Below are 57,671 nucleotides of genomic sequence, written 5' to 3'. Positions count from 1 at the left end.
AAGCGAAAACTAAAATGAGGTATAGAACTAATAATATATTAGAACTGTAAAATAACATGACACGACTCATATTTTTCACTCCTTTGTTTCATTCGAGTAAACAAGGTTTATGGTGTCAATTATCAATCCTAAAACCCGTTAGGTAATTCCTTTAAAGAAAAGAAAAAATAGGATATGTACTTTTATTATACTTGTAAATCAAACGATAATTGACAGGTACTTGGTGGTAATTGCATACTATCCACTGTAATTGTGACTTTTCTTCCAATAAAAAAAGAGAGATTTCACGGATCTCTCTTGCCAACTAATTATTTTTGTTTTTCTTCGATGCCCGTACTTCCCCTTCGACTGAGGAATTCCCATTGGCTATTAAAGAATCCTCCGGTCTCACTAATGCGTTCAAGCCGAACACTTCCATCTTGAGCCGAAAGACTCGAACAGAAGGGTTCCGCTTCCTCGGGCCTTTCCACGAGGTACGTCTGCCCATTCACCAGAAACAATATTTCCCTTCCGGGTTCCGATGAAAACATTAACAAAGAGGTTTCCTCTCCATTTTCACCCTGCCGGATATAGTAAAATCCACTATCATTAATACCGATCTAATAACCTGTTAAATTACCGATTTGATTTATTTTGGCTTTCTTTTTTACAAGTGCCATTGATAATACTCCTTTACACCAAAGATACTCTATCTTATGGATAAAAAAGTAAAATGACCAATGATAGTAGCCTAGTGTTTGTGCCTTTTTCATAATGAACACAATAGTAGCCCCAACCTTGGATGATTGGGGCTACTGATGCCTTTCTATTAGATGGGATTAGCTACACTCCTCCTCTAATTCTCTACCCGGAAGTTAAAAAGAATGTCTGGCATTTGTTTAGCCATAGCGTTATACTCTTCCAACTCTTGGCCTTCTAAAACCTGATCCAAGGGCAGGACATAGAAATACATGCTTCCATCAATCTGAGTAATTTCTTTCAATTGACTAACTTCCGGTCCTCCTTCCGCCTTCATCTTCTCCCATTCTTCATTGGTCATCCCCACAATCCGCATAAGGGACTGGTGGACATCAGGACTGGCGGATGGATAAATGAAATCTGCACTTCGGCTCGCTTCGATGATTTGAACTTTAGACCACTCTTTGGGCAAATCGAGCAAATAGGCATCGACGGAATTTTGGTAGGTACGAGATTCGGCGGGAACTTCCTGCGGTGCAGAAGGTTTTTCTTCTTCCTTGTCAGGTGTCGTCACTTCTGTCGCATTGGAGGCAGGCTTCTCTCCAGCCTGACATCCTAGTACGGAAAGAACCAATAATCCTAACGCTAAACATGTCATCCACTTCTTCATGGGAATCGCTCCTTTTGTTATCACTTTTATCCATTTGGCGAAGGTAGTGGGTCACATGTTTCATTCGCATTAAAAATAAAAAATCCCTCAACCCTTTTATTCAGGGCTGAGGGACTTCGTTATTTCCTAATTGTAGACTCAAGTTAATTACTGTAATGACGAACCCCATCTTCATCCATTTCCCAATGAGAGAACCATTCTTCCCACAGCTCCCACACTTCAGATACGATAAAGTTATGGGCTCTGTCCTTGGTCTGAGTGTATTTGTACATCGGGATCCCATTTTCATCATTCCAAGTATATGTGGTATATCTGTCGTTCGTAGTTATGACGGCGTCACTAATTTCTCCTAGATCATTTCGATCAAGCCAGTATTCGACTGTATCGTTGGCTTGACCAGCGCTCGTGTGATCCCAGCTCCAAATGTCGTGTTCCCCAAAGAGCAGGTATACCGGCATTTTGTCCGTCTTGCCTTCGGCAGGTTTTCTATCAATCATAAGCGGACCCGATGTGGTTCCCACAGCAGTGAAGTACTCCGGCATGACCATGGTTGCATAGTTAGAGAACATGGAGCCCAAAGATTGCCCAGTCAGATAACGTTTACCGGGATCGGTGTTGTAATCTTTGTCAATTTGCTTAATGACGTCCTCAAGGAATTCAAAGTCATTTTGCTTTGTTGGATCACCAAAGATATTCCATGTCACTTCAGTGGAGGAATGATATTGTTCACTTGGCATGACGAGCATGAAGCCGTATTTATCAGCCACTTCCCACCAGTGGCTCGCATCAAAAAATACCCGTGCTTGCTGCGTGTTTCCGGCCAAAGCGTAGACAACCGGAATATTTTCTTTTGGAGCCGATTCAGGTACGTATACGAGATATTCACGGGTGTAGCCATCCAAGACCATTTCCTTAATCTCGACGCCCATCTTCTCGTAGTCAGGTCTTATGCCAAGGACGTTTCCATTGATGGAGGTGCTGTCATAGCGTGTATAGTAGGAAAGGAAATCATAGACTTTCTTCGTGAAGCCTTTCCGATAAAGGCTGGCATCCCCTTTTTCGAGAACCGCGACTTTAGAGCGGACATCACTATAGGAAGTCACGATGTTATCGGAATCCTCATCCTGCATGAAAACGGTACCTCCCATGGTAACATCCGAGGAACGGGTTCCCTCCTCAACAGTGTCATTGGCTGCTTTCCAATAATTGACGAGGTTTTCCACAGAATTCAGGTCCTCATTCACGAACCAGGTAGGAACGGGAACCTCGCTGTAAGAAATGTCATGGTTTTCAGGGAAGATCTTTGCGCCCGTCTTGACTAAAAAGTCGGCATCCAGATCTTCCGTTTGGACAAAGGTGGAGCTAATCACGAAATGCGGGTTCTCCATGGCCCAAGCGCTGAGTGCCGTGCCGCCGTCACCATATCCTGCCAGATAGAATAAACCGAAGGTATTGTAATATTTAGTATCTCTCAGGAGTTTGAATGCTTCATTCATATAGGAAAGTTCTTCTTCCACCGTGCCCCAGCCATCAGCACCGGGTTCCAGGATGAACAAGCCTTCCGATTTTTCATTGGCAATATCCAGCCAGCCGCTGTTTTGAAGGAACGTTTCGGTGGTCATGCCTTCGGGTACTGCGATGACCGTGAAATAATCGCGGACCGTCGTACCCGGAGCCACATAGATCTTGACCGTACGGATATCCTCACCAACCGTTACATTGCGGGTGAAATATCCCGTCAACGGCAATTGGTTGCCGAGCGTGATGTCGATGGCGGGTTTTGGCATGCCATCCAGGGAAGTAGCTGCCAGTTCTTTTTTCTCGTTGCTTTTTTCTGATGCCGCTGAAACGGGTACGACACTTGCCAAGATCATGAGTGTGGTCATACTTAATGAAACTATTTTTTTAAATTTCATTATTAGCTCCTTAGATATTAATTTCGCTTTCCCCAAACGAGTGCGAATCCTTATTTTTCTTCCGATTGTTCCCCTAGCAGCTTGTTCACGAGCCATTCGGCAGTCGCCGCTTCAATATCGGTTCCCACCCGTCCGTGAACGCCCGGCGCCCAGGCGTAAAGGGAGGCATCTACGCCATGTTCTAAATACTTGTTAAATAACTCCGTGCTATGCTTGATTGGGGTTACAGGGTCTTGACCACCGATCGTAATCAAAACAGGAGGGTCCTCTTTGTCTACGTGATTGATTGGGTTAACTAAACGAATTTTTTCAACAAAAGGCCAATAAGGACTGGACGTATCATTGCTCTCATTCGCTGCTAAAATTCCAGCTATGTCCGAATCTTGTGCTCCGTAGAAATTCTTTAAAATGCCTGAAGGATCATCGTAGAAGAAGGCATCGGTAAATGGATAATAAATAACTGCGGAGTGGATCTTGCTGGATTGATCTAAATTGCCTCCAACATCCCCTTCCAGTTTCGGATCATCTCCCGTCGCGGCAAGCAAGGAAGCCAGGTTTCCACCTCTAGAAGTTCCCCAGACGGCCACTTTTTCTGGATCGATATTATATTTTTCGGCATTAGCCTTAAAGTAACGGACGTAAGCTTTCACATCATAGACATCCTCAGGTAAGCCCGCTTTAGGACGATAGTCAATGGTCGCAACCGCAATCCCTCTATCTGCTAAGGCGATGGATAAATCGTAAGAGCGCGAACCATTAGGAAAATTGTACGTCCCCCCATTGCCGTGGATGAAGAGAACCAGCGGTGTTGGTTCCGAATTTCCTTTCTTTTTCGGCAAATAAACGTTGGTTTTGAGGTCGAAGGATTCCCCTTTGTCATCAACGGTCGCTATCGTTACATCCTGATATGTAGGCTCCGGAATCTTGTCCGTTTTAGCTAATGCCCCTATCCCCGCCATCCCAAGAGTCAAAGCTAATGTTAATGCTGTTGCTGTTGCTGTTGCTGTTACGAATGTACCTTTTTTCATACCTTCTCCTCCTTGTTATCTTTTCTCAATCCCTGGCTTTCCCACTGCTCACCCTATACACGATCCTGATTTCAACTTGGCGTTCACCCCCTTTAAGAATGAAATCAGAGAAGAATCATTGTGAGCGTTTACACACCAATATAAGATCGATCTAATTTTAAAACAAAAAGAAATCGCTCTTGTTTTGACAATCAGCTTCCAAAAAAGATCGATCTAATAAAGAGAGCAAACTTCCCTTACTTCATTTTCATTATTTACTGAAAAATAAATTATATGAATAAATTACCAACATTTATACTATTTTTAAATCCGACTTTTTACATAAATCTACTTGAAAATATTCAGGAAAATCATGCCAGTCATTTACGAACTAGTCAAAAAGAACTAAGTGTATGCAGTCCATTTTTATAACGTTCCTTATTTATTTGCCTCCATTAACTTATTAACAAGATCGGCTCCTAATGTTGCAGAATACTTTTCATAGACGGGTTTTACTTTGTCTAAGAACTTTTGTTTTTCTTCTGCCGATAATTCGGTAACCGTCATTCCGTTCTCCGCAAGAAAATCTAGTGCTTCCTTGCTTTCTTTTTGATTTAATTCGCGCTGGTAATTCTTTGCTTCTTCGGCCGCCCTAGCTACAGCCTCTTTTTCCTGATCGGAAAGAGTCTCATAGAATTTCTTGCTGATCATAAAAACACTAGCATTATAAATATGCCCTGTCGTGGTTAGATACTTCTGCACTTCATAGAACTTCGAGGTTGTCACATTTCCGGCTGGATTTTCCTGTCCATCCACGACTCCTTGCTCTAAAGCAGTAAACAATTCTGTAAATGCCATTGGGGTAGGGTTAGCTCCCAACTCTTTCCACATATCAATATGAAGTTCGTTCTCTAAGGTTCTTATTTTTAAGCCCTTAATGTCATCCACCGTTTTCACTTCCTTTTTATTATTGGTGAGGTGCCTGAATCCGTTTTCCCAATAGTTCAAACCTATCACACCAACTGCAGGCAAATCATTGAGCAACTCATCCCCGATGGGGCCATCTAACACTTCATAAGCGGTTTTTTCATCTTTGAATAGGAAAGGCAGGTCCAAAGCGGTGAAGCGCGGAACGTCGGCAGCAATAGGTCCGCTCGACATTGTAGAACCGTGAATCGTGCCCATTCTCATGGCTTCAAATACCTGTCGATCTCCTCCCAGCTGTCCGTCCGGGTAAACTTCCACCTTAATGGATCCGTTTGTTTCTTTTTCTACGATTTCTCCAAATTTATAGAGTCCCTGCGTTAGGGAACGATCCTTGGGCGTTACCACAGCTAATTTCATCACTTTCACTTCTGTCTTAGAGTTTACTTCAGCGCTTTTCTCCGTTGCATTTTCTTTCGGGGTATTCGCAGTTTGAGAAGAACACCCGACAAGAGCAAGACAAGTGACCAAAGATAGGGCAAGCAATTTCTTCAATAGAATCACTCCTTAATAGATATTTTTATATAAGACTTGTTTTTAAAAAACAAATCCTTATATACCTTTCATGTAAGCGCAAACATAAAATAGATCGATCTAAAAATAGAATATAAAAAACTACAATATGCTGTTGACAGATCTACTAAGGATTAGTTTTCCCATACCAAAAGTATGAAAGCAATAAAAGATAAAAGCGTATTAATTAATTCGTTATAATCTATCAATTTATAATACTGTAAATATAATACTATTGATTCATCCTACTTCTGTCAACAGAATTTTTTTAATTATTTTACAAAAATTATGAAATGTATCTTCCTCCTTCAATTTTACGGTAGAAAACAAGGAGTTATCTCTTATGTTGTGATCCTCGCTCGACAGCTGCACATTCAATCTCTCTTTCCTTGAATCCCATTATTCTAGAATACAATCTAAAGTTTGTATTTCATTAAAAAAAAACCGCCAGCGCCTCCTCCGCTGACGGCCTTGATAGCCACCTCTGCTATCCATCCTGCGTATAGAAACCCTGCCCCCGGCACGCACGATGCCATGTCGAAGTCATGGAATGGGGTTAAGTCAGCCATTTTTCTCTCCATTCCTTCAGGAGTTTTACTGCCCTTCTTACTCCCTGTTCTTTTCCTAACCAATATTGCGACTCTGCAGGGGTTTGAGTTGGTATTTTTGCCATGGAAAGCGCTTCTTCTTCGAGAATGTTTTCCAGTACATCAAAATGGACCTGGCTGAGACTTAACTCCCTTTTTCTTTCTTCCTCCAAATAGAGCAGTCGCTGACAACTATCCTGCACATAATCATCAATCTCATGATCGAGATAGCGGCTGGCATCTCGAATTACGCGACTATAATCTTCTGTCTGGCTTTGCAATGACTTCAGGTGATGTCCCAGATGCTTCATGAGAAATCGGCATAGCAGCTCATTATCTTCGGTGCAGCGATTATGCAGGAGAGAGTATTCTCCTTGAAATTGTCTTCTTTCAGGAAGATACTTTCCTAGACCGGTATATTCATTGCATTTCGTACAGAAGATTAGATACTCTTTCATAGGCAGTCACCCTAGAGGATATTAGCTAGGTTCGTCTTCATAATAAGTTACTGTCGACAGCTCGTTGCATTCCCAGCAGTAGCTTCTAATTCTTTCCCACGAGGATAACTCTTCCCCACAATAAACACATCGATCTCTATCCAAGTAACACATTGCATCCTTCTCCTTTTTAAAAACACTTCGTCTGAAAGAACAAGGAATGGTTTAAAAAACTCACCTTTTTAGAGACTGATTTGAATGCCTTTTGTTATTCTAAAGGCATGGCTGGCGCTTTTTCCTTTTCAGGCTTATCTGCAACGACAGCCTCCGTGGTTAAAAACATCGCAGCTACCGATGCTGCATTTTGCAAGGCGGATCGAGTGACTTTTGCTGGGTCTACAATTCCTTCTTCCACCATATTGACCCACTCACCCGTCGCTGCATTGTATCCAATGCCTGCTTCTTCATTCTTTAAGCGTTCAATAATGACCGATCCTTCAATGCCGGCATTCGCTGCAATGGCACGGCTTGGTGCTTCTAGGGCACGGAGGATGATATTGACGCCTGTCCTTTCATCGCCCTCTGCTTGAATGCCTTGTACCGCCCGGATCACACTCACTAGTGCCGTACCGCCGCCTGGCACAATCCCTTCTTCCACTGCGGCCCGCGTAGCATTGAGCGCATCTTCAATGCGCAGCTTTTTCTCTTTAAGTTCCGTTTCTGTAGCCGCACCGACTTTGATCACGGCCACCCCGCCTGCCAGCTTGGCCAAACGTTCCTGAAGCTTTTCTCGGTCAAAATCAGATGTCGTGGTCTCTATTTGGGATCGAATTTGCTTGACTCGCTCTTCGATCTTCTCTTTTTCACCAGCGCCATCTACAATGGTGGTATGATCTTTCGTCACAAGGACGCGGTTGGCTTTTCCTAACTGATCCAGGGAGGTTGCTTTCAATTCTAGACCAAGATCAGCAGAGATTACTTGTCCCCCCGTCAACACGGCGATATCTTCAAGCATTGCTTTGCGTCGATCACCAAATCCAGGAGCCTTAACGGCTACGGCTTTGATCGTACCTCGGAGATTATTGACGACTAAGGTAGCCTGAGCCTCTCCCTCTATATCTTCGGCAATGATAACAAGCGGCTTGGTTTGCTGAACTACTTTTTCCAGAATCGGAAGGAGATCTTGAATGTTGGATATCTTTTTATCCGTAATGAGAATATACGGATCTTCTAAAACAGCCTCCATTTTTTCTTTATCCGTAACCATGTAAGGGGAGGAGTAGCCGCGATCAAATTGCATTCCTTCCACAACTTCCAGCTCGGTTGTAAAGCCCTTGGATTCTTCAATCGTAATAACGCCTTCCTTGCCGACCTTTTCCATGGCCTCGGCAATTAATTGTCCGGTTTCTTCGTCCGCTGCTGAGATGGAAGCCACATGCGCAATGGATTCTTTGGTTTCTACCTTTTGGGCAATCTTATGGATTTCATCGATCGCTACACGCACCGCTTTCTCCATTCCCCTTCGAATCACCATCGGATTCGCTCCAGCGGTCACATTCTTTAATCCCTCTTGAATCATCGCTTGGGCAAGCACGGTTGCGGTTGTGGTGCCATCCCCTGCCACATCATTGGTCTTGGTGGCTACTTCCTTTACTAATTTGGCCCCCATATTTTCATATGGATCTTCCAATTCGATTTCCTTGGCAATCGTCACTCCATCATTGGTGATCAGCGGAGATCCGAATTTCTTTTCTAGCACCACATTCCGTCCCTTAGGACCCAGCGTCACTTTTACAGCATTGGCAAGCTTATCTACTCCACGAAGCATCGAACGGCGGGATTCTTCACTAAATAGAATTTGTTTTGCCATATTTCTACATCTCCTTGTATTGATTAGTTTATGGATTTTTTGGGTCGATTCTTTTAGTCTATGATGGCAAGAATATCGCTTTCCCGAAGGATTAAGAATTCTTGATTTTCTACTTTGATTTCCGTCCCTGCGTACTTCGAGTATAGGACGATGTCCCCGATTTGGGCTTCAACAGGAATAAGCTGCCCTTTTTCTACCCGTCCTTTACCCACAGCAATCACCTTGCCTTGCATGGGCTTTTCTTTCGCGGTATCTGGCAGTACAATGCCGCCTGCCGTTTTTTCTTCTTGCTTTTGAACTTCGATGACCACGCGGTCAGCCAATGGTTTCAGCATGAATGATATCCTCCTATGTCTTTTAGAAATTGTAGTTTGGATTAAGACAACAACAATAACAAAATGGAATACATGTGAAATTCACTTGCTAACTCCAGTCACCCTCCTTTATTCGATGTAGATCTGTTAGCACTCTCAAGTGATGAGTGCTAAATAAAATATAAAATAAGGAAAAAGCCAAAATCAAATTTTAATTTTGGGGGTGATGAGTGAATTTAGCCTCATTTTTTTACATTTTCTTTGAAAATCATGTAATTTTTCTTGCTTGCATGGTTTTTTGCCTTTTTCTAATGTTCGTTTTTTGAAAAAGCTAATCCACCCTAAAGCCAATATTACAAAACTTAAAATCCTGGTTAGTAATGACTCCTTAAAGTCCCCCATCGAGTGGATATAAAAAAGCACCTGACTGTTTACCTATCAGGCACTTTACTTTCTTTTTCGTTATTAATTTAAAAATTTTGCAGCATGCCCTAAAGACTCTTTTATATAAACTCCCGATTATTCAGCAATCAGAATTCGTTTCCCCTGCTCCAATCCTTCAAGCTGAGGATTTTTGATAACTCGTTCACCAGCGTTCAGTCCTTTTTCAATGACCGCCAGTTCGTCGTTTTCCATTCCCTTCTTGACCTCTTGGATCACCGCTTTCCCTTCTCTAATCACCCATAGGGCATTCCCCTTTTCATTATAGGGAAATAAAGCGGCCTTGGGCACAGCCAGTTTGTCCGTCTGTTCCAGTGTGGTAAAAAGGACATCCAAAGCGTATCCCGAACGCAATTCAGGAGCCCTGTCATCCGGGGTAATGGTCACCTTTACCTTTTGCTGCGTCAAACCCAATGCCGAGATTTTCTCTTCGGCAGCAGGAGCAATAGCTTTTACTGTGCCTCCAAAGGCATAATCCCCATTTTTCCGTTTCTGAATGAGCTGGACCTTCATCCCTTCCCTCACACTGATCACATCTTCTGTCAAAAGATAAACGATCACTTCCAAATCATTCTGAGAGGTAAGGGTCAATAGAGGCGACTGCGCTGTCACCATGGCACCCTCTTCCACCCCTACTTCTTTTACAATACCTTGGATCGGCGATATCACTTTCCTGCCCTTGATCAGATAATCAAAATGCTGGATCTGGGCATCTACCGATTCTATGAGACCCTGATAATATTGCTTGCTGCCTGCCTTTGATCCCTGGCTTATTTCCTTCGTAAGAACCTGAATCTGCGTTTGAATCGCATTCTTGAGTCCATTGAAATACTGATCCGTTCCAGGCAGGGGATGGGCTTGCTCTTCAATCAGGATAAGGGCCTGCTCCTGCTGCATGAGGCTGTTTTCAAGCTGGTTCACGGCCTACTGGGCATCATCTACTTCTTTTTTGGCAACGGCGCCGCTGTTATATAGTGCTTGGATTCGATTGTAATCCTCTTTGCTGATGTCCAATTGGCGTTTCAGATCTTCAACCACCAGCTGCTGCAGCTTGATTTGGGATGCGTAGGGATCCTTATTTGACTGTTTTTCCTGTCCCTGGATGCTTTCCAGCTGGCCTCTCAATTGCCCAAGCTGCTGTTGGATGTCCTGTTCACTCTTTTTTTCCTGGCCCAGCAAGCTCTTCTTCTGTGCTTGCAATTGCTGCAGCTGAAACTCCAGGTCCTTCGACTCGATCTCAGCGAGGAGATCTCCCTTTTTCACCTGCTGTCCCTCTTTGGCAGCCAAGCGAATGATTTTTCCGTTGATGAGACTGTAGACCGGACGTTCGGTTGCAGAGGCCACGATCCCTTCTTCCTTAATGGTTTGAGCTACGGTTTGCGGCTGTATTTCCACCCATTCCGCCTCAAGTGGCTGCGACGAGGCATAAATGAAATAGGCAACTAATCCTAAGGCCAAAATGATTCCTGCTGCCCATTTTACCGGCTTTTTCATGCGGAATCCCCTCCCCGCTAATCTCTTTCTTTTAATACTTCAACCAAATCCAGCTGCTTCACTTTGCGGGATACCCCCATCTGCGAAATCCAAATCGCCAGCATGGTTCCGATCGCCGCTTGGAGCAGGGCATCCGTACTGGTCATGGCAGGCAGCGTGTACAGATCGCTGCTCATGCTCTTGGAAATCGCCTGATTCATGGCAATGGCCAGGGGAATGCCTGCCATCATCCCCAGTACCCCAATCAGCCACTGCTCCACCGAAATCACCTCCATGACTTCCCGGGGGGTCATGCCCATTACGCGCAAGGACGCAAGATCCCTTTTTCTTTCCGCCAAGGAAATAATGCTAGAGTTGTAGACGATCGCAAACCCCGTGACGACTGCCATGACCGCCATCACCCACAAGGTAAAGGCAGACGATCCGATCAGCTGCTGATATTTGTCTATCATTTCCTGCCTGATCTCGATATTGCTGACAAACTTAGAAGTACCGTACTGATCTTTTAAATCGGAAACATATTGCGAATCCATGGAAAGGAGTGCGGATGTCGCCATATCCCCCTGCTTAAGCAGACGCAAAAGGAAATCCTGATTCATATACACATTCGCTCCAATATACTGCGGGACAATCTGCTCGATTTTGACTTTTATTTTTTCGTCCTTGGCCCAGATGCTGTCCAGCAGCACGACATCCCCTATCCGGACAACCAATTTTTCAGCCACTTGCTCGGAAAGCATCAAACCGGTCTTGGGCACATCCAGTCGTGTGCCGCTCTTGTCGAATACATGGTACAGCGTCGAACCCTCTTTGATTCCTAAGGCGACGACATCCTTCTTATGATTCACAAACCGGAGCTGCACCGGCACCTCCAGCATCGGCTCGACCAGATGAACCCCTTTGGCCTGCTGCAATTCGCGGATCGTTTCGTTGAGCGGCAAGGGCTTTGAAAAGCTCATCTTGACATCCTGCTTCTGCACTTTGGTGAACTGGTCCATGATCATGATATCCGCCATACTGCCCATAGAGGCAAAGGAGGCCATCAGGATAAAGGAAAAAACCACGCCAATAAATGTAAAGATAGTTCGCCCCTTATTCCTTAGGGCATTCCGGATGGCCATGCGCCCCTGGACATTAAATAGATTCCAGAAGGCTGGAATTTTCTCCAGCCAGCTCTTGTCCCTGAAAACAGGAACATCCGGACGTATGGCTTCTGCCGGTTTGAGCTTCAATACGCCTTTTGTGCCCTGAAAAGAAGCTGCCAGACTGAAAAGGGTCGACATTAAAACCCCCAGCATGAAATATTTCATAGAAAAGCGAGACTCAAGATTAGGTAAACTATAGTACGTCTGATACATTTCAGTAAAAAACATCGAGAGGTATGTACCTGCAAGCCCGCCCAGCGCCCCGCCGAGCACGCCAATGAACAGCCCGTAAGAGAGGTAATGGGTTAAGATCTCCCATCTCCCATATCCAAACGCCTTCATCGTTCCGATCTGGCCCCGTTGGGCTTCCACCATCCTCTTTAGCATGATATAGAGAATAATGGCGGCAATTCCGAGAAAGATGAGCGGCAAACTTCCCGACATCGATTCCAGCTGCTTTAATTCTTCCGTGAGGATCGCGTTGCTGATCTGGTCCTTGGCCGGATAAAGACTTTCAAGCTCATATCTTTCCAGTTCGGACTTGAGCTTCTGTTCCACGTCCTCAAAGGTTACGCCCGGCTCAAGAGTGAATGAAACATCATTGACCAATCCTTTTTGGCTAAACAGCATCTCCATGTCCTCGTAAGGGATATAGGCGATTTCAAACACTTTAGGATCGGGAGTGATGCTGTGTGCATCTTTGACCGCATAGAGATATTCCGGGCTCTGCCCGCTGCCGCCGACCGCCAGCTCCACTTGCTTTTCCTCAATCACGACATGGATCTTCTGACCTTGCTGCAATTGGTGAGCCACATAAAACTTATCCGCAACCAGCACTTGTCTGCGGTTTTCTCCGGAAAAGAACCCTGCAGCAGCTTTACGCCATTCAAGGGATGCTCTTGCTTATCATGCAAGGAAATCAACCTGAGGTACACATTGTCATGGGAGTTCGGCATCAGCACTCTGACATCCTTGACCAGCCGCCCATTGACGTTGCCGACTCCGTCGATTTCATCGAGGGAGATCGCCCGGGAATAGGGGATGGCCTTCATCTTGGCAAAACCATCTGCAAAATGGAATTCCTGATACAACTGATCTTTAGCGAAAATCAAATTGTCCTTGGACATGGACATGGAGGCATACAGCATCAAACCAATCGCGATAACCACGGTACAAGCCAAATAAGCCATTCGGTTCTCCATGATTTACATCACCAGGATACCTCCTCAGGCGGCAGAGGATGTTCATTTACCCGAATGTTATGCAGCATGCCGTCTTTGATATAGAAAACACGGTCTGCCATCTCAGCGATTCCTGCATTATGGGTGATGATGATCACCGTTTTGCCGTATGTTCTATTGAAATCCTTCAGCAGCTTCAGCACTTGAATGCCTGTTATGAAATCCAGGGCCCCAGTCGGCTCATCGCACAACAGGATGTCAGGATTCTTGGCAATTGCTCACCAGTCGCTTGGCAACCCATAATTCCCTATCATTCCTTTGTAGAAATTCCACTTGCAAAAACACCTCAAATTGTTAGAATAAAATGGTAAGTCAATCTTTTAAAAGAGGTGAGTTCGATGAGCAAAAAGGTGTTGATCGTAACCGGAGATGCTGTTGAAGCGCTGGAAATTTTCTATCCTTATTATCGTTGCTTGGAAGAGGGGTATGAGACCGTTATTGCTTCGCCGACTCGAAAAACATTACATACGGTTTGTCATGATTTTGAACCACATAGTGAGACTTACACAGAAAAGCCTGCCTACCGATTGGAATCCCATGTCGCCTTTGAAGAGGTGAACCCCGCTGACTTTGATGGCTTGATTATTCCTGGAGGTCGGGCACCCGAGTACATTCGGTTGAACCAACACCTAAAGTCTATCGTTGCCCACTTCTTTGCTGAAGGTAAACCCGTAGCTTCCATTTGTCACGGCTCTCAGGTGTTAGCTTTGGTGAGTGAGTATATCCAAGGAAAAAAAATGACGGCCTATCAGGCATGCCGTCCTGATGTGGAAGCATGTGGTGCATTATACCAGACCGAAACCCTTCACGTAGATGGTACACTCGTATCTGCTCATGCTTGGCCTGATCTTCCCGGTTTTATGAGAGAGTTTATTAAATTGCTTGGATAACAGTAAAAGGACTGTTCCCTAATTTTGGGGCAGTCCTTTTCAGATCACCATTCCTGTTTCCCTAAAATTTTTTAGCACGAATAGGCTTAATGGATATTCCCATCCGTCAGCATCCCAAATAAAGTTAGAAAGTATACACTGAAGTCTCCATCCTTTTCTCGGCGTATGATAGCTTGATATATTCACTTCATTGTACCCATAGCGATCCCCGCTTTCTTTATGAAATCCCCTCGATTTCAAGACCTTTCTCAAAGTTTGTACTAGAGCAAACAAAAAGGCTGCCAAAGCAACCTTTATCGGTAACGCAATCTCGTTTGTTTAACACTAATGTAGTATAAAAATTCTTCTTGAACTAAAGCAAAAAGGATAAAGAAATTAATACAACGGAGATATTAAAAAGAATTTCAAACCAAGGTTTTCTTTTTGCATTCATGAGATTGAACGCTTTATACCCACATCTGGCTATAATGATCACCCAAGCAAGCTGAAGAAGTAATGCAGGAATCATCGAATCCCCTCCGTTTAATAAAAATAATTTTTTTACAATTCTATGTCTTAAGGTAACGGACTATTAGCATGTCATGTTTCATTTTTCAATTCTGTCGTACCGACCTAAAAACGGATGTGATTTCGAATGGATATAAGAAATCCTGACCTGATAACAGGAGGGGGAACATGAAATTTAAATGGATGATGGTCCTATCGATCCTTGTTTTTTTCATTGGTGGGAGTTATGCCGTGGTTATCCTAGCCGGTGAAGATCTTTTGGATGAGGATAAGATGGAAATGTCGGAGACATCCGTTATTTATGATCAGCAGGATAAGCCTATTGCCAAATTATTTGTAGAAAATCGGGAATATGTGACCCTGGATAACATCCCAGCCCACCTGATCGATGCCTTTGTCGTAACGGAGGATATTCGTTTTTATGAACACCATGGAATAGACCTCATTGGAATTCTGCGTGCTTTGTACGTCGATATTCGAGCAGGTAAAATTGTGGAGGGAGGCAGCACGATTACTCAGCAGTTGGCCAAAAATACCTTCCTCGACCATGATCGAACCTTCGTGCGCAAGATCAAGGAAGTCATCATCGCCTTGAACCTGGAGAGAAAATATACGAAAACGGAAATTCTTGAAAGGTATCTGAACCGCATTTATTTCGGCAATGGGGCATATGGAGTTCAAGCCGCAGCCAATCTCTACTTTGGAAAGAACGTTGAAAATCTTACATTAGCAGAATCCGCCACGTTAGCAGCCCTTCCTAAAGCACCCAATACGTACTCTCCTTTTAATAATCCCGACAAAGCAGAAAAACGAAGAAATCTTGTCCTTTCCCTTATGAAGGAAAATACCTCTGTGCTTCGCAGCCAGGTGACAGCAGAACAAATCGCAGCCGCACAGAAAGAACCATTGAAGGCCCATCAACCTACGAATCAGTCGGATCGCTATCAGGCTTATATCGATTATGTGGTTAAAGAGGCCGCCGAACAATACGGAATTCAGGAAAAAGAATTGTATCGGGGTGGTTACCAAATCTATACCTGGCTGGATCCTAAGGTACAGCATGCGATGAACGAAGTATACAGCAACTCGCAATACTTCCCTCAAGATGGCCCTCATCAGAAAGTGGAAAGCGGCATGGTGGTCCTGGATTCGCACACTGGCGGCATTACTGGAATGGTTGGCGGCCGGGAATATGCAGCAAAAGGACTAAACCGTGCCTTGATTGAGAGGCAACCCGGCTCCTCCTTTAAGCCGATTGCGGTATATGCCCCTGCACTAGAAAAGGGATGGAATCCCTTTGATTTGCTGGAGGATAAGAGAAAATCCTTCAGTGGATATACCCCACGCAATTATGACCGGAAGTATCGGGGGACCGTGACGATGGTTGATGCGGTACGCATGTCTTATAATTTGCCTGCGGTTTGGCTGCTGGATCAAATCGGGGTTAAGTTCTCCCTGCCTTTCATTGAAAAATTCGGTATTGATTTAGACAAAAAGGATCGCAACTTGGCGATTGCATTGGGCGGTTTGACAAAAGGGGTCTCTCCCCTGGAAATGGCTCAAGCTTATACGACATTCGTCAACCATGGCATCCGAAATGAAGCACATGCGATCCGCAAAATTAAAGATACAAGTGATGTCTTGATTGCTGAAGCCGAGCATAAGCAAACCCAAGTACTAAGTCCCCAAAGTGCTTACTATATGCACCTCATGCTGGAAGCGGTTGTTCAAAAAGGTACGGGCACAGCGGCTAGAATCGATCGACCTGTCGCAGGAAAAACCGGAACCACACAAATGCCGGGAAGTTCCGGAGGCAACAAGGATGCTTGGTTTGTTGGCTACACACCCGAGTATGTCGGGGCGGTCTGGATCGGGTTTGACCGGCCGGATCAGCAGCATGTGTTAAAGGGTGGAAGCAGTGATGCAGCTAAAATATTCGGTACCGTAATGAAAAAGGCCTTAAAGGGGGTCCCGGTTCAACCGTTTCAACGGCCAGAAGGAGTAGAAGATCTCATTCCACCTGTTCAACTAGAACCCATTCGCGATTTAAAGGGTGAATTCGTTTCTCATGATGACCAAATATCTTACTTGTTAAACTGGACACCGAACAGAGATAAAAGAGTCCATTACCGAATCTATCGGTTCCAGGAAGCACTTTCCGATCAAAAGGAGCTGCTTGCGCAAACAGCAGAAGCGGAATTTAGCATCGATGCCGAAGCAGCGCATGGGTTCAGCTACTTTGCCGTTCCGTATGATCCGGAAAGCGGCCGAGAAGGAGCGCCTTCCCACATCGTGAAAGCCGATCTCTCCCTGTTTCAGGAACTCTTTGATAAACTGCTTTCGGATGAACAAACGGATAATGAGGAATCCCCAGAAAAGGAACAGCTACAGCCTGCACCGGAAGGAGAAGACGATCGACAGGAAGAGCAGGATCAATCGGATGAGCAGGATCAGCAAGATGAGCCTGTGAACCAGGAGCAGGATGAGCAAACGGATCCAGTACAGACAGAACAACCGCATGAGGAGGAACCCAACCCGCCGACTGATAACGATGAAGTAAATGAACAGCTCCAAAACGCGGAAACTCCCCCTTCTGACAACAAGGATCTCTCCGGGGAAGGTTCAGAAACTATTACAGACCCCCAGTAAAGGCTTCAAGGGGGAGGAGCATAAAAAGCCCTAAGCTCTTTTTCGGTTTCCGCTTAGGGCTATGCTATCTATTTAGCTGTTTTGTGAAACCTTATGTCGGGTTTAACAGTCCCAAAATAAACTCTTTCAGATCAACAAGCCTGTTATATTTAGGACTTTCTTTCGTACCAGCGATAAACATGGGAAAAAAGCTGTCCACTTCATGGAAGGCTCCGTGGGATCCACCTCCCACATGAGTGGGTGAACTTGTTCCTTTCATTTCATAGCCCGGACATGTGGTGACAATAAGAAATCTTCCTTCGTGGGAATAATGCGCGCCATAAAGCCGCATAAGCCCATCCGGGTAGGATCCATAAGTAACCTTTGCTCCCGAAGGATCGCGCCTTAGGTCAAGAACTTCCATTTCCCCTTCAATATCCCATTGCTGGTCATATTCATCCGCTAAGGTTCTCCCCTTGCGGAAACGCATCTCCTTCTCTGATCCCCCTTGCAGTACATACACCCAATCTTGGTCTCTCCAGCTAATCGTATCGAGTCTCTCATCCTGTTTTAAGCGATTGACGATATCCTGCAGTTTCACATGAGCCTGCAGGGCATAGATATAACTCATCCTTTCATTCACAGCTAAGGCAATTTCATCATGTGGTCTTGAATGCCCTAAAGGAGCCACTTTCATCGTACTGAACGTACGGTCCAAATCGACAATCGCTTCTTCTTTATCGTTTTTGATTTTAGAAAGACCGCTGTCCCCCATCACAATGAAGATATGTTTTTCAAGCGCCTTCTCCCATTTGCCGAAAGCATTCAATACATCCTGCAGCTGACGGTCGACCTGAAGGACCGATTTACTCGATACTTCTCCCTGTTTGTGTGACTCATGGTCCAAATCCGCCAAATAAACCATCGTAAATGAAGAAAGTTGATTTCCTCTTATCAGATCAACCAAGTGCCGGATGGAAACTTGATTATTCACCCCGTAGTATCTGATGAATGAATAGAATCCGCAAACCAAGTAACGATAAAAGTTTCCCAGTACAAAATAGTCCGGGGCCATTGTCTGTATCGCGGCAAAAGGCCAAGGAATACCAAGATCCTTCGGATGATTCGAGCGGTAGACTAAGCCGTTAATCGAAGCTGTAGAACGGTTAGAAGCTGCTAATTCTTCATGGATCGTGCGCTTCTTTTCGCTTAAATGCGTATTATTCAGATGAAACAGGCCATCCTTCATGACCTGCCTGATCCCGCTTTTTATCGTTGGAATGACCCCATCCCCGTAATGAATCAGCCGTTTCTCGTCCATTTTAAACCAGCGAAGACCTGGAACACGATGTTCATCCGCGTAGCTGCCTGTGAGCAGGGTGCTGTCGATCGTAACGGACATGGTTGGAAAAGAGCTCACCATCCGGTTAGTGTAGCTCCCGTTCTCCCTCAAAAACGAAAAGGCTGGAGCTTGGTTTTGTGCCATCAGGCTCTCTAAGGGCTCAGACAAAAGGGAATCAACAATAATTAAGACCACTTTCTTTCCTTCTTCAGCAGTGAAAACCGGCTTCTTCCTTCGGCCGATTCTTACATAAACCCAGTATGTAATTACCAATACGAGAATGATTAGAATGGCAAACCGTACATCTATCATTGAAATCCTCCAGTTTATAATACTATCCATATGTTTCCCTAATAGGGGATAAATAACTTTTTACAAATAAAAATAACTCCCCTCCGAACGGAATGTTATCTTCTGATTGGAGGGCAGATATTTTGATTTTTTATTCGTGAATTAATTCGTCATCTGAGGCGGTTAGTGATATTTTATCCCGACAATCGAAGCATTCACATCGGTTTCTTTCTATCATCGATAGTTCTTCCCCACAATGCACACAAAAATCAAGCATCATATAGCCTCCCTTTTACGGTTGTTTGATTCCCCCTTACATCATTTTATGATCCTCAAAAGAGAAGGTAACAAAAGTACTGAAAATTGATAAAATAGGACTAATCTTCAACGGTCCTAAACTCAACCTGTTAGGTTTTTTTTGTGTGTTCCTTTCTCGTTAAGAAAAAAAATAAGTGCTGTGAGTTTACCACTGCACTTCCTTTAGACTTAGAGAGATTGGAATCCCCCCATCCATTTATTCAAAACCACTGTTTTCCATCTCTCTTTCTATGCCCTTTATCTCCTCTTTCGAATGACCGACTACAAGACTAGAGATATAGATCGGATTGTCAGCGGTTGGGATCATGGGATTGTAAACACAGATTAGCACTAGCATTTTGCCCTCTATAAATGGTTCAACTGAATTTCTGCATTCCTTAAAAGTTAATGTGGTTTTCCATCTGCGCAATTTCAGCACGGATACACCCCATGATTCCATTATACTATCCCTTAGGAGCAACGCGCCGGTAGAACCATTTTGTCTGAAGTTCAAGTCGATGACAAAAATGCGATGATCTTCCGTCATGACGGTATCGATTCCGGAAAATCCCCAATATCCAAGGGAAACTGCCTTTTCCATGATTCCTTTACACAATTCGATGGCTTCCGTCGGTGGTTGATCTTTTGCATGGATCCAATTTCCACCGTATTTGCCTTCCTCATTAATAATTTGTTCCGCTGTACCAAGGTAAACCAAGCGACCTGTATAGGTTTGAGCAAACTGCACGCAATAATTTTTTTTGATGGGTAAAAATTTTTCAATCACCACATGAGAGCAGGATTTAAACATCTGTTTGGCTTGTTGGAGATGCATAACATTTTTACAAATGCATACGTCTAACCCACCACCATTCGGTTCGTCCGTTGCCGCTTTGACTACATACGGAAATTCAAAGGGAATAGAATGGTTGTTCCTAAACTCTTGGATTGTTAATATTTTACGCTCTGGAACGTAAGGTTTTGGAACGAGATCTTCCAGGTTCCTTTTATTATTTATATAGGTTAATAATTCAGTTTTGATCCAATATTGATTTTCATCCCATTCGCCCTGCAGATGAGCATAATTAATAATCAGCTTTTGATTCTTTTTTTGTAAGGCATTCAATAAGCGACTATAGCTTTTTTGATCTTCATAGATATAGAACTCTTGGGCAACGGGCAGGCCAGCATCTTTAAGAATCGATAGACATGAAGATCTCGTAACATTCCTGTGACATAATAAAGGGGTTTCCCCTGCCATAGTTATTAAACTACCAGTTCCTGAATCTTGTGATATCGAACCAGGAAGCCATCGGCTGTTTTGATACGATCCTCTTCCATTGAAGAGGTATCCAGGACCAAATATATCATAAAGGGTGATCATGGGCTTCATCCCGTTCTTCCCCTTCCTTTCCTCAGAATTCCCCTGCTATAGATTATTCGGTTCATCGAATAACGCACTCAACATCAGCCTAATTCCTCTTTTCCTAGTTAATTGAACAGTCGTTCCAATTAAAATTTCATACCATATGGAAAGGTTTGGATGATTGAAGCCAATTGTACCCCCGCTGTCGGTGGATTCCGTTACTTGGAGGATTTATCTATGCACAAAACGATTGAAAGGTATATTGCTTATAATAAAAGAAAGTAATAATGAAAAAAGATAAGGAAAGTCAAAAATTACTCGTTTTTAGCTCAAGCTTCACCTGATCTTGCGGGTTTCATGATAGAATCTATTGTAAACACCCAGTCTAAAACGCATTTAGTTGTTAGACTGGAGTTTTGTCCTATTGATCTTATTGGTAAGAAAATCTGACATACATACTGATATTTTCCAATGAAGCAGGTATATTTACATATGAATATTGTATAGATTGGACTCTAATCCTTTGAAAGCGCGGGATTAGAGTCCTTTTTACATCTATTCCTGTAATTTACATCAATAATAAGGGCATGATGAAATTATCCCTAATAAGGAGGTTTGATCATGGATGAAAGAATAAACTTACCTGGCGAATATACCCCTGCCGTTCTAACAATGGACCAGCTTGAGCAAATAAAAAGAATGGAAAAAGAACTCGGTGTCATCTTAATTGCCTACGAGCGCGACATTACAGAAGCATCAATGTATCAAAGTTAAGCGGAATGGGGTAACCAACCCCTTCCCGCTCCCGCCTAAAGCATCCTTAAGCTTTTCCAGCCCGCGTTTCGGATTTTTCAATCTGATTCTGATTGTATGAGTAGTTCCCTTTTAAATTTCTCTTCATAACATATATTGGGAGATAAAATGATAGAAATGAAGTTTGGAAAACAGTGAAAAAGGGGGTGTATTCATTGGGGAAAGCAAACATACGCTTCCTCGCCGACAAACGGCTCTATTCCCGGACTGAGGAATGCTTGCAATTCTTGCGTAAACTCGGTCCAGGTTCTGACAAACCCTCTCTTCCCATCCCACAGAGGTTTCACGTGTATTGGTACGGCCCTATATCCGCGAAGCAAACTTTCACAATTAAGTCCTTCCTAGCCACACAGGACCTTAAGAGGTCAGAGCTATGGCTGTGGCTGGATAACGAAAGCGGATATGCTGGCTATAAGAAGAATCCCCAACTCCTTCCGTACCTTCCTTACCTCCATGTGAGACGTTTCGATCCCGAGGCTGAGGCGCGAAACACCCCGCTCGAACGAAGACCGGAGCTGTACCGTAATGTTAGTCTCTCCGCACGTTCTGACTTCTTTCGTTTCGTAGCGCTTTACAAGTACGGCGGAATCTACATTGACATGGACATCATGTTTCTCCGTGATATGAGCAGGCTTATCCGAAATTTTCATAGTGAGTTTTGCTATCAATGGTCTTCCCAACCTTTTGCCAACAGCGCCGTTCTAAAGCTTCGGCAACACAGCAAAAATGCGCAGAAGCTCCTGACCAGATGCATTAGGGTGAAAAGCTGCCACCCTAGAAAAGTGCTTCGATTGGATTATAACATTGATCTCGACCTCCTGGTACTGCCCTGCCCTTTCTTCGATCCCCTCTGGCCTCATCACGACCGGGAGGATAAGTACAAAGCGGCTCCATTCCAACGGTTTGAGGACTTTTTCCGCAAGTTTGACAAGAAGTTCCAGCGTAAGCCAACCATTCATTCGTATCGGGATTTCTTTCCCGGTGCCTTCGCCTACCACTGGCATAACGTTTGGGATGCCCATGAACATAAGAATTCCTATTTTGGGTTCTTCGACCAGGAGTTTGACAGCATCCTCCGTAAAAAGCTGGGTATATAAGCAAAAAATTTCTGAATCACTCCGAGTCTATGTTTCCCATGTTGAAATAGGTGGAAAAACGCCACTTACAACCAAATTTTAACCAGATAAAGGCCGAATAGCTGGTAAATCTCCAGCCATTTCAACTTCATCCCTTCATTTTGGTCGTTCTACGGTCATTAGTGGGCATTTTTCCACCTAATTGCATCAAAAAGTCATGATCTGAAGCATTAGTTGGCGAATTTCCAACTAACACACCCTCACCATCTATCAACCGATCCTAAACTCCTTTGACTCTCTGCAAGTTAATTAGCTCTTCCATTAGGGCCGCTTCCTTCAACTGTTCTTGCGGGCATTTAACACACTCGTTAGACTCTGAATGACTCGATGTTTTTCATGGAACTGTTTTATTACTGTGTTTCCACAAACAAAGTGAATGCGACCAAGAATATTTGGATGAAGCCATTAAGGTATTGAAAAAACCTCCCGCATAGGGAGGCTTTATTTAATGTCCGCCAAGATAAGCTTGCTTTACCTGCTCACTCGCTTGCAGCTCTTCCGCTGTCCCGGAAAGGATCACTCGCCCTGTCTCAATGACGTAAGCCCGGTGCGCGATGGATAAAGCCATATGGGCGTTTTGTTCCACTAATAAAATGGTCGTGCCTTCGCGATTGATTTCTTCGATAATCTGAAAGATCGTTTTAACCAGCAAAGGGGCCAGACCCATGGAAGGCTCGTCCAGAAGCAGCAGCTTGGGACGGGCCATAAGCGCACGGCCCATCGCCAGCATTTGCTGCTCTCCCCCCGAGAGTGTCCCGGATAATTGGGTTCTTCGCTCATGCAAGCGAGGAAATTTCTCATACACCTTTTGCATGTCTTGACGAATCCCCGCCTTATCGGTGCGCAGAAACGCTCCCAGCTCCAAGTTTTCTTCGACCGACATATTGGCAAACACCCTGCGTCCTTCCGGAACGTGGGATATCCCCTCCCGCACGATGGCTTGCGCTTGTTTATCGGTAATGGAGTGGCCGAGATATTCGATCTTTCCTTTCTTAGGCTTCAGCAGACCAGACAAGGCCTTCAGCAACGTGCTTTTCCCTGCGCCATTGGCCCCGATCAAGGTAACGATCTCCCCTTGCTGAACATCCAAGGAAACCTCTTTGAGCGCGTGAATGTTTCCATAATAGACATCAATGTGATCGACTTTAAGCATGGTTTTGGTCGACCTCCTCTCCCAAGTAAGCCTCAACGACCTTAGGATGGTTCCGAATCACTTCAGGAGTCCCCTCGGCAATCAGCTGACCATGATCCAATACATAGATTCGTTCACAAATCCCCATGACCAGATTCATATCATGCTCAATTAATAGAATTGTCAGATTGAATTCTTGGCGGATAAAAGCAATCAGCTCCATCAATTGATGGGTCTCCTGCGGATTCATCCCTGCTGCTGGTTCGTCCAGCAGCAACAGCTTCGGTCCGGCAGCCAGCGCCCGGGCAATCTCCAATCTTCGCTGCTGGCCGTAAGGCAGATTTTTCGCGGTTTCATCTTTTAACTGGTCCAGCTCAAAAATCTTAAGGAAATTCATCGCTTTCTCTTCCATCTCGCGTTCCCCAGCGAAATGGGAAGGAAGCCGCAAAATCGAGCTGAACATGGAGTGCTTCGCTAAGGAATGGTAGGCTACCTTAACATTGTCCAGCACGGAAAGTTCCTTAAACAATCGGATATTTTGAAACGTGCGGCTGATTCCTTTGCGCGTAATTTCATAGGGATCCAAACCGTTCAAGCGTTGTCCGCTTAATTGGATTTCCCCCTCTGTAGGCTCATAAACGCCAGTCAGCAAATTGAAGCATGTCGTTTTTCCGGCTCCGTTGGGTCCGATCAGGCCAATCAGCTCCCCCTGATGGATTTCCATATGAACATCGGAAACGGCTTTTAAACCGCCAAACTGAATTCCTGCACCATCTACCTTAAGCAATGGTTTTGTTGCCATTGGAGCCCCCCCTTTTCCCGCCGGTCCATTTGCCTAAGTAGTCTGTGATTTCCCTTGTTCCCATCAGCCCCTGAGGTCGGTACAGCATCACAATAATCAGCACTAAACTGTAGAGGATCATCCTCGTTTCCGCATAATCCTGCAGGAAGGTCGAAATCATGGTCAGAAGAATCGCCGAGATGACCGCCCCGGACATACTGCCCAAACCACCCAGTACAACAAAAATCAAAATATCAAAGGACTTTAAAAATCCAAAGTTAGTCGGTTGAATGATATAAAAGTTATGGGAGTATAATCCCCCGGCCAATCCGGCAAAGAAGGAGCCCAGCGTAAAGGCCGCCACTTTGTAATACGTGGTATTGATCCCCATCGCATCCGCTGCAATTTCATCTTCCCGGATGGAAATGCAGGCTCGTCCATGCGTAGAATTCGTAAAGTTGGATATCACAAGGATCGAGATCAACAAGCATACAAAAGTGACCGTCCAATTAGTGAAATGGGACACCTGCATACCAGCCGCTCCGCCGACATAATCGATATTCAGGAATACAATCCGGATAATTTCCCCAAATCCTAGGGTCGCAATCGCCAAATAATCACCCTTAAGCCGCAAGCTGGGAATCCCTACAAGCAATCCCGCCAGGGCGGCCATGATCCCGCCTGCAATGAGGGCCACTGGGAACGGCATATGCAATTTCATGGTAACAATAGCGGAAACATAGGCCCCCACAGCCAGAAATCCGGCATGACCAATTGAAAACTGTCCGGTGATCCCGATGACAATGTGCAGGCTGACCGCCAAGATAATATTAATAGCTGTAAAGATCAATGTATTCACATAAAATTGATTCAATAAATTAGATGAAATAAGGAATTGGATAATTCCGTAAAACACTACCGAAAGAATGAGAAATCCCCAAAAGCCTTTACCCTGTTTCACTGGTCGCCTCACCTACACTTTCTCTCTCATATTTTTGCCAAAGAGGCCGGACGGTCTGAAGATCAGAATTAAAATCAGGATAATGAAGGCTGCCGCATCTCTCCAGAGGGAATAGCCAGCCGCACTAACCACCGTTTCAACCACACCAAGCAAGAGGCCCCCAATCATGGCTCCCGGGATAATGCCAATCCCCCCGAGCACCGCTGCCACGAATGCCTTCAAGCCGGGGATAATCCCCATGAGCGGTTCAATTTTCGTATAATATATACCAAAAATCACACCAGCTGCGCCAGCCAATGCGGATCCAATGGCAAACGTAGCGGAGATCGTGTTATCCACGTTGATTCCCATTAAGCGGGCAGCTTCCGCATCATAAGAAACCGCACGCATCGCTTTCCCAATTTTGGTCCGATGGACAATAAATTGCAAAATAACCATTAGGGAAAGAGAAACGGCAAGGATGAAAACCGATTGACTGCTGATAGAGACTCCGAATAAATCGAAATTTTTCGCTGGAAATACATTCGGATAGGCTTCTGGCTGTGCCCCGCGGACATAGATTGTCACATACTCAATGAGCAACGAAACGCCGATTGCCGTAATCAGAGCAGCGATGCGCGTCGCATTGCGCAGACGCTTATAAGCGATCCGCTCAATAATCACACCAAGTAAAGCGCAAACGATCATAGACAGCGCCAAAGCCGGCAGGAAGCCTAACCCTAGCCCTTTGATCGCAAAAAATCCTACAAACGCCCCAATCATAAACACGTCACCATGGGCAAAGTTAATCAACTTAATGATCCCGTAAACCATGGTATATCCAAGTGCGATCAAGGCATAAATGCTGCCGAGTGAAATACCGTTAACAAGCTGCTGTATCCATTCCATGTCTGTTCACTCCTGTCGGGAAAGTAACTAGAAGTACAAAAAAAGGGAGGAATCCCTCCCTTTTTCCCTGCTTAAGGATTAACCTTTGTTTTAAATGTTTGCTTTCCATCTTTGTATTCCAGGATCGTTGCCGACTTAATCGGGTTATGCTTATCATCGAACGTAACCATACCCGAAACAAGAGCTAATTCCTTCGTCTGAGCCATCGCATCTTTAATTTTCACAGGATCGGTATCGCCTGCGCGCTTGATGGCATCTGCTAATAGATAAACGGAATCATAACCCAATGCGTTGAAGGCATCTGGGGACTTATCACTGAACTTGGTCTTAAAGGAAGTTACGAACTGCTGAATTTTCGGATCCGGATCTTCGGAAGAATAGTGGTTCGTAATAAAAGTATTATTTAAAGCTTCCGCTCCAGCCAACTCCACTAGCTTCGGAGAATCCCAACCGTCTGCACCCATAAGCGGCGCAGTAATTCCCATTTCACGAGCTTGCTTAATGATCAAACCGACTTCTTCATAGTATCCAGGAATGAAGATGAAATCCGGATTAGCAGATTTGATTCGAGTCAAGGTAGCGCGGAAATCCGTATCCTTCGCAACATAAGCTTCTTCAGCTACAATCTTTCCGCCTGCAGCCGTAAAGGTTTCCTTGAAAGAAGCAGCAAGCCCCTTGGCATAATCACTGGCATTGTCAGCAAATATCGCCACATTCTTCACTTTTAACTCATTGGCAGCAAAATTCGCCGCAACCGTTCCTTGGAAAGGATCTATATAACTCGTACGGAATACGAAATCTTTAACCGCTCCATCTTCGCCTACGGTCACATTCGGACTCGTACCGGAAGGGGAAAGAATAACCGTTTGATTGTCCGTAGCCACCTGTACCTGAGCCACCGTATTACCGCTTGTGGCTGCCCCAATAATAGCGGTTACTTTATCTTGGCTTGTCAACTTGATGGCCGCATTGGTTGCCTCAGCCGCTTCAGACTTATTATCCACTTTGATCACTTCAAGCTTCTTTCCATTTACCCCGCCATTGTTGTTGATCTCTTCTACAGCCAGGTCAAGTCCTTCGGCAATCGATTGACCGTAAGAAGCAACCGCACCGGATAGCTCCAGGTTAGCACCAATCTTAATTACGTCTCCACCTGCATCTTTTGCACCTTCCGTGCTGCCTCCTCCGGATTCAGTTGACCCGCCGCATCCGGCTAATAGACCAAGCAATAAAGCAGAGGTCATTGCTAATTGTGCTGCTTTTTTTCTAAAATTTCTCATTTAAGTACCCCCTGTTTCCTTTTTTAATTATTCCGAGAGATGTGAATATACTTGTGCTGTATATGTAAACTAGAAACTCACACCTTCGGATTAATTCAATCAAAATGGACCAATTTAAAAAGATAGTTAATTGATCAAAATGTATTATAAATCAAAAAATTTGTTTAGTCTAGTCTCAATTTAAGCAATATACCTAAAAAACAAAGTATTTTATATAGACTAATAAATAATTAATAATACTGTGACTTCCTCTTCTTTCCTTTTTCTCCGACTCAGATTAATGATCCTTTCTCCTACTCCTTAACCGATTTTTCTATACCATCTTTCCTCAGCGATACTGCCCGTTTACTTCATGAAATTTTCACTACAACAAACTTTTAGAATTTGAACCACTAGGTTGTTCTATCTTTCATATGGTCATAAAGCAAAGAGCATGAGTCAGGACTCATGCTCTTTGCTCACTATCATCGAAAGGGGAACATCCCGAAACGTTTATTTCGCTGCTTTTTTGTTTCGGTTAGAAATATCTAGCCAAACGGCTAGAACTAGAATGCTTCCCTTCACCATATATTGCCAGAAGGTTTCCATTCCCATCAAAGACATTCCATTATCCAGAGAGGTCATTACTAATGCTCCGATGATGGCGCCTAAGATGGTGCCCGAACCGCCTATGAGGGATGTACCCCCGATCACGCAGGCGGCGATCGCATCTAATTCGTACATCTGCCCGGCAGAAATGGTTGCCGAAGACAATCGGGCAGTCAATACTAATGACGCAATGGATGATAATAAGCCCATAAGCAAAAAGATCACCATCGTCCGCTGCTTGATATTGATGCCGGATAAGCGGGCGGCATCCGGATTTCCCCCAATGGCATACACATGGCGTCCAAAGGTCGTGCGTGTCGCTACGAAAGAAAAGGCGATGGCCAGAACAATCACAAAAATGATCGGAAACGGAATCCCTTTATAGCTATTCATGGTCAAGACAAATCCAAATATCAGCAAGCTAAAGAACAGGATTTTAATCGCATCCACACCCAAGGGCTGTACGTCAAAGCCATACTTTTGACGCGATTGGCGCCTGGTCATGGCCGACCAGGCCATGGCCACCACGGCTAGCAGCGCAAGGATATACCCAAAGCCTGCCGTAAAGTAGGCATTCCCCAACGCGACAAACGAAGCATCAAAGACGGGAATCGTGGAGGATTTCGTAATCCCCATCAGCGCACCGCGAAACACCATCATCCCGCCTAGGGTGACAATAAAAGCTGGAATGGCCCGGTAGGCTACTAGCCACCCTTGGAAGACTCCAATGAAAGCGCCCGCCACCAGCGTTCCGATAATGACCATGCCAGCAGGCAAGCCCATCCAGTTGCTCAGGATCGCGGCAATCCCCCCTGTTAATCCCACAATGGATCCCACGGATAAATCGATATGGCCTGCGACTATGACCAAGACCATCCCGATAGCAAGAATAGCTGTAACCGACATTTGGGTGAAAAGGTTAGATAAGTTCCGTGCCGTCAAGAAGGTTTCATTCAGCATGCCGAATAAAAGCCAAATCAAAACCAGCGCACCGATCATGGTGTAGGCGCGAACATCCATTTTGCCGAATACATTTTTCCAAAGGTTCCCCTTCACGGGAGTTTGAACGCTCTGAACATTGGTTTGCATATTACTTCCCTCCTGTTGCTGCGAACATAATATTCTCTTGGGTAGCTTCTTCGTGGCTGAGTTCTTTCACAAATCGGCCTTCATGCATGACCAGGATGCGATCGCTCATGCCGAGTACTTCCGGCAGCTCGGAAGAAATCATAATAATCGCTACCCCTTTTTCCACGAGCTGATTCATGAGATTGTAGATTTCATATTTCGCTCCGACATCGATTCCCCGGGTGGGCTCATCCAGGATCAGGACTTTGGGATTGGACATCAGCCACTTGGCGAGGACCACCTTTTGCTGATTTCCGCCCGAGAGCGTACCGACCGGAGTTTCCAATGACGCGGTTTTGGTGCGCAGCTCTTTCACATACTTCTGGCTCCACTTAATTTCCTCATTTTGATTAATTACGCCGAAGGGGCTAATTTGGCTGAGGTTGGATAATGTGGTATTGGTCTTCACATCCATGCCCAGCACTAGCCCTAAACGCTTTCTGTCTTCGGTGACAAGGGCTAGCCCCGATCGGATGGCTTGATCGATGGATTGGATCCGAATCCAATTTCCTTCGATCAGGACTTGGCCTTCCGTCTTTCCTCCATACGCGCCAAATAGGCTCATGACCAGCTCAGACCGACCGGCTCCCATCAATCCGGCAATCCCAAGGATCTCTCCTTTCCTGACAGAGAAATTGATATCGTCTAACAGTTTTTTGTCAGGGAAATCCTTATTCCATACCGAATAGTTCCTGACTTCCAAAATCACGTCTGTAGGATGATGCGGTACCCGAGGATATCTTTCTGTCAATTCTCTGCCTACCATGAGCGAAATGACATGGTCCTCATTCGTGTCTTTTCGGTTCAGCGTGGCTATCGACTGGCCATCCCGAATCACCGTAATGCTGTCGGCTAGATGAAATACCTCAGGCATCTTATGGGAAATGTAGATGCACGACACTCCCCTGGATCTTAAATCCGCGAGAATGCCCATCAGAATCTCCACCTCGCTTTCCGTTAATGCGGCGGTCGGTTCATCCAGGATCAGGATGCGGGTGTTTTTGGACAGGGCCTTGGCGATCTCGACAAGCTGCTGTTGCCCAATCCCCAGCGTATTGATTTTCGTTTCCGGACTAATGTTTAAGCCAACGGCCTTGAGCCATTTTCCAGCCTCAAAGTATAATTCATCCCACTGAATAGCTCCCCATTTGGTCGGTTCGGCGCCAAGGAAAATGTTCTCGCCCGCGGTCATATCTTTAACTAGGGCCAATTCCTGGTGGATGATGGTGATTCCAGCTTGCTCAGCATCTGCAATTTGATGAAACTCCACTTTATTCCCTTCGATTCGGATGTCACCTGTATAAGTACCTGCAGGGTACAACCCACTGAGCACTTTCATTAACGTCGACTTTCCCGCTCCATTTTCGCCGCATAACGCATGAATCTCGCCTTTTTTGACCTTAAAGCTGACTTGATTCAAGGCTTTGACACCCGGGAATTCTTTCGTAATGCTCTCCATTTCCAGTGCGTACATCTCCAACACCTCCTATTCTATAGAAGGAGAATAGGCCTGCTGCCTACTCCCCGATTTTTTGATTACATTTTTGGCCATTGATCCTTTGGAACGTTCTTGAAAACATCCTCTAATTTTTGATAACCATCCTTGATCAAGGTTTCGGTGACGTTCTCCTTGGTTACGGCTATCGGATCAAGAAGAATGGAAGGAACATCGATTTTCGCATTGTTCACTTTTTTATCGGCCGCCACACTCTCTCCTTTTGCTACGGATACAGCCATCTCGGCTGCCTTCGTTGCGATCGCGCTGATTGGCTTATAGACCGTCATGGATTGCGTTCCCTCCACGATGCGCTGAGCGGCCGCCAGTTCCGCATCCTGTCCGGATACGGGTACTTTCCCTGCTAATCCTTGGGCATTTAAGGCTTGGATGACGCCTCCTGCCGTACCATCATTGGCGGCAACAACCGCTTGAATGTCGTTGTTATTCGCCGTGAGGGCATTCTCCATATTTTTTAAGGCTTCTTCCGGCTTCCAATCCTTTGAGAATTGGTCATATACGATTTTGATCTCTCCTTTTTCCTCAAGCGGCTTCAATACATTCATCGCCCCTTCACGGAACAAGTGAGCGTTATTATCTGTATCTGCTCCTCCGATATAAACGAAGTTGCCTTTTGGCGCACGTTCCACGATGGCTTGCGCTTGCATTTCTCCCACGCGGACATTATCGAAGGAAATGTAATAGTCGACATCCGCATTTTTAATTAAGCGGTCGTAAGAGATGACTTTGATACCTTCCTTATGGGCTTTGTCCACGATCGCTGCGGAAGCTTCGGCATTGTGCGGAACAACCACAAGAACATCCACGCCTTGAGAAATTAATTGCTCGGCCTGACTCAGCTGTGCCGCATCGTCCCCGTTGGCTGCCAAGGTTTTCACTTCCGCTCCCAATTCTTTGACCTTGGCTTCAAACAACTCCTTATCCTTCTGCCAGCGTTCTTCCTTCAGCGTATCCATAGAGAAACCGATGACCACTTTATCTCCTTCTTTTTTCTCCGTACTGGTTTCCGCCACGTTGGTCTTTTGATCACCTGTCGACACGACTCCGCAGGCTGTTAACGAAGAGGCAAGGAGTATTCCGACTGCACCTAAGGATAGACTTTTAATCCAATGTTTCATTGTAATTGATCCCCCTTTATTCATTTCATATCTGATTGCGCTTACAATTAGATCTTAGCATGGCTTAAAGGGGTGTAGAGGAGCTTTCATCTGTACTCTTTTGGTATGAAGCAGCATTTATTTGCTTCGGTTGAAAGCCCTTACTTTTTTGAAGCTAAAACTAGCATTTTTTTGCTGGAAAAACAAAAATGTCCTTGTCAGAAGACAAGGACATCTATAACCTAGTTGTTTTGTCGATATTCACTGGGAGTCAGGCCAACGACTTTTTTAAATACCCGACTGAAGTAATTCGGGTCTTTATAGCCTACAGAGTAGCAAATTTCTTTTAGGGAGAGCTGGTTATCCTTCATTAATTCTTTCGCTTTATTGGTCCTTATCTTCGTCAGATAGTCAATAAAGTTCTCACCTACCTGGGCTTTAAAGATCTTACTGAAGTAATAGGGACTTAAATTCACCCGTTCCGCGATATGCTCCATCGTCAAATCCTCTTGATAGTGTTCCTCAATCATCGCTTGGGCTCTCTTGACCGCGCTTTCCGTCATCAACGTTCGTTCTGCTTCAAGGGTATAGCTTTTGGCTGTAGGCTTTAGCTGTTTGATGTCCTCCCAATGGCGAACAGGACCTAGAGCGGAATCCTCTCCCGCAGACAGGAGGGCTTCCTGATACGACTGACGCAATCCCTCCCAGCCTCTCCTGACGGTGCCGATACCCACAGAAACCGCAATCTCAAAGCTATGTTCTATAAACTGATTGAATTGGTTTCCCCACTCGATCGCTTGAACGTGATGCCAATAGGCATGCTTCTTATCATCGACAACCACAAAAAGGGCCATTTGCGATTCAATAATAGGACTGACAAGACAAGTTAGGTTTGACTTGGCCTTATTTCTTACCGCATCATACACTCCTCTCTTTTTTTCATTGATCGTTGCGGGCGAATCCTTTTCTCGCCATTCAAACCTGCATACAAGGGCATATCCCTGCAAAAATCGAAACTCGAGAAAATCTGCTAAATTTTCGAATGCCGTACTTTGGATCGAATCCATCATCAGCATAAGGGTTAATTCATTTTCTACTACAGGCAAGAGCTGGGATACTTTTTCCTTCGTCTCCAGCGTCTCCCTTCTCCGCTTTCTCTCCTCCTTCAGCTCGTCCATAAGCTTCATGAGGGTCTCCACAATCTGTTCCTTTTTGGCAGGCTTCAGGATATAATCTTTCACACCCAGCTGCACGGCCTCTTGAGCATAAGCAAAGTAATCATAGGCAGTAACCAGCACCATTTTTACGTTAGGCAGAATCGACCGAATTTCCCTCAACGCTTCCAAGCCTTGTATGCCCGGCATCCGAATATCCATGAAAACTATGTCCGGCCGATCTTCTTCGGCCTTTTGAATGGCGATTCTTCCGTTTTCTGCATGAATAAATTCAAACTGATCAGGCATGGTGCGCTTGATCATCATTTCAAGCCCTTCCCTCTCCAATGCCTCGTCATCTGCGATCATTAATCGGTACATTCACGTCTCCTCTTTGTGTATATGGCATTTTTAATAGAATCGTTGTTCCTTGATTTCTTTCACTGTGTATTTCGATCTTGACTTTTCCCTCGTAGAAGAGCATGAGTCTCTTAAAGACATTTCGCGTTCCCAGTCCGGTTGACTTGGGCTTTTCTGAAGCGGGAAGCGGAGCTATGGCTTCGTTGAGATCAAGAAGTGTTCGCTTCGTTTCGGGATCCATCCCCGCTCCATTATCGCGAATCATCAGGATGACATCCCCGTTTTCCTTTTCTGTTTTCAGTTCAAGCACCGCTCCTTCTTCCATTCCCTCAATCCCATGGATGAAGGCATTTTCCAATAAGGGCTGTAACGTCAAGCAAGGCAGCATATGATGAAGAGTACTTTCGTTGATGTCGGTCTGAAAAATCACCCGATCCCGAAAGCGGGCCTTCTGAATGGCAAAGTACTCTTTGGCGTGTTCGATTTCATCGGCTAAAGGAACCGGTTGATCCAGCGACCGGAGGTTATAGCGCAGCAGGTTGGAGGCTGAAACCGTCAGTTCACTGGTTTTTTCTGCTCCTTCAATATAGGCTAGTTTGGAAATGACATTAAGGGTATTAAATAAAAAATGGGGGTTAATTTGGCTTTGCAGGGCTTTAAGCTCAAGCTCCTTTACTAGCCTCGCGCTTTCAACCGCTTTCATATTTTTCGAAATCAGATCCTTTAAATCTTGAACCATCTGATAAAACGTTTGCTCTAGGATTCCGATTTCGTCCTTTGCTTGGTAACGGGAAACTTCAATCTCCAAATTCCCTTTTGCGATTTGTTTGGCACTTTGCACAAGGCCCTCAATCGGTTTCGTGATGCTTTGAGAAATCCAAAAGGCAAACACCACACTCAGTAAAGTCGTGACCACAAACAAGTATCCGCCTAATTCATTCATATACTGAGTGTTTCTCAGAATCCCTTGGTAGATCGGTTGATAATAGCTTAGCTCGATATCCACCAGGGCTTGTCCGTCTTCTTGAATGAATCGGGCCATTTTTTCAGCTTCGGCATATAAGGCCGCATATTCACTGATGCTGTTTTGCTCAATGGACCGCATCACGGCGTCCTGCTGCTCGAGAAAGCTATCAATCATATTGAGATAGTTCTGAATGGGCTGGTCGGTTGGAACCAACCGTTCCTGTTGACTTAATTCCTGTTTCAGATTTTCTAATGCGGATTGATGAGCGTAAAGATCTTGCAAATTCTCTTGATCCTGATGAATGAGGAATCGACTCAAGTCACGCAGACTCTCCTGTACTTGAGCAGAAACTTGTTTATAGAGCAAGATTCGATGCATCATCAGATTGTAGCTATCTTGTATGGTTTTCCCGCTTTGGAAAATGAAGAAGGAAAACATATTTAATAGCACGACTAATAAGGGGATAAAAATAAACAGCTTCGTGCGTATATTCAACCTCTTCACTCCAGCCTTACGTTGTTTTGATCGATAATCTCAATGGGGGTATATTGAATCTCCTGAATCGCCTTCCCGTTCAGGTAAAGGTTCATCATCTTTACGGAATCAAACCCCATCTCATAGGGTTTTTGGATGACCGTCGCCTGAATGCTGCCCTGCGCGATCGAGAGCAAGGTTTCGTCTAAGTCATCAAATCCGAAGATGAGAATATCCTCTCTCTTCAGCGTCTTGACAGCCTGTAGTATTCCAACCGCATCAAGCGCACTCGTTCCCACCATAATATTGATCTCCGGGTGGGCTCTTAACATCGCCTCCGTTTGCTGCACGGCTTGGATGCGGGAGATGTTGGAAGACAAAACGCTTACGATGCGAAGCCGATCAAATTTCTCCACCACCTGTTGGAATCCATCGAGTCTTTGTCTCATATTATCCGCTGTCTCATCCCCCATAATGACCCCGATATCCCCTCGACCGGCTGTCATTTGCACGACCTTATGCCCTAAAAGCTTTCCGGCTTCTTGGTTGTTCGTCCCGACATAGCTCAGGCGTTTGCTCGTGGGAGCGTCGGTATCCACGGTGATCAGGGGAACACCTTTGTTTTGCGCCTCATTGATGACAGGGGTAAAGGCTGCAGCATTCAAGCCTTGCACGATGATGCCGTCGACTTTGGAGAAGATCGATTTCTCTATCAATTTGATTTGATCTTCAAGATTATTCCGATAGGGACCTGTATACTCCAAATCAACGCCATACAATTCAGCGGCATCCCGGGCCCCTTTCTCAATTTTTCTCCAATAGGGATTATCCAGCTCTTGCGCAATCAATAGGATATGGTGCCTCTCTTGATGAGATAGGGGCGAACCCTCTAGCTGATGAATGGAACGTTTGATTTCTTGAGCGGTGAGAGCAAAATTCACTAAAAGATAAACAAACGAAACAAATAATGCCCCTATAATGATCCTTACTTTCTTATCTGCCATTTGAAATCTCACCTTACCTTATGCCCTCTATCATAACCTGTTGGTGGCGCTTTCACAATCTATTAAAAACAAAAAAGCTTCGAGGATCCTTTCTTTTGGCGAAGTTGTGATGAAAGTTATTATTCATGCAAACGACAAATAGGTGGTAAAACTCCACTTACAGCCAAAATAAAACCAGACAAAGACCGAATAGGTGGAAAATCGCCAACTAAACCAACTCAATCTCTTCATTCTGATCGTTCCACGGCCATTAATGGGAGTTATTCCACCGAATTACTGAAAGGAACCCATGATATGGAGCTATAGTTGGCGAATCTCCCATTACTCGCCTTTCAGTCTTTTAGCGACAAGCCTTAAGTCTTCTACAAAATACTTCATCAGGACAGGCCTTCGACGGACGGCCAGTGGATGATAGGCAAAAGTAATGGGGTACTCTTGCCAAGAGTGCCAGGTCCCCCTGAGGCTTTTCACATCTTCCTTCTCCGAAAACAAAGATTGAACGACTATGTTTCCTAAACCAAGCAAGAGGGCGGGATTTTGTTCTTCCAGTTGGGAATGCAAATGGGAGAGGCAGGCTTCTCTCGCAAGCGGCTTATCATAGGCTCTTATGGGCCGGCATTTCAATAGGTAGCTCACATAGACGGAATGAATGTCCAATCCTGCCTCTAGCATGCCCAACTGCAGGGTTTCCCGGGTGCCGCAGACAAAAGGATAGCCGTCCTTATCTTCTCGCGCACCCGGATTATCCATCAGGATAAATAGCTGTGCTTGGGGGTTGCCCTCCCCCCATATCACTCGTTTTCTTTGCTTGGATAGCTCGCATCGCTGACATTCCGCTGCATGGGCTGGAGGAGAATCCTCTGGCAAAATGAACGGTCTAAAGTTTTCCATACTGGCCCAACTCCCGTTATTTCTATGCGTAAACCTCGTGGTTTTAAAAGACAAGCCTCTCACTCCACAGTTTCCAATATAGCTGCTATACCTTCAGGCAGGACGCGTTCCACCTTCTCGCGTACCTCTTTTTGATTCAACTCTTTCCCCATTATCGAGACGATCCCCCGGTCCTCGCGTGAGCGGATTAGTCGTCCGATTCCTTGCCTTAAGCGAAGGAGCATGTAAGGCATGTCGACCTGTTCAAATGGATCGCTCGCATCCTTTCGTTTAGCCGCGAACAAGGGATCGTTGGGCGGAAACGGCAAGGACCAGATCAGTACATGGGAAAGCGACCGACCAGGAATGTCCAATCCCTCCCATAAGCTAACGGCACAGAGAATATTGTCCTCATCGTTTTGGAAAATCGAGATGAGATGGCTAATTTCCCCCGAGCCTTCGTAAAGAAAGCGGAAGGCCGCGGATTCTGGATAGGCTGCCATGTCTCGCTCGAACTGGGTTAATTCCTCCCGGGACGCAAACAAGATTAAGGAGCCGCCTTCAATTTGCTGCAGTAGACGCAGCGTCAGTTTCATTTTATCCGTTTGAGGGTGGTCAGGGAGGATGTTGACTTTCATCTGTTCCCCATAGTTGTAAGGAGAAGGTACGGAAAACGAGAGATAGCTTTCAATTCCGAGCACTTCGGCCATATGATCAAAATTTCCATGGATGGATAGCGTCGCGGAAGAAAATACAATCGGCATGTTTTGGGAAAATAAGCGTTCCGCCAGCACTTCCTTCACTTTCTTAGGCATGATGACTAGTGTGATCCCGTCTGGATCTTCCTTCACCCAGGATATCAGCAGCTGGGGTTGATTGAATAACGCTAAAGCCAGCTGCATCATGTCCAAATGCTCTTCTACGATCCTGAGCTGGTAGGCATCGAGCGTAAACAATCCGCTTTCCAACACGAGCTCTTCTTCAATCACTGTCAGCATATCGCGAAAGCGTTTGACTTCTCGCATGAGCTCCGGCGTCCATACGATTTCTTTGCGATCAGAGCCCGGAACTTTATGGCTGTACTTATCGAGCATGGCAAACAGGGTTTCGCTTTGCTCGATCGCTTCTTCGATCACAACAGCAAACGACTCGCGGATCTCCCCCTTCAGCAACCGCGTCACGATGGCTTCGAACGGGCCATGCTTGAGTTGGTAAGTCAAGGCATTCTGCGCCGCCGTTTCAACTAAATGACCCTCGTCAAAGACCACGGAGCTGTGAGCTGGAAGTAAAGGCAGCTGTCCGCTGCGCTGTCTCGACTCATACGTCCAGATATGTTCCATATAGAAATCATGAGAGCAAATGATCAAATCCGCCGACTTCCGATAATGCTCCCGGGAAAGGGTCAATCCACAGCGGTGGCGTTGGGGGCAAACAAAGCAATCCTGAAAAACGTCCCATCCCAAGCTCCCCCATTGCTGATCTGTCAGGTGGGGATAATCTTTGCGATCGCCATAGGGTTGAAAAGATTGCATGGTTTCCGGTGAACGAACAAACTCCGGCAGCCCGTGATAAATCTCGCGGTACATTTCCGTGTCTCGGCTCCCTGATCTGGCTTCATCTAATTTATTTAAACAAATATACTGATCGTGGGATTTGCCCAATCGGGCATCAATAACCAGGTCCAGGTGACGGGCAAGCTTAGCGATATCCCCCTCTGCCTTGACCAGCTGCTCGATTAAGGATTCATCCGCACAGGCAATGATGGCCGGTTTTCTTGCATATCGTGCATAGAGAACCGCATACAACAAATAAACGAACGTTTTTCCCGTTCCGACGCCTCCCTCGGCAAAGATCGTCTCGTTCCCGCTATAGGCCCGTTCCAATTGAAAAGCCATATAGATCTGTTCATCTCTTACCTCAAATCCAGCTTCCGGCAAGATATCATAGAATACATCTGCTATCCAATCGCTGGCTTGCTTACTAAACGGCTGTGTTGGGTCAAATGCAAATGGATAAGTACTCAATCGTTTTATCCTCCAAATGTTATGTAAATTCAATCCGTCCATTATAGCATAAATCCAGACTCCCGCTGCCCCAGCGGGATTAACGCTCAGTGGGTAGAATTCCCTTTTATGGCCTATTTTAGGTATCCCCTAGTTTCAGCATTAAAACCTTTTTTTCCTAGTTTTCTAAACACTATGGATGTTTTTCAAGATATCCGTTGATTTCTTTGTGCTCAAAGGTAATTTCTTTAAAGCCAAATTTCTCATAAAAAGGCTTTAATTCTTCAAAAGGCAGATCAGTTGCCAATTTAATTCCCATTTGTATCCTCCCGATTGTCCCATTTATTCATTAAAGACGTTAACTAAATGCTTAAAATGGCAGGACAAAATAAAGACATCAAAATGGAAGAAACCCGTTAAACAAGTCGCAGAAATGGGGCATCCTTCTGAGCCATACTAAAAAGCAGCAAGTGGCCCAAACGGACACGACGTAATGCATCAACAGGAAATCTTAGATCAGCTTCCTTCATCCTTACTTTTACATTGTTAAAAATGACAGGTTCGGCATAGTCAAGTAATACATTTTCATATGTAAAAGGTTTCCTCTTATCTTCGATGATTTCCCCATAAAAATAAGGATGGAAAGCTTTTTCCCATCCTTTTATATTTTTATTCAGAAGCCATGTTCTTCCGTTTCTACTCCTTCAGCTACAATTTCCATGCCAAGCCCTTTAGTAATTTGAATGATAGAGGTGGTGATGGTTCTCACCTTGGCATCTTTGGACCGATCTTGTATAAACGAACGATCCGTTTTTAAAGTGTGAAGTTTAAATTTTGTGAGATAAGAAAGAGAGGAATAACCCGTCCCAAAATCATCAAGGGCGATCTTTACTCCCAGTTCCTCTAATTTACTGATGATGGTTTGAGCAACCTCCGGGGTATGTATAAAAGAAGTCTCTGTAACCTTCAATTCAATTTCGCTGCCATCTATTCCATACCGATTCAACATTCGTTTAACCGCCATCACAAAGTCACTTTGCATAAAACGTTTTGCTGAAACATTTATGGAAATAGGAATACTTGGTATCCCTCGTTTCTTTCCACTTGTTTATCTGATTGCAAAACTGTGAATGACCCACTCCCTTATGGGAATAATGAGTCCGGTTTCCTGCGCAAGAGGGATATGTTTCCGATTTAAAAGTCAGAGGTCTGTCACAATTAATCATTAGCTAAATATCAGCTCGACCATAATAAACACTCTTTTGGGGGAATAATTTCAACGCCTTTGCTATAATAGTTTTGTTTGAAGTTCCCGACCTAAGGAGTTGACCATATTGTTATATGTAGCGCTGTTAACAATCATTGATGAGGAGATCAATACGATGATCCGTCCTGCCCATCTCAAATATATAGATGGATTATATAAAAGCTGTAACCATTTCAGATAACTGCCCCAAATTGGTCACGAAATCGACTCCCATACTCCTCAATCAATAACTACTACAAATAACATCACATCAAAAACTACGAAATTCATTCTCCCACCCTATTTGCGCACGCAAACTCACGATTTTTAAAAATACTCCCAAACCTGTTCGCTTTGATCACGAATTGGCAGTCAAAATCCTGAAGCTGTAACTATTTCAGATAACTGCCCCGATTTGGTCACGAAACCGGCTCCCATACTCCTTATCAATAACTATTACAAATAACGGCACATCAAAGACTACGAAATTCATCCGGCCTCCATATTTACGCACGCAAACTTACGATTTTTTTTAAAAAAACTCCCAATCGCTTTTGCTTTGATCACGAATTGGCAGTCAAAAATCCTGAAGCCGTAACTATTTCAGATAACTGCCCCTATTTGATTAAGGGTGGGTTGTTGATTAAATAATGATTTAATTTTTTCTATCGGTATTGGTGGACTTTTAATGTATCCTTGTCCATAGCAACAACCATTTTGTATTAAAAATTCAACTTGTTGCTTGTTTTGAAACCTGCCGGTCTCACACGTCGAAAGCCGCACCGGCCGTTAGGTCCTCATGCACCAGTTACTCCAGCGCCCGATTGAACCGGCCATTAATCACCACCTTGGCTCCCGCTTCGACAAAACCGCTGGCTAAAGTAAAACCCAGCCCACTGGTTGAACCCGTATTAAACACGACTTTATTTTTAACACTAAAAAGATCCATGATTGAAGAATTGCCTCCTTATACTCCTCACTCTTTTATGGACATACCCGATTTAATTGAAAAATAAAGAAAGTACAGGAGTATTAACGGCTCAAATTCAGTGAAATCCGTCGGCAAAGGGGATACATCCAATTTTCAATATCTTTCCCAATAAATAAACAACCATTACACCTCCGTTAATTTTTCCCTCGTATTTGAATAAAGCAAGATGAGTACCTTATTAAGGCGGTATAAAGATTGAACAATCTATAAATAATCTCATAACAGGAAGGATAAGTGACGATGACCTTTTGGATCATACTCATTGCAGCAATCCTTATTGGCGTTGTATGGTGGCAGTCTCGTGCAAACAACAATCAACAAAACACTCCAGATAGTTCCAATAATAAAAATGACGTGCACTATCATCAGACCCATCTTGCGACAGAAGCTTCAGAAGAACTAACTCCTTATCAGCCAGCTGGTTCGAATAATAAAAATGACGTGTACTATCATCAGACCCATCTTGCTAATGAAGCTTCAGGAGAACTAACTCCTCATCAGCTAGCTGGTTCGAATAATACGAACGATGTGTACTATCATCAAACGCATCTTGCTTCAGAAGCTTCTTCAAATCAAAATCCATCTCCATCTGTTTCAGCACCAAATCAACAACTACAAGAAGCTTCCTCCCAACTGAATCAAGCAGAGCAAGAAGTTCGCCAATTACAAGAACAAAACAAACAATAAAATCCCCATTATGGGGATTTTATTGTTGATTGTCATTTACTGTACATTTAAACAAGCGCGTTTTCCAAGCCACTGAATGCAACAAAAAGCATGCTTCCTGGTGCTAGTTTTATGATATGAATCATGTCTCTATAATGCATTGGCATTCCTAGTATACTTAGATCCGCCACCTTTTCTTGAATAATCGTATAAAATTCCCCCGAGAATACAGCAATCTTCGTATTTACCGGCAAACGTGCTTCTTCAATAAAGCTTTTCATCTCCTTTGTTACCTTTTTCTTTTGCTTTTCGTTGCTTATGACCCGCCATAATTGAAGTTCCGCTCCCATGTTGCGAACCGTTTGAAGCGCACATAGGACAGCCAAGTCATTATTGGGACTCCGGTCCCTAAGCCAGATATTAATCTTGCGTTTAAGCCCCAAATTAGGGTGCAGCCAAAGGCACATCGTAGCTGTTTCAAGCGGGCGTATGCTCTCGATTAGAGCCTATAACTTGTTCTGTTTTTCATATTCATCACTTACAGTGAACAGCACGGCATTGGGGGCAAAAACTGCTTGTCAGGCACTGCAAAGCCGGAAATATAATTTTTTCAAAGCTTTCCGCTCTAAAAAGTACCTTCTGGGCAAAGATCCCCTCCTCTTTAATAGGGGCTAATACTTCCTCTATCTTCTCTTCCTGATCTATTTGGATGCCAATATCAGTATGAACGGTCAAGTAATACATGCGGCCCAATGGGAAAATCAGATAGCGTACCAATCCGGAAATGTGTTGAAAATCCTCCGGCCGCTCTACAGGTATCGCCACGGAGGGCTTCCATAAACGCGGAGATAGGTGATATTCCTAGTTAAGTGAACTGAATATTTAGTGCCATAATTTAGATAATTTATATTAGTATAACATAATTTATTCCACGATTCGTCAAAACCTGAAAGGACTGTCAAGATGCAACTCCTTGAACAGTCCTTTCATCTCGCTAGTTCGACGTGCCTTCTCCTCTGCTATGCACTCAATTGCTTTTGATTGGTACCGATGATATAGATGGCAGCGACACCAATCGCGAAAGCAATGATCGTACCCATATTGAACCATCCCTTCTGAGAGTACCATACGATCGAATAACCGATGGACCCCAAAAGCAAGGCGTAATACGCAAATGGAAGCAAGGTTTGGCGAATGACGTAGCCTTCTTTACCAACTAAGCCGACAACCGCAGAAGCTGCAACCACGTTATGAACGCAAATCATATTACCTGCTGCTCCTCCAACCGCCTGCAAGGCCACGATCCATGTCGGATCAACCTGAATCCGCTCTCCTACCCCGAATTGGAACAGCGAGAACATCATATTGCTCACCGTATTGCTTCCGGCCACAAAAGCTCCTAATCCCCCGATAAAAGGTGCAAAGATCGGCCATGCGGAGCCCGCAAGCGCAGCTACGCCTTCAGCAAGAGCAATCGGCATCTTCTCAAACCCAGCAGTCCCGCCGCCGGAATTGATGAATACTTGAACCATCGGGACGGTAAAAACAAGGGCCGCAGAGGCAGCCAGCATGGTCTTGGCGGAATGTTTCCAAGCCCGCTTGTAGGCCTGGCCGTCCATCTGGTGAAGGAAAAACGTAATGATCGAGACCACAATAAAGATCGTGCCCGGAAGGTACAGCGGTTCAAAGCTGGCTGTAATTTCCGTTCCAAACAAGTTCGGGAACGTAACCTTCCAGCCTTTCAGCCAATCCATGAAAGGTAACGCTTTCAATCGAGTAAGTACGAGGAATGCCCCGACGAGAATATAGGGCGCCCATGCTTTAACCATACTCATGGGACCATGTTTGCTGGCAATATCCTGAATGACAATTTTTCCGGACCAATCCGGATCCCAATTTTCTTTTTTATCGAAATTCCAGATTTCATCCTTCCCCGGCATGAGAAAGCCTTTTTTGGCTGCACTGACCACAATAGCCAATCCGACCAATCCCCCGATCATCGAAGGGAACTCCGGACCGAGCAAGTTGGCTACCAGCAAGTACGGAATCGTCATGGAAAACGCGGCAAATAGAGCAAATTTCCATACCTTTAAGCCTTCTCGGAACGTTTTGTTCTTGCCGTAAAATTTGGTCATCAGGGTCACGACGAGCAACGGTACCAGGGTTCCGGCAATCGCATGAAGCAGCGCTACCTTGGTCCCTATCATGGCGATAAACTGGCTCCAATCCGTATACCCGATGCTTGCCGCATAAGGCTTGATGGAGTCCCCTAGGCCCGTACCCACCCCAACCAACATCGGGGTTCCGACCGCTCCGAAGGAAACGGGAGTACTTTGGATGATCATTCCGGCCATTACCGCTGCGATGGCCGGAAATCCGAGCCCGACCAATAAGGGTACGGCCACTGCAGCAGGAGTCCCAAAGCCTGCTGCCCCTTCAATAAAGGAACCGAATAACCAGGCAATGATAATTACCTGAATCCGGCGGTCCGGGGTAATATCCGTAAAGCCCTGACGAATCGTACTCAGCCCACCGCTTTCCTGCAGCGTATTCAACAGCAGGATGGCCCCGAAAACGATGAACAGAAGCGTACAGGCAACAACCAAACCATTGACAGAGGCCGCTGCCACCTGGGCACCTGGCACCTTCCAGACAAACAGAGCCAGACCCACCGCCACCACATAGGAAATGGGCATTGCTTTACTGGCTGGCCAACGCAAAACCACGAGAAACAAAGCGACGGCCAAAATCGGCAACACAGAAAGAATGGATAAAGTTCCTATACTCATGTCTTTCCCCCTCGATTACTGATTTTTTCCCGAGAAAAAAACTCTTCACCTCCTCCTGTCCTTTGTATATGCAAGGGGAAAAAGAGAGCTCTTCTCCCCTGCTTCAACGCCACCCATTGCCCTTGCTTCTCAGATATCTGATAAGTGACAAGGGTACAATGGATTTACGTCAAACAAGTAATCGTACATTAACAAAGTATTTCAATTTCTTTTAAAAAAGACCACAACTCAAGGCGGCAGTGTGTTGGCACTTATTTTTACTTGGTCAATGAACCGAATCAGTACATCTTACGAATAATAAGTTTAACGTCGTACAACCATTTCCAGTCTATAGATATCTAAATGAGAAACAGGAGAATGCTTATGCCTTTGCTTATAACCATTACCCATCATTCATTTTGCTTGCTAATGACGGATAACCTACAAAATGATTCCCTTACTGATTATGTATTAATTGCTTCGATGGGGAACGATGAACTTGCCGCGAAGCTAACGGAGCAACTGCGAAGCAGCGTGAGACGCTCCTTCGACTTAAAGCGATGCGGGGAAATGTTAGAAAAGTTGATGGATCCTTGGAGATGTGAGTTGCTTTCTCGGAAAAAAGGGGCATTTGAAATCGTCCTTACGGGCTTTTATTCCAGTGGCCGAACAGGAGAAATTACCCTGCGTTCCAGTAATGCACACATCAATGAACTGGTTTATCCGTTAAGAGGTTCGAATGAATATTTGTTCAGCTTCATTCCGCCTGATCCTTCTCTGTTTCAAGCTGCTGAGCTTCTTCTGGAACTGCCGGATGACGACCCAACCACACTGGAAAATTATGTCGAGCATTTCGTCTCTACTGTTTATCCCGCCATTTTCACTCTGTTCCCGGCTAAGGTCCAACGCATGGGCCAGCTTGTTGCATTAGAAAAAAGCCTATCTCCGAAAAGCAAACCCCTATTCCATCAGCTGTTCCTTGATATCTCGGAGACATTAGCCTCTTTTCCTGAAAGGGAGGAACTCAAACAGCTTTTCTTTTCTTCCCAACGAGATAAATGATGTAAAAAGAACCTGCTTGGAAAGCAGGTTTTCTTTTCCTATATCGATAAAAATCTCCCTAACTTCCGCCGAGCTTTCGATAGAGCTTTTGTAAAACGATCGCTTCAGCCCATAATGGCAGGGGATCTTCAAGTTTTTGTTTCCAGCTTGGATCAGTCAATAAACCTTCCGTATAAAGCCAATCTACGGCCTCTTTTTTCCAGTCTGGCGTACCCGCTGGATAAAGCTCCACTAAGCCCATCGCTTTGGCAATCCCTCTGGCAATCGCTCTTGCTAATTGTTTCATTACCTCTGGGTCCTTCAATAGCTGAGCATCCATTGCATTATCGACAAACAAGTTCTCCAGGAGAATGGCGGGCATCTTCGTCTCTCGCAACACGGCGAAATTGGCTTCCTTTTTCCCTCGATCCCTCACTCCGAATGATCCCAGGTAAGCCATCACCTCCGCATGGACAAGATCTTGCATCTGTCCGGCCTTTCCGCTTCGGGTACCGGGATAAACATAAGATTCAAAGCCTTCCCCGCCTGCAGCATTATGGTGAAGCGAAACAAAATAATCGGCGTTCAGCTGATTCGCAAAGTTGGCCCGGTCCGATAAGGATACAAAAACATCCGTTTCTCTCGTCATGCGGACATCCACCACATAGCCGTTTCGCAACCAATCCCGAACCCTCAAACCAAGATTTAAAGCCAAGTCTTTTTCAATGAGCCCATTCGACTGGGCACCGGGATCTGTACCTCCATGACCAGGATCTAACACCAGAATAGGCATATCCCATCCCCTTCCTTTAATGAAATCTATCAATCTATTACATTGTATTCTTTTCCTCGCATTTGGTAACACAGTTGTCACCCCATCCGAGGCTACTAGCTTCATAGTTAATCCTGTTCGCCTTCAATAGCTGTATCCATCCTCCATACTCTCATGGAGCGTACAAATGGCTCTCCATCTATTCCATATACTTCAAGACCTTTTGATAGATCTAATATGGGAAATACGCGCGAAGAAATACTTTTTTCATGATTTGCGTAGACTTCCACGATGGATTTGTCTATAAATACGTTTAGCCTTAAGATACCGTCTTCAAGATGCAGTACTCCGCCTTGAATCCCTCTTTCAATATCAGGGTCCTTGCTTGAACGTTCTCGGTCAATATTGATCGTTTTGTTTTCATTATTATAAAAAACAACGGTTTCTTCCTCGTCATTAGGTTCTTTTAATACTTTCAGACCGGCATGTTTTGCATTCGCAATATCCAGTTCCAGCTCAATTTCAACTTGATCACCTTGAATGCCTTCCAGCAGTTTATTCGCTTCTGCCATGGTAACCCGATCAGCGGATGCCAGCTCTTCTTGACGAAGCAACTGAACCTCTTCAATCGGACGAATGCCGAGACCTTGCTTGCCATTCAAATAAATTTCCAGGGGCATTCCAGCCCCGTGCGCCCACCCTGATTGATATTTTTCTTTTTCTGAACGCCGGTCTTGTAAAATACTAGTTAGGATAGTACGGCCTTTTGCATCAACAAATCCTTGTGCTCCTGTAAAGTGCTCACCGTAATCAAACATGTTAGGCTCCTCGGTGTCTGGGATAAACTCCAGCCTTTCAGGATCCCAAGTTCCGGTCCAATAAAACGTATAGCGAGCCGCATATGGACTACTGGACATAAAATAGGGACTCACTATAAACACATATTTTTGTTCGCCTGTTTCCTTGTTTTTAATCGGGACCAAAAATGGCAGTTCCCATACATCTCCTGTACGCGGGAATTTGATTTTATCGCCAATCATGAATGGCTTCTCATATTGCCAATGCTCCATGTCATCTGAACTATAAAGTAAAGCGGTTCCGCCTGCTCCCTCTACGCCTGAACCGACAAGCTGATACCATTTATCTCCCTCTTTCCAAACAAACGGATCACGGAATTGACCGAATAGCACTTTTCCATTTGGCGTATCCATATTTTCTTGTTGAATCGTAACTGGATGAGGGTTCATGTACCACTGATTCAAGTGGACATCATCGGCATCGGCCGGATGTGCAATGCCTGTCATTTGATTCGGATTCATTTCATCATGCCCTGCTGTGTAAAACAGCACCGGTACTCCGTTTGGATCGAATGCTGCACTGCCCGACCAAACCCCGTCACGTGCTGCGGTTCCTTCTGCTGGACTTAATGCAATAGGCCGGTCTTCCCAATGAATCATATCCTCACTCGTAGCGTGTCCCCAATGGATTTGGTGCCAAAAAGGACCGGACGGGTTGAATTGATAGAATAAATGGTATTTGCCTTTATAGTAAATCGGTGCATGGGGTTCATTCATCCAATGCTGCGGGGCAGTAAAATGGTAATTGGGACGATAGCGATCGCCCTTATAAACCGTTCTGTCAAACGACGTTTTGGGTTTTGGCCATTCGTTGTTAAATGTTTTGCTTACCTTTTTATATTCCTGCTTCACCTGTTCATCACTGAATGTTTGATCGTACAGCGAGACATTGTCCATTAACCCATTGAACATATTGACTTGAAACACATCGGAAACCGCAACTGCCCGATTATGTTTGCCCACAAGCAATGGTTGGGTATACGCAGGTGTAAATCTACTGTTTTCGGGCACTTCTTTTTCTTGTACAAGCTCACCGTTTATATACAGGGAAATTTTGCTTTCCTCTTTATTGAACTGTGCAACAAGATAAGACCATTGATCTTTCTGCAGGATTTTTCCTTGCGGCGACCACATTTCCTGCCATTCACCGTTAAGGGCTAGCTGAAAGGTTATATAACCATGTCGTCCCATTCCCACAAGGAATCCTTGTTTATTTTCTTTATTATGTTGATTAATAATAGCCGACGGTTGACCTTGATCTCCCCATTCATAAGCCCTCGGCGCCACCCATGCCTCGATGGCAAAAGACCCTGCTGGTTGGTGAACCTGCTCTGGGGCCAGCTCAAGCCAGTTTGAATACCCATCAAATAATAATGACGCACCGCTAATGCCCTCTTTCCATTCAGGATCTGATTCTAATGCATATTGAATAGTCGACAGTGTTTGTTGGGCGTTATCATGTGTGACCTTACCCTTCCCTTCATCAAATCCCCATTGGTGGAGAGTTTGATCATGAGGTGATGCCGTTATAGTGGCTTCATAGGGATTCATCTGCTTATAAACTACTGCTCCCATAACCATGCATATGGCCAATCCAATTAACCCTCTCCAAACCATTTTCAAGATGACACCAATCGGTTATAAATTCTTTGAATTTGCATTGTGATGTACACCAATTCCATTTCCGGGAGTTCGAAGTCATATTCCTCGCTTACGAATTGACCGACTTTTTGTGCACAGGAAAAAGACTCTTTATATTTTTCTTTCACCATTTCCGACATTTCCCGTTCTATATCCAGAAACGATTCGCCTGTTTCCGATCGTTGTACGGAAAAGCGCAAATGCGTAATCAATCGCTCATAAGAAACGGTTTCTTCAGCGATCTTTATATCCAAGCAACTTTCTATTATATCTACCATATCCCGTATCATCGACGTTATATCCAATGTTTTTGCCATATCGCCGGCATTCATCTTCGCCGTGTGGATATGCAGAGCGATATACCCCACCTCATCCTCCGGGATTTCGATCCCCAGCTTCTCGCTGATCAATGATTTCGCCCAGCATCCAATTTGAAATTCCTTCGGGTACAGAATTTTGATTTCATTTAGCAAGGTGTTTTTGATCACCATTCCCTTGGCCAGCCGTTCAAGGGCAAAAGATAAGTGGTCCGTGAGGGCGATATGAATATGCTCATTTAATGAAACACCCAGCTCCTTTTCTGTATGGGAGATGATTTCCTCTGCGGCTTGGATATGCTCCTCAGGCAGCGTTGCTACGATTTCTTCGAATTTTTCATACTCTATCCTATCCCTCATGACAAAGGTTTTTTCAATTTTCAATTGAACGACGGGATCGTTCTTTTTTTTCTGGAACCCGATCCCCAACCCCATGACAATTTTTTCTTCTCCCCCATCACTAACCACAACGGTATTGTTATTTAATACTTTTTTGATTTTCATGGTGTTCCTCCTTCTCTGGCGTCCTCTGCAGTCCATTATTTAGATTTTATGGCAATCTTCATGAATGGCGTGGTGCCCATTTGGGCTAAAGGAGGCGATATGATTTCCAGCCGCTCAACTTGATTCGAATTGGTGATCACGATGGGGCTAATAATACTTGTGGCATTCTGCTTGACCAGGTCGAGAGAAAACTCCAACAGAGGTTGCCCCCTTTTCACCCGGTCGCCCTCTTTGACGCATTCGTAAAATCCTTTTCCCTCCATGAACACGGTATCCAGGCCGATGTGGATCAAAATCTCCAATCCGTTTTCCGAACCGATACCGATAGCATGTTTCGTCGGAAACAGATGGATGACTTCTCCGTTTACTGGTGAGCACACTTTCCCTTCCGTAGGCTCTATGGCTATGCCTTCGCCCAATTTCTTTTCGGAAAAAGCAGGGTCGGGCACTTCCTTCAGATGCAGCACTTTTCCGCTGAGGGGAGCAAACAAAATCTCTTCCGTTCTGTTCTCTCTCTTGCGCAACCATTTCATTTGAACTCCCCTCCTTCACGTCGCAACAGGATCCAAGTTGCCAAAAACGAGGAAACAACCGAAACGGCAAATCCGATAAGATAATGGATGAGGTTAGGCAATCCAAGCGGCGCTGTGATCGCGATCATGGGTATTCCCGTCAAGCCGTAGGAATTTGCTGCGACATGCATATAGACGACATACGCCCCGCCTAGTGCCCCGCCTAGTGCCGCGCCAATAAAAGGCTTCACTAATCGAAGGTTAATCCCGAAAATAACAGGTTCAATGATGCCTAAAAAGGATGAAAGGGCAGCAGGTATGGCGATCTCTTTCAACTTCTTGTTTTTCGTTTTGAAAAATACGGCTAAAGCTGCCCCTCCTTGGGCAACATTCGCCATAGACCATATGGGCAGCAAAAAGTTGACTCCAACTTTCGGATCCGCAAGCAATCCTGCCTCTATCGCGTGTATGCTATGATGCAAGCCAGTAATGACAATGAATGTATAGATCCCGCCAAAAAGGAATCCGGCCATGAATCCCCCTAACTCAAATAGATGATTCAGGCTGATTGTAATCAAGCCGCCTAACCACATACCCAAAGGCCCGATCGCCAAAAGGGATATGGCGCCAGTAATGGCAACCGTCAAAAAGGGGATAACCAATAAGTCCAAGTGGTTAGGAACCCATTTCCTCAATCCTTTTTCAATCCTGCTCATCACGTAGACAGACAGCAAAATAGGGATTACCGTACCTTGGTAACCGATTAAGGCGATTTTTAAACCAATCACATCTAAATATTCCGGACCCCTGTTTCCAAGTTCCGAAGGATTCAATAAGGAAGGGTGAGTTAAAACGCCGCCTATGACAGCACCCAAGTAGGGATTGCTCCCGAATTCCTTGGCTGAACTAAACCCAATAAGGATAGGTAGAATAATAAAGGCGGAACTAGATAAAATGCCAAGTATTCTCATCCAAGCGCTATCCGGAGCAATCCAATCAAATGCCTTGACCATGCCGATCAGCCCCATTAACAAGCCGCTTGCCACAATGGCGGGGATAATGGGCACGAAGATGCCGGACAGGACCTTTGCAACTCGCGCGATCAGATTGGACTTGGCCTGATTTTCTTCGATGCGGGGGTTAGGATTTGCCGATACGGTTCCCTGGGTTTCAACCAATGCCTTATAAATTTTATTTACTCTGCCTGCCCCAAAAATGATTTGAATTTGCCCGTGTCTCGTATATACTCCTTCCACATTCTCCATCTTTTCAATGGATTCGATATCAGCGATCGCTTCGTCCAGAAGCGTTAAACGAAGACGGGAAGCACAATGCGTGGCTCCCTTAATATTTTCTTTTCCTCCTACTAAAGGCAAAAGCTTTTCCACAATTTCCTTCGAATTGATCTGGGCTATTGTTCCGTTCCTCCTTATCCTGCATGGTAGTGTAAAGTACAAATACGCCCAGCAGCATACTGAACGCCAAAACCTGCATCTTTAATGGAATACGCATTGTTTCTTTTCATGGACAATCTTCGTGGTCACCGGTAATCGAAAGCTTTAATGACGGGGCAAGCATGCCGCCGAAATGTTCCCTTTGATAGTGCGGGGATTGTTCACCAATCTCCTGGATGTTTTTCCCATCCACATCCACATAGTTCACGAAGCTGATTACCGTTCCGTTAGGCATGACCATCCAGGAATAGGCTTGATAAGGATTGTCTTCGGGGTTAGCGATCACCAGTCCGCTGCCATTAAGCGGCTTATAGCCTCCGAATAAAGATGTCGATGTAAAACCATACAATCCTTCCGGTGCATCCAAACCCGCTGCAAACTTTCCGTGATGTGTTTTAGTAAATAGATAATAGCGATTTCCTTTCACCATTATGCCCGGGCGCTTAAGCTCTTCATTGACGCAATTAGCTTCCAGCACCGGCGGCAGAATTTCAAATTCAGTGAGACTATCATTGACAGCTTTTGCTATCCCTATACTCCCATTATAAGACGTTGCCTCTGCCCTATCCTATCCTTTTGTCCGTTTTCCGAGAATCGAATAGCATGGCCAACCAGCCACTGCTGATTGACCATGCCGATTTGTCGATCTTATTGCTTAATTGTCCCCGGTTCCAGCTCGTTTTCCACTTTGGTGCGGTCGCCTTTGATGGACAGCTTCACCGTAGGCGCCAAGGTTCCGCCAAAATGGCTGAACTGGTATTCCGGAGTCTGGTTTCCGACATCACCGATGGACAAGTTCCCCAGATCTCCAAAATGGGCGAAACCGACCACATTCAAGTTAGGGAGAACCAGCCAAGAATAAGCTTGGTATGGATTTTCCGAAGGATTGGCCAGTACCAGCCCGCTTCCGTTCAGGGGTTTATATCCGCCGACCAGCGAGTCGGAAACAAAGCCATATAAGCCTTCCGGCCCTTTCAGACCCTCCGCGTATTTGTTGATGTGGCTGTCGGTAAACAGATAGTACTTCTTGTCTTTCACCACGATATGCGGACGCTCGAGTTCTTCATTTACGAAATTCGCTTCCAGAAGGGGAGGGAGAAGCTTGATTTTCGAGAAATCACCGCCTTCCACCTCGGCGATGCCGATGTTGCCGTTCGCGTGTGCCGCACCTTCCGGCACGTGATGCTGCCCGGCGAATTCAGGGCTTCCGACATATTCCGGCTTAAACTTGCGTTCGGCAACAGCGCCGCCAGAATTCCCTTCGAACAGCAGATATTCTTTTCCTGTTTTTGGGTCTTTGAACCACATCGGATCACGAAAGGCGTAACCTCCCCCTTCACCCTGCTGCGCTTGTTCCTTGGTCTGATAGTATTTTCCGTCCGGTTCCAATAGGATGCGGTGATCGCCCCAGTTTTCAAAGCGGACCCCTTTGCTGTCGGCGACAATCTCACCCGTGGCCATGGCCAAACGCTGCTCGTAGGTCAAGCGCTCTTCCCCTTTGTGTCCCGTTGCGGTGTAGAATGCATGAATCTTGCCGTTGTCCGTCATGGCCGACCCGGCCCACTGGCGGGAACCTAGCGCGGATCCTGGCGGGAACAGTTCCCCGCCCAAAGTCCAGTCTTTGCCGTTTTTCGAATAAAAGTAACGGATGGTTGCAATGTCGTGCACTTTGCCCGGCAGCACGTCATCCGGAGCGGAAAGCGCAAAAATCACTTTCCAGCCTTTGATCGAGGCGATGTTCCCGTCACGGTCTGTCAGAGCCCACGTATCCCAAGTGTGATAGCCAGGCGCCAATTTCTCCAATTTGCTGATATCGGTATAACGCAAGGTATTGTCTTGATTCAATTCGATGTTGGAAGCCTGTTCGCGTGTCCAATGGACAGTTTGATCCCCTTCTTGGGCTTGTACCGGCAAAGATGTGAAGCTGGAAGCGGCAAGGCTGGCTGCCAAGGCGAGCGCGGACCATGCTTTCTTGTTTTTGCGGATCATTTCAAGTGCTCCTTTCCATTCCTATCATTCTTTAACGATTTGGACCGAACGGCTTAATTTCACCATTTCTTTGCTCTTTGGTTACTGCTGATTTATCGCCTTCCAAGGATAATTTCAGCGTCGCCGCGAAGGTACCGCCGAATTGAACTTGGCCGTTTTCATCCTTCGGCTCGTTTATGAAGCTGATTACCTGCTGGTTCGGAAGCACCATCCAGGAATACGCCTGATAAGGGTTTTCTTTCGGATTGCCAATAACCAGGCCGCTTCCGTTCATTGGCTTGTATTCGCTTCGCAATCCCTTGCCTACAAAACCGTACACGCCGTCCGGACCAGTCAAACCTGGAGCATAGGTGAAGGTATGGCTGATCGTGAACAAGTAATAGTCATCGCCGTTGACCACGACGTGCGGCCGCTCCAGCTGATGGTTGGCCCCCACTGATTCGAGCAGCGGCGGCAGAAGCTTCAGCTTGGTGATGTCATGGTCAAGCACTTCTGCGATACCGATATTGCCGTTGTACAACTGCGCACCTTCCGGCACGCTATGCGTTTTGCGGTATTCTTCGTCCCCGATATTTTCCGGTTTCAAATGATCGCGATCGCTGCCGGCCTGACCTTCAAAAATAATGTACTCTTTGCCGGTATTCGGATCCTGGAAGAAAAACGGATCGCGGAACGCCGTAATGATGTTGCCATTCCAGTTTTCAATCGTTTCGTAATATTTGCCGTCCGCCTCAAGGATAATCTGGTGCGGGCCTTCATTGCTCAGATGGACTCCGTTTTTATCCCCGCGAATGTCAAACGTAGTTTTTGCGATACGCTGCTCCGCTCGTTGAGTCCAGCCGTTGTTATCCCAATTGCTTTTATCTCCGGTTGCCGTATAGAATAAGTGCACTTTGCCCTTCTCGTCCAGCATGGCTGTTCCGGCCCACTGCATATGGCCTAATGCTTTGTCATAGTTATATGGAACCCCGGCATACGTCCAATCTTTGCCGTTTTTCGAATAGAACATGCCGATTCTCGCTTCCGTATGGCGGTCATTCCAGCCAAGAGAGCGTGGAGCGACCAAGGCGAAGGCTACTTTATAGCCGTTCACGATGGCAAGGGAACCGTCTCTGTTTTGCAGCGGCCAGGTGTCCCAGACCCATTGGTTCGGCGCGACCAAATCGAACTCCATATTAACCTGCGGAGCTGTCGTCTCTTTCGTTAGAGCAACCTTTTCCGCTTGCTGACGGGACCAGACCGCAGTGTAATCATCAGCCACATTCGCGGCGAACGCTGGAATGGCAGCCAAGCAGTTCGCTGCCAATGCTGTGGAAAGGGTCAATTTTTTTAACATGGATTTACTCGTTTTACCCATGATCTTATATCCTCCTTTTAATTTGCAGGAAAGTTACCTCAACGGCTAATGTAAAGAACACAAACAAAAAAGACCTAAAACGCGCAAGGAGATGTACAGCAAAGGTACACTTTTCCCTTAACACATTTTAGGTCTTGCCTGCTCATTACCAGTAACAATCCCAACGTATTCTCTTTTCACCATCATTCTAGATTTTTCGACCAAAAAATACAATAGTAGGATATACCCTTTAATAGAGTAAAAAAAGAGGGCTTTTCTCCCGGACACAATACTGCATGACATATACTATATTTTCCTCAGCTATTCTTTAGCTTCACTTAAATAACATAGAGAATATCATTATCAAACATAAATTTTATTCGTTCAGATATCCAACAAAAGTACTAATTCATGAGACATCCTAATGCTGCTGGATATCATTATCTTTCAGTTTTGTTCATTATCTGGCAGCCAAGGCAACCCCGGTTCTCCCGCGATAGTAGTGAATATGACCGTCATCAAAAGTCGTTTGGCCTCCAAACTCATGGTAGTGACTTCCATCCGGCAATTGTATTGCCGGTCCTGTGTATCCAGTGAAACGATGGACATGACCGTCATCATAGGTTGTAACCCCTTCATAGTAATGAACGTGCCCGTTCATGGCATTCATTGGAGAAGAGGTCATCCCCTGTACGATATGCGAGTGCCGATCATTTACCGTCGTCCGCGTAGAATAAGCGTGCAAGTGATTGTGATTTATCCCCTGCCAGTGCACGAATTCGAAATCATGATGATGGTCATCTCCATTCTTGTTCCTTCCCAAAGTACATCCTCCTTAGTTTATGATTCTATTCCCATTCACTCTTTTCCTATAGTATCTAAGAAACAGCGAAAAGGTTCCTAAGTGTAAGGAAGCTGTAGATGTCGGCGCATGAAGCAAAAACCCGGAAGGTTAACGTTTATTGTCGACTGAAAGCAGATTATTTCGGTACGCGAGATAGCTGTGTTGATTTTCTAAAAATGGAAAAGCTATAAATCACGGAGGTGAAAAATAATGAACGATCGAGAACGAATCGAGATATCTGACTCAACAGTCAAGGAGAGCCAAAGAAGCCAATTGAATTGGGTCGGTTGGCTAGGCCTCGTCGCTGGTATCATTTCTCTAGTTTACGCACCATTCCTTATGGGGAGCATTGCGATTATTGCTGGAATCGTAAGCCTGTTTGGAAATTCTAAAACCATCGGATGGGTTTCCATTGTTCTCGGGATCATTGGAATGGCTGGTCAATGGTTTTTTCACGGTTGGTTTTAAGCCTGAAGTACCCAGCCTTGAGATATAAATGAGGCTTGATTGTCGCTTCTGGCGAGGGAAAGCTAGATTCCCTCGCCTATTCCTCGTGTGTTTTCTCCATCGCTTATACATCCCTTTCCTCCCCTACTCCACCCCTTCAAAACTATCCACAAATCATCCAAACATTTTTCATAGTTTCCCCCACAAAGTTCCTATAAACTCCAATCATAGCATTCGATATTCTTTAACATGAATGGAGGTAGGATTGTGGATGAAAGCAGCGATGGCAGTCCTAGCATTAGCAAGCATCCTCTGGTTCTCAACCGGCGTATGGGCCGATGGAACACATCAGCCGCCAACAGCAGCGGAGTTAAAGGGAGATTCGGAAGAACTTCAGCATTCGGAAAACCATACGGACTCGAATAAGCCGCATGCAGACGAGGGACACAACACACATACCGGTTACTCCGACATCGAAAATCCATCATCTGATGGGCATGGTACGGGGAACAGTGATGAAGGACATCATGGCCCGGTCGTGGAGACACCGCCAAACTATAAAGTCCTCGGGACATTTGGTGCTATTAATCTCGTCTTTATCCTGATTGGAATCTGGAACAAGCTTCTCAAAAGAAAGGGGAATACGTCATGGCAAAGCTAGCACGCAACATTCCCAAGAGTAACCAGCCAGAAAAGACAAGGATGAATCTGCTGGATTATCCATAGCATGATTACGGAATGCCTCGGCATCCCATCTTCGTTATTCCGCTAAACGGGATTCGAAAACACAATAAACAAAAAATTGTATTAGCGTATGTTTTCGCAAAAATATTGGCACTACTCCTAAAGATGGGAAATATCAAAAGTTAACCGAAATTAACCAGGAAATCCCGAATCAAAAACGGATCAAGTTAACAATAAGTTTACGAGCCAAAAACCAAAAACCCTTGATATTACTGGAGTTTGTATCAATACCGAAACCATTATTTTGTAACCCTAATTTTTTTAAGATAAATGATTAACCAACTCTTCGTACTCTCACCCTTCTTACTATATTTATTAAACAAAGAAGGATGCCCACAAGACATCTTTTTCTTCTCATAACAAAGTACCTCTTCATTTCACCATAAAAATTTTTACGGTTCCCTACATAGAAAACCTCGGTGCGTCACTCCACCAGATGAAAACAGTATCCGTTATTACAACGTCTATGCTTTATCTAAAAAGCTTGGCGTTACCCAACAAAAGGTTCGTTCCTTAGCCCAAAAAGGATCTTTCCCCGGTGCCTATCAGGCTGGAAAAGGCAACTGGAAAATCCCAAAAAACGCTGTTCAGTTGAAAATACAGTAGGTGTACCTCCTGTTCACGGATACCATAAAAGTGCAAGTAGGGGTAGTACCACATGCCCATCAAGCTAAAATAAATCATTACCCTAAAAAGAAAAAAGCAAAACCTTTACAATGAAAAAGGTTTTGCTTTAGACCAATTAGCACTGATATCCGTCTACTACTACATC

General features: G+C 45.0%; 53 protein-coding genes and 1 pseudogene (1 of these 54 running past the window's edge). 8 read left to right on the top strand and 46 right to left on the bottom strand.

Features of this window, described 5'->3' with window-relative positions:
- From ABLT31_RS04930 to ABLT31_RS04860, 15 genes are all read right to left on the bottom strand, one after another.
- On the bottom strand, positions 1 to 70 hold the 5' end (the start) of the coding sequence (locus ABLT31_RS04930; RefSeq protein ID WP_367749404.1) for a hypothetical protein. 245 nt of this gene lie to the left of the window's left edge; 70 of the gene's 315 nt are visible here — the first part of the coding sequence; the start codon lies at positions 68 to 70; its stop codon lies off the left edge, out of view.
- A 238-nt stretch (positions 71 to 308) separates the two neighbouring features.
- The gene (locus ABLT31_RS04925) at positions 309 to 530 is read right to left on the bottom strand and encodes a hypothetical protein (RefSeq protein WP_367749403.1); all 222 of its coding nucleotides are present in this window, start codon (positions 528 to 530) and stop codon (positions 309 to 311) included.
- Between the two features lie 305 nt (positions 531 to 835).
- Positions 836 to 1,348 (bottom strand): hypothetical protein, encoded by a 513-nt coding sequence (locus ABLT31_RS04920; RefSeq protein ID WP_367749402.1) that lies wholly within the window; start codon positions 1,346 to 1,348, stop codon positions 836 to 838.
- Positions 1,349 to 1,491: 143 nt separating this feature from the next.
- Complete coding sequence (locus tag ABLT31_RS04915; RefSeq protein WP_367749401.1) at positions 1,492 to 3,264, bottom strand: PHB depolymerase family esterase; 1,773 nt, start codon at positions 3,262 to 3,264, stop codon at positions 1,492 to 1,494.
- 50 nt (positions 3,265 to 3,314) lie between these two features.
- Positions 3,315 to 4,292: an alpha/beta hydrolase fold domain-containing protein gene (locus ABLT31_RS04910; RefSeq protein ID WP_367749400.1), complete on the bottom strand. Its 978-nt coding sequence runs from the start codon at positions 4,290 to 4,292 to the stop codon at positions 3,315 to 3,317.
- A 417-nt stretch (positions 4,293 to 4,709) separates the two neighbouring features.
- Positions 4,710 to 5,759, bottom strand: a complete 1,050-nt coding sequence (locus tag ABLT31_RS04905) for a TRAP transporter substrate-binding protein (RefSeq protein WP_367749399.1) — start codon at positions 5,757 to 5,759, stop codon at positions 4,710 to 4,712.
- A 425-nt stretch (positions 5,760 to 6,184) separates the two neighbouring features.
- Positions 6,185 to 6,337 carry a hypothetical protein gene (locus ABLT31_RS04900; protein ID WP_367749398.1) on the bottom strand — a complete coding sequence of 51 codons (153 nt, stop codon included), beginning with the start codon at positions 6,335 to 6,337 and terminating at the stop codon, positions 6,185 to 6,187.
- A complete protein-coding gene (locus ABLT31_RS04895; RefSeq protein ID WP_367749397.1) occupies positions 6,325 to 6,813 on the bottom strand; it encodes a hypothetical protein in 489 nt (162 codons plus the stop codon). Before ABLT31_RS04895 ends, ABLT31_RS04900 begins: the two co-directional genes overlap by 13 nt.
- 247 nt (positions 6,814 to 7,060) lie before the next feature.
- Positions 7,061 to 8,662 carry a chaperonin GroEL gene (groL, locus tag ABLT31_RS04890; protein ID WP_367749396.1) on the bottom strand — a complete coding sequence of 534 codons (1,602 nt, stop codon included), beginning with the start codon at positions 8,660 to 8,662 and terminating at the stop codon, positions 7,061 to 7,063.
- 53 nt (positions 8,663 to 8,715) lie between these two features.
- Entirely contained in the window at positions 8,716 to 8,997 is a 282-nt protein-coding gene (gene groES / locus ABLT31_RS04885) for a co-chaperone GroES (RefSeq protein ID WP_367749395.1), read from the bottom strand.
- A 498-nt stretch (positions 8,998 to 9,495) separates the two neighbouring features.
- Positions 9,496 to 10,338, bottom strand: a complete 843-nt coding sequence (locus ABLT31_RS04880; protein WP_367749394.1) for an efflux RND transporter periplasmic adaptor subunit — start codon at positions 10,336 to 10,338, stop codon at positions 9,496 to 9,498.
- Between the two features lie 3 nt (positions 10,339 to 10,341).
- The gene (locus ABLT31_RS04875; protein ID WP_367749393.1) at positions 10,342 to 10,911 is read right to left on the bottom strand and encodes an HlyD family efflux transporter periplasmic adaptor subunit; all 570 of its coding nucleotides are present in this window, start codon (positions 10,909 to 10,911) and stop codon (positions 10,342 to 10,344) included.
- A 17-nt stretch (positions 10,912 to 10,928) separates the two neighbouring features.
- Entirely contained in the window at positions 10,929 to 12,893 is a 1,965-nt protein-coding gene (locus tag ABLT31_RS04870) for an ABC transporter permease (RefSeq protein ID WP_367749392.1), read from the bottom strand.
- The gene (locus tag ABLT31_RS04865; protein WP_367749391.1) at positions 12,827 to 13,258 is read right to left on the bottom strand and encodes a hypothetical protein; all 432 of its coding nucleotides are present in this window, start codon (positions 13,256 to 13,258) and stop codon (positions 12,827 to 12,829) included. The genes ABLT31_RS04870 and ABLT31_RS04865 overlap by 67 nt, the downstream gene beginning before the upstream one ends.
- A gap of 8 nt (positions 13,259 to 13,266) precedes the next feature.
- On the bottom strand, positions 13,267 to 13,488 hold the full coding sequence (locus ABLT31_RS04860) for a hypothetical protein (RefSeq protein WP_367749390.1): 222 nt from the start codon (positions 13,486 to 13,488) through the stop codon (positions 13,267 to 13,269).
- A 147-nt stretch (positions 13,489 to 13,635) separates the two neighbouring features.
- On the opposite strand from ABLT31_RS04860, the gene ABLT31_RS04855 reads away from it, so the two are divergent.
- On the top strand, positions 13,636 to 14,187 hold the full coding sequence (locus ABLT31_RS04855; protein ID WP_367749389.1) for a DJ-1/PfpI family protein: 552 nt from the start codon (positions 13,636 to 13,638) through the stop codon (positions 14,185 to 14,187).
- 352 nt (positions 14,188 to 14,539) lie between these two features.
- Here the strand turns inward: ABLT31_RS04855 and ABLT31_RS04850 are convergent, their stop codons facing one another.
- Positions 14,540 to 14,695: a hypothetical protein gene (locus ABLT31_RS04850; protein WP_367749388.1), complete on the bottom strand. Its 156-nt coding sequence runs from the start codon at positions 14,693 to 14,695 to the stop codon at positions 14,540 to 14,542.
- Positions 14,696 to 14,862: 167 nt separating this feature from the next.
- Between ABLT31_RS04850 and ABLT31_RS04845 the strand changes: the two genes are divergently transcribed.
- The gene (locus ABLT31_RS04845; RefSeq protein ID WP_367749387.1) at positions 14,863 to 17,343 is read left to right on the top strand and encodes a transglycosylase domain-containing protein; all 2,481 of its coding nucleotides are present in this window, start codon (positions 14,863 to 14,865) and stop codon (positions 17,341 to 17,343) included.
- A gap of 91 nt (positions 17,344 to 17,434) precedes the next feature.
- On the opposite strand, the gene ABLT31_RS04840 is transcribed toward ABLT31_RS04845, so the two are convergent.
- On the bottom strand, positions 17,435 to 18,976 hold the full coding sequence (locus ABLT31_RS04840; RefSeq protein ID WP_367749386.1) for an alkaline phosphatase family protein: 1,542 nt from the start codon (positions 18,974 to 18,976) through the stop codon (positions 17,435 to 17,437).
- 493 nt (positions 18,977 to 19,469) lie between these two features.
- Positions 19,470 to 20,645 (bottom strand): ATP-grasp domain-containing protein, encoded by a 1,176-nt coding sequence (locus ABLT31_RS04835; RefSeq protein WP_367749385.1) that lies wholly within the window; start codon positions 20,643 to 20,645, stop codon positions 19,470 to 19,472.
- Positions 20,646 to 21,239: 594 nt separating this feature from the next.
- Between ABLT31_RS04835 and ABLT31_RS04830 the strand changes: the two genes are divergently transcribed.
- Both ABLT31_RS04830 and ABLT31_RS04825 read left to right on the top strand, forming a co-directional pair.
- Positions 21,240 to 21,392 (top strand): hypothetical protein, encoded by a 153-nt coding sequence (locus tag ABLT31_RS04830; protein ID WP_367749384.1) that lies wholly within the window; start codon positions 21,240 to 21,242, stop codon positions 21,390 to 21,392.
- A gap of 194 nt (positions 21,393 to 21,586) precedes the next feature.
- Positions 21,587 to 22,528, top strand: coding sequence for a glycosyltransferase (locus ABLT31_RS04825; RefSeq protein WP_367749383.1), 942 nt, complete (start codon positions 21,587 to 21,589; stop codon positions 22,526 to 22,528).
- A gap of 484 nt (positions 22,529 to 23,012) precedes the next feature.
- Here the strand turns inward: ABLT31_RS04825 and ABLT31_RS04820 are convergent, their stop codons facing one another.
- The 16 genes from ABLT31_RS04820 to ABLT31_RS04745 all read right to left on the bottom strand — a co-directional run bounded on the left by ABLT31_RS04820 (position 23,013) and on the right by ABLT31_RS04745 (position 40,965).
- The gene (locus tag ABLT31_RS04820; RefSeq protein ID WP_367749382.1) at positions 23,013 to 23,720 is read right to left on the bottom strand and encodes an ABC transporter ATP-binding protein; all 708 of its coding nucleotides are present in this window, start codon (positions 23,718 to 23,720) and stop codon (positions 23,013 to 23,015) included.
- A complete protein-coding gene (locus tag ABLT31_RS04815) occupies positions 23,713 to 24,501 on the bottom strand; it encodes an ABC transporter ATP-binding protein (protein ID WP_367749381.1) in 789 nt (262 codons plus the stop codon). The genes ABLT31_RS04820 and ABLT31_RS04815 overlap by 8 nt, the downstream gene beginning before the upstream one ends.
- The gene (locus ABLT31_RS04810; RefSeq protein ID WP_367749380.1) at positions 24,479 to 25,441 is read right to left on the bottom strand and encodes a branched-chain amino acid ABC transporter permease; all 963 of its coding nucleotides are present in this window, start codon (positions 25,439 to 25,441) and stop codon (positions 24,479 to 24,481) included. The genes ABLT31_RS04815 and ABLT31_RS04810 overlap by 23 nt, the downstream gene beginning before the upstream one ends.
- Positions 25,442 to 25,453: 12 nt before the next feature.
- Positions 25,454 to 26,329, bottom strand: coding sequence for a branched-chain amino acid ABC transporter permease (locus ABLT31_RS04805; RefSeq protein ID WP_367749379.1), 876 nt, complete (start codon positions 26,327 to 26,329; stop codon positions 25,454 to 25,456).
- Between the two features lie 71 nt (positions 26,330 to 26,400).
- Positions 26,401 to 27,609 carry an ABC transporter substrate-binding protein gene (locus ABLT31_RS04800; protein WP_367749378.1) on the bottom strand — a complete coding sequence of 403 codons (1,209 nt, stop codon included), beginning with the start codon at positions 27,607 to 27,609 and terminating at the stop codon, positions 26,401 to 26,403.
- A 492-nt stretch (positions 27,610 to 28,101) separates the two neighbouring features.
- Positions 28,102 to 29,286 (bottom strand): sugar ABC transporter permease, encoded by a 1,185-nt coding sequence (locus ABLT31_RS04795; RefSeq protein WP_367749377.1) that lies wholly within the window; start codon positions 29,284 to 29,286, stop codon positions 28,102 to 28,104.
- A 1-nt stretch (position 29,287) separates the two neighbouring features.
- Positions 29,288 to 30,799 (bottom strand): xylose ABC transporter ATP-binding protein, encoded by a 1,512-nt coding sequence (locus ABLT31_RS04790; protein ID WP_367749376.1) that lies wholly within the window; start codon positions 30,797 to 30,799, stop codon positions 29,288 to 29,290.
- Positions 30,800 to 30,861: 62 nt separating this feature from the next.
- Positions 30,862 to 31,959, bottom strand: coding sequence for a D-xylose ABC transporter substrate-binding protein (gene xylF, locus ABLT31_RS04785; RefSeq protein ID WP_367749375.1), 1,098 nt, complete (start codon positions 31,957 to 31,959; stop codon positions 30,862 to 30,864).
- A gap of 221 nt (positions 31,960 to 32,180) precedes the next feature.
- A complete protein-coding gene (locus tag ABLT31_RS04780; protein ID WP_367749374.1) occupies positions 32,181 to 33,473 on the bottom strand; it encodes a response regulator in 1,293 nt (430 codons plus the stop codon).
- Entirely contained in the window at positions 33,448 to 34,923 is a 1,476-nt protein-coding gene (locus ABLT31_RS04775) for a sensor histidine kinase (RefSeq protein ID WP_367749373.1), read from the bottom strand. The genes ABLT31_RS04780 and ABLT31_RS04775 overlap by 26 nt, the downstream gene beginning before the upstream one ends.
- The gene (locus ABLT31_RS04770) at positions 34,920 to 35,897 is read right to left on the bottom strand and encodes a sugar-binding protein (protein WP_367749372.1); all 978 of its coding nucleotides are present in this window, start codon (positions 35,895 to 35,897) and stop codon (positions 34,920 to 34,922) included. Before ABLT31_RS04770 ends, ABLT31_RS04775 begins: the two co-directional genes overlap by 4 nt.
- A 321-nt stretch (positions 35,898 to 36,218) precedes the next feature.
- A complete protein-coding gene (locus ABLT31_RS04765) occupies positions 36,219 to 36,788 on the bottom strand; it encodes a uracil-DNA glycosylase (protein ID WP_367749371.1) in 570 nt (189 codons plus the stop codon).
- A gap of 59 nt (positions 36,789 to 36,847) precedes the next feature.
- The gene (locus ABLT31_RS04760; protein ID WP_367749370.1) at positions 36,848 to 38,791 is read right to left on the bottom strand and encodes an ATP-dependent DNA helicase; all 1,944 of its coding nucleotides are present in this window, start codon (positions 38,789 to 38,791) and stop codon (positions 36,848 to 36,850) included.
- Between the two features lie 172 nt (positions 38,792 to 38,963).
- Positions 38,964 to 39,089, bottom strand: coding sequence for a hypothetical protein (locus ABLT31_RS04755; protein WP_367749369.1), 126 nt, complete (start codon positions 39,087 to 39,089; stop codon positions 38,964 to 38,966).
- Between the two features lie 354 nt (positions 39,090 to 39,443).
- On the bottom strand, positions 39,444 to 39,848 hold the full coding sequence (locus tag ABLT31_RS04750; RefSeq protein WP_367750208.1) for an EAL domain-containing protein: 405 nt from the start codon (positions 39,846 to 39,848) through the stop codon (positions 39,444 to 39,446).
- 976 nt (positions 39,849 to 40,824) lie between these two features.
- On the bottom strand, positions 40,825 to 40,965 hold the full coding sequence (locus tag ABLT31_RS04745) for a hypothetical protein (protein WP_367749368.1): 141 nt from the start codon (positions 40,963 to 40,965) through the stop codon (positions 40,825 to 40,827).
- Between the two features lie 282 nt (positions 40,966 to 41,247).
- Between ABLT31_RS04745 and ABLT31_RS04740 the strand changes: the two genes are divergently transcribed.
- Positions 41,248 to 41,694, top strand: a complete 447-nt coding sequence (locus tag ABLT31_RS04740; RefSeq protein WP_367749367.1) for a DUF6479 family protein — start codon at positions 41,248 to 41,250, stop codon at positions 41,692 to 41,694.
- Positions 41,695 to 41,741: 47 nt separating this feature from the next.
- Here the strand turns inward: ABLT31_RS04740 and ABLT31_RS04735 are convergent, their stop codons facing one another.
- From ABLT31_RS04735 to ABLT31_RS04725, 3 genes are all read right to left on the bottom strand, one after another.
- Positions 41,742 to 42,116 carry a hypothetical protein gene (locus tag ABLT31_RS04735; protein WP_367749366.1) on the bottom strand — a complete coding sequence of 125 codons (375 nt, stop codon included), beginning with the start codon at positions 42,114 to 42,116 and terminating at the stop codon, positions 41,742 to 41,744.
- 91 nt (positions 42,117 to 42,207) lie between these two features.
- Positions 42,208 to 42,498, bottom strand: a complete 291-nt coding sequence (locus ABLT31_RS04730; protein ID WP_367749365.1) for a hypothetical protein — start codon at positions 42,496 to 42,498, stop codon at positions 42,208 to 42,210.
- Between the two features lie 194 nt (positions 42,499 to 42,692).
- The gene (locus ABLT31_RS04725; protein ID WP_367749364.1) at positions 42,693 to 44,462 is read right to left on the bottom strand and encodes an L-lactate permease; all 1,770 of its coding nucleotides are present in this window, start codon (positions 44,460 to 44,462) and stop codon (positions 42,693 to 42,695) included.
- 363 nt (positions 44,463 to 44,825) lie between these two features.
- Between ABLT31_RS04725 and ABLT31_RS04720 the strand changes: the two genes are divergently transcribed.
- Positions 44,826 to 45,503, top strand: a complete 678-nt coding sequence (locus ABLT31_RS04720) for a hypothetical protein (RefSeq protein WP_367749363.1) — start codon at positions 44,826 to 44,828, stop codon at positions 45,501 to 45,503.
- A gap of 58 nt (positions 45,504 to 45,561) precedes the next feature.
- Here the strand turns inward: ABLT31_RS04720 and ABLT31_RS04715 are convergent, their stop codons facing one another.
- From ABLT31_RS04715 to ABLT31_RS04675, 9 genes and pseudogenes are all read right to left on the bottom strand, one after another.
- Positions 45,562 to 46,275: an N-acetylmuramoyl-L-alanine amidase family protein gene (locus ABLT31_RS04715; protein WP_367749362.1), complete on the bottom strand. Its 714-nt coding sequence runs from the start codon at positions 46,273 to 46,275 to the stop codon at positions 45,562 to 45,564.
- A gap of 107 nt (positions 46,276 to 46,382) precedes the next feature.
- Positions 46,383 to 48,728, bottom strand: coding sequence for a GH32 C-terminal domain-containing protein (locus tag ABLT31_RS04710; RefSeq protein ID WP_367750206.1), 2,346 nt, complete (start codon positions 48,726 to 48,728; stop codon positions 46,383 to 46,385).
- A gap of 2 nt (positions 48,729 to 48,730) precedes the next feature.
- Entirely contained in the window at positions 48,731 to 49,573 is an 843-nt protein-coding gene (locus ABLT31_RS04705; protein ID WP_367749361.1) for a PRD domain-containing protein, read from the bottom strand.
- Positions 49,574 to 49,608: 35 nt separating this feature from the next.
- Positions 49,609 to 50,106: a PTS sugar transporter subunit IIA gene (locus ABLT31_RS04700; protein ID WP_367749360.1), complete on the bottom strand. Its 498-nt coding sequence runs from the start codon at positions 50,104 to 50,106 to the stop codon at positions 49,609 to 49,611.
- The gene (locus tag ABLT31_RS04695) at positions 50,103 to 51,491 is read right to left on the bottom strand and encodes a sucrose-specific PTS transporter subunit IIBC (RefSeq protein ID WP_367750204.1); all 1,389 of its coding nucleotides are present in this window, start codon (positions 51,489 to 51,491) and stop codon (positions 50,103 to 50,105) included. Before ABLT31_RS04695 ends, ABLT31_RS04700 begins: the two co-directional genes overlap by 4 nt.
- Before the next feature lie 115 nt (positions 51,492 to 51,606).
- A pseudogene (locus ABLT31_RS04690) lies at positions 51,607 to 52,086 on the bottom strand (glycoside hydrolase family 68 protein); the annotation flags it as partial.
- Between the two features lie 101 nt (positions 52,087 to 52,187).
- A complete protein-coding gene (locus ABLT31_RS04685) occupies positions 52,188 to 53,528 on the bottom strand; it encodes a glycoside hydrolase family 68 protein (protein WP_367749359.1) in 1,341 nt (446 codons plus the stop codon).
- A gap of 31 nt (positions 53,529 to 53,559) precedes the next feature.
- Positions 53,560 to 54,885: a glycoside hydrolase family 68 protein gene (locus ABLT31_RS04680; RefSeq protein ID WP_367749358.1), complete on the bottom strand. Its 1,326-nt coding sequence runs from the start codon at positions 54,883 to 54,885 to the stop codon at positions 53,560 to 53,562.
- A gap of 439 nt (positions 54,886 to 55,324) precedes the next feature.
- Positions 55,325 to 55,687 (bottom strand): YmaF family protein, encoded by a 363-nt coding sequence (locus tag ABLT31_RS04675; protein ID WP_367749357.1) that lies wholly within the window; start codon positions 55,685 to 55,687, stop codon positions 55,325 to 55,327.
- Between the two features lie 231 nt (positions 55,688 to 55,918).
- Between ABLT31_RS04675 and ABLT31_RS04670 the strand changes: the two genes are divergently transcribed.
- Both ABLT31_RS04670 and ABLT31_RS04665 read left to right on the top strand, forming a co-directional pair.
- Positions 55,919 to 56,176 (top strand): hypothetical protein, encoded by a 258-nt coding sequence (locus tag ABLT31_RS04670; protein WP_367749356.1) that lies wholly within the window; start codon positions 55,919 to 55,921, stop codon positions 56,174 to 56,176.
- Positions 56,177 to 56,426: 250 nt separating this feature from the next.
- Positions 56,427 to 56,816 (top strand): hypothetical protein, encoded by a 390-nt coding sequence (locus ABLT31_RS04665; protein ID WP_367749355.1) that lies wholly within the window; start codon positions 56,427 to 56,429, stop codon positions 56,814 to 56,816.
- Positions 56,817 to 57,671: the final 855 nt, after the last annotated feature.

The sequence above is a fragment of the Ammoniphilus soli genome (assembly GCF_040813775.1).
This window is presented reverse-complemented; position numbering and strand designations above follow the sequence as displayed.

What these genes read in the sequence shown, in the direction of transcription:
- ABLT31_RS04925 (WP_367749403.1), bottom strand. Translation starts at nt 530, where the DNA reads ATGTTTTCATCGGAACCCGGAAGGGAAATATTGTTTCTGGTGAATGGG.
- ABLT31_RS04920 (WP_367749402.1), bottom strand. Translation starts at nt 1,348, where the DNA reads ATGAAGAAGTGGATGACATGTTTAGCGTTAGGATTATTGGTTCTTTCC.
- ABLT31_RS04915 (WP_367749401.1), bottom strand. Translation starts at nt 3,264, where the DNA reads ATGAAATTTAAAAAAATAGTTTCATTAAGTATGACCACACTCATGATC.
- ABLT31_RS04910 (WP_367749400.1), bottom strand. Translation starts at nt 4,292, where the DNA reads ATGAAAAAAGGTACATTCGTAACAGCAACAGCAACAGCAACAGCATTA.
- ABLT31_RS04900 (WP_367749398.1), bottom strand. Translation starts at nt 6,337, where the DNA reads ATGGCTGACTTAACCCCATTCCATGACTTCGACATGGCATCGTGCGTG.
- ABLT31_RS04895 (WP_367749397.1), bottom strand. Translation starts at nt 6,813, where the DNA reads ATGAAAGAGTATCTAATCTTCTGTACGAAATGCAATGAATATACCGGT.
- groL (WP_367749396.1), bottom strand. Translation starts at nt 8,662, where the DNA reads ATGGCAAAACAAATTCTATTTAGTGAAGAATCCCGCCGTTCGATGCTT.
- groES (WP_367749395.1), bottom strand. Translation starts at nt 8,997, where the DNA reads ATGCTGAAACCATTGGCTGACCGCGTGGTCATCGAAGTTCAAAAGCAA.
- ABLT31_RS04875 (WP_367749393.1), bottom strand. Translation starts at nt 10,911, where the DNA reads ATGAAAAAGCCGGTAAAATGGGCAGCAGGAATCATTTTGGCCTTAGGA.
- ABLT31_RS04865 (WP_367749391.1), bottom strand. Translation starts at nt 13,258, where the DNA reads ATGGAGAACCGAATGGCTTATTTGGCTTGTACCGTGGTTATCGCGATT.
- ABLT31_RS04855 (WP_367749389.1), top strand. Translation starts at nt 13,636, where the DNA reads ATGAGCAAAAAGGTGTTGATCGTAACCGGAGATGCTGTTGAAGCGCTG.
- ABLT31_RS04850 (WP_367749388.1), bottom strand. Translation starts at nt 14,695, where the DNA reads ATGATTCCTGCATTACTTCTTCAGCTTGCTTGGGTGATCATTATAGCC.
- ABLT31_RS04845 (WP_367749387.1), top strand. Translation starts at nt 14,863, where the DNA reads ATGAAATTTAAATGGATGATGGTCCTATCGATCCTTGTTTTTTTCATT.
- ABLT31_RS04840 (WP_367749386.1), bottom strand. Translation starts at nt 18,976, where the DNA reads ATGATAGATGTACGGTTTGCCATTCTAATCATTCTCGTATTGGTAATT.
- ABLT31_RS04835 (WP_367749385.1), bottom strand. Translation starts at nt 20,645, where the DNA reads ATGAAGCCCATGATCACCCTTTATGATATATTTGGTCCTGGATACCTC.
- ABLT31_RS04830 (WP_367749384.1), top strand. Translation starts at nt 21,240, where the DNA reads ATGGATGAAAGAATAAACTTACCTGGCGAATATACCCCTGCCGTTCTA.
- ABLT31_RS04820 (WP_367749382.1), bottom strand. Translation starts at nt 23,720, where the DNA reads ATGCTTAAAGTCGATCACATTGATGTCTATTATGGAAACATTCACGCG.
- ABLT31_RS04815 (WP_367749381.1), bottom strand. Translation starts at nt 24,501, where the DNA reads ATGGCAACAAAACCATTGCTTAAGGTAGATGGTGCAGGAATTCAGTTT.
- ABLT31_RS04805 (WP_367749379.1), bottom strand. Translation starts at nt 26,329, where the DNA reads ATGGAATGGATACAGCAGCTTGTTAACGGTATTTCACTCGGCAGCATT.
- ABLT31_RS04800 (WP_367749378.1), bottom strand. Translation starts at nt 27,609, where the DNA reads ATGAGAAATTTTAGAAAAAAAGCAGCACAATTAGCAATGACCTCTGCT.
- ABLT31_RS04795 (WP_367749377.1), bottom strand. Translation starts at nt 29,286, where the DNA reads ATGCAAACCAATGTTCAGAGCGTTCAAACTCCCGTGAAGGGGAACCTT.
- ABLT31_RS04790 (WP_367749376.1), bottom strand. Translation starts at nt 30,799, where the DNA reads ATGTACGCACTGGAAATGGAGAGCATTACGAAAGAATTCCCGGGTGTC.
- xylF (WP_367749375.1), bottom strand. Translation starts at nt 31,959, where the DNA reads ATGAAACATTGGATTAAAAGTCTATCCTTAGGTGCAGTCGGAATACTC.
- ABLT31_RS04780 (WP_367749374.1), bottom strand. Translation starts at nt 33,473, where the DNA reads ATGTACCGATTAATGATCGCAGATGACGAGGCATTGGAGAGGGAAGGG.
- ABLT31_RS04770 (WP_367749372.1), bottom strand. Translation starts at nt 35,897, where the DNA reads ATGGCAGATAAGAAAGTAAGGATCATTATAGGGGCATTATTTGTTTCG.
- ABLT31_RS04765 (WP_367749371.1), bottom strand. Translation starts at nt 36,788, where the DNA reads ATGGAAAACTTTAGACCGTTCATTTTGCCAGAGGATTCTCCTCCAGCC.
- ABLT31_RS04755 (WP_367749369.1), bottom strand. Translation starts at nt 39,089, where the DNA reads ATGGGAATTAAATTGGCAACTGATCTGCCTTTTGAAGAATTAAAGCCT.
- ABLT31_RS04745 (WP_367749368.1), bottom strand. Translation starts at nt 40,965, where the DNA reads ATGGATCTTTTTAGTGTTAAAAATAAAGTCGTGTTTAATACGGGTTCA.
- ABLT31_RS04740 (WP_367749367.1), top strand. Translation starts at nt 41,248, where the DNA reads ATGACCTTTTGGATCATACTCATTGCAGCAATCCTTATTGGCGTTGTA.
- ABLT31_RS04725 (WP_367749364.1), bottom strand. Translation starts at nt 44,462, where the DNA reads ATGAGTATAGGAACTTTATCCATTCTTTCTGTGTTGCCGATTTTGGCC.
- ABLT31_RS04720 (WP_367749363.1), top strand. Translation starts at nt 44,826, where the DNA reads ATGCCTTTGCTTATAACCATTACCCATCATTCATTTTGCTTGCTAATG.
- ABLT31_RS04715 (WP_367749362.1), bottom strand. Translation starts at nt 46,275, where the DNA reads ATGCCTATTCTGGTGTTAGATCCTGGTCATGGAGGTACAGATCCCGGT.
- ABLT31_RS04710 (WP_367750206.1), bottom strand. Translation starts at nt 48,728, where the DNA reads ATGGTTTGGAGAGGGTTAATTGGATTGGCCATATGCATGGTTATGGGA.
- ABLT31_RS04705 (WP_367749361.1), bottom strand. Translation starts at nt 49,573, where the DNA reads ATGAAAATCAAAAAAGTATTAAATAACAATACCGTTGTGGTTAGTGAT.
- ABLT31_RS04700 (WP_367749360.1), bottom strand. Translation starts at nt 50,106, where the DNA reads ATGAAATGGTTGCGCAAGAGAGAGAACAGAACGGAAGAGATTTTGTTT.
- ABLT31_RS04685 (WP_367749359.1), bottom strand. Translation starts at nt 53,528, where the DNA reads ATGATCCGCAAAAACAAGAAAGCATGGTCCGCGCTCGCCTTGGCAGCC.
- ABLT31_RS04680 (WP_367749358.1), bottom strand. Translation starts at nt 54,885, where the DNA reads ATGGGTAAAACGAGTAAATCCATGTTAAAAAAATTGACCCTTTCCACA.
- ABLT31_RS04670 (WP_367749356.1), top strand. Translation starts at nt 55,919, where the DNA reads ATGAACGATCGAGAACGAATCGAGATATCTGACTCAACAGTCAAGGAG.
- ABLT31_RS04665 (WP_367749355.1), top strand. Translation starts at nt 56,427, where the DNA reads ATGAAAGCAGCGATGGCAGTCCTAGCATTAGCAAGCATCCTCTGGTTC.